This is a genomic window from Pseudomonas taiwanensis, from assembly GCF_013393345.1.
GTDB lineage: Bacteria > Pseudomonadota > Gammaproteobacteria > Pseudomonadales > Pseudomonadaceae > Metapseudomonas > Metapseudomonas resinovorans_C.
On the sequence record NZ_QJRF01000031.1, the window covers coordinates 113,021 to 169,691 of the forward strand.

The 56,671-nt window shown below is 63.3% G+C and carries 52 protein-coding genes and 1 tRNA gene (2 of these 53 cut by a window edge); 24 read left to right on the plus strand and 29 right to left on the minus strand.

Going from position 1 to position 56,671, the window contains the following annotated elements:
• Positions 1-528 carry the end of a 5-methyltetrahydropteroyltriglutamate--homocysteine S-methyltransferase gene (metE, locus tag DM872_RS03230; protein WP_179058101.1) on the plus strand. 1,764 nt of this gene lie to the left of the window's left edge, so the window shows 528 of its 2,292 coding nt (coding positions 1,765-2,292); its start codon lies off the left edge, out of view; it ends in the stop codon at positions 526-528.
• A 97-nt stretch (positions 529-625) separates the two neighbouring features.
• Here metE and DM872_RS03235 read toward each other — a convergent pair.
• The 5 genes from DM872_RS03235 to rpsU form a co-directional block, all read right to left on the minus strand.
• Positions 626-702 (minus strand) — tRNA-Ile (locus DM872_RS03235).
• A 15-nt stretch (positions 703-717) separates the two neighbouring features.
• Positions 718-4,455, minus strand: a complete 3,738-nt coding sequence (locus DM872_RS03240) for a bifunctional diguanylate cyclase/phosphodiesterase (RefSeq protein WP_179058102.1) — start codon at positions 4,453-4,455, stop codon at positions 718-720.
• Positions 4,456-4,592: 137 nt separating this feature from the next.
• Positions 4,593-6,443, minus strand: a complete 1,851-nt coding sequence (rpoD, locus tag DM872_RS03245) for an RNA polymerase sigma factor RpoD (protein ID WP_179058103.1) — start codon at positions 6,441-6,443, stop codon at positions 4,593-4,595.
• 67 nt (positions 6,444-6,510) lie between these two features.
• Positions 6,511-8,502, minus strand: a complete 1,992-nt coding sequence (gene dnaG, locus DM872_RS03250; protein ID WP_179058104.1) for a DNA primase — start codon at positions 8,500-8,502, stop codon at positions 6,511-6,513.
• A gap of 189 nt (positions 8,503-8,691) precedes the next feature.
• Entirely contained in the window at positions 8,692-8,907 is a 216-nt protein-coding gene (gene rpsU, locus DM872_RS03255; protein WP_003085057.1) for a 30S ribosomal protein S21, read from the minus strand.
• Positions 8,908-9,113: 206 nt separating this feature from the next.
• On the opposite strand from rpsU, the gene tsaD reads away from it, so the two are divergent.
• Positions 9,114-10,139 (plus strand): tRNA (adenosine(37)-N6)-threonylcarbamoyltransferase complex transferase subunit TsaD, encoded by a 1,026-nt coding sequence (gene tsaD / locus DM872_RS03260; RefSeq protein WP_179058105.1) that lies wholly within the window; start codon positions 9,114-9,116, stop codon positions 10,137-10,139.
• Positions 10,140-10,170: 31 nt separating this feature from the next.
• Here the strand turns inward: tsaD and plsY are convergent, their stop codons facing one another.
• Positions 10,171-10,740: a glycerol-3-phosphate 1-O-acyltransferase PlsY gene (plsY, locus tag DM872_RS03265; RefSeq protein WP_179058106.1), complete on the minus strand. Its 570-nt coding sequence runs from the start codon at positions 10,738-10,740 to the stop codon at positions 10,171-10,173.
• 51 nt (positions 10,741-10,791) lie between these two features.
• Here plsY and folB point away from each other — a divergent pair, with 51 nt between their 5' ends.
• Positions 10,792-11,145 (plus strand): dihydroneopterin aldolase, encoded by a 354-nt coding sequence (gene folB / locus DM872_RS03270; RefSeq protein ID WP_077520807.1) that lies wholly within the window; start codon positions 10,792-10,794, stop codon positions 11,143-11,145.
• A complete protein-coding gene (gene folK / locus DM872_RS03275) occupies positions 11,136-11,678 on the plus strand; it encodes a 2-amino-4-hydroxy-6-hydroxymethyldihydropteridine diphosphokinase (RefSeq protein ID WP_179058107.1) in 543 nt (180 codons plus the stop codon). Before folB ends, folK begins: the two co-directional genes overlap by 10 nt.
• Here the strand turns inward: folK and DM872_RS03280 are convergent.
• The 12 genes from DM872_RS03280 to DM872_RS03335 all read right to left on the minus strand — a co-directional run bounded on the left by DM872_RS03280 (position 11,651) and on the right by DM872_RS03335 (position 26,278).
• The gene (locus DM872_RS03280) at positions 11,651-12,883 is read right to left on the minus strand and encodes a multifunctional CCA addition/repair protein (protein ID WP_179058108.1); all 1,233 of its coding nucleotides are present in this window, start codon (positions 12,881-12,883) and stop codon (positions 11,651-11,653) included. The genes folK and DM872_RS03280 overlap by 28 nt on opposite strands.
• Before the next feature lie 32 nt (positions 12,884-12,915).
• Positions 12,916-13,425 carry a DUF4136 domain-containing protein gene (locus DM872_RS03285; RefSeq protein ID WP_179058109.1) on the minus strand — a complete coding sequence of 170 codons (510 nt, stop codon included), beginning with the start codon at positions 13,423-13,425 and terminating at the stop codon, positions 12,916-12,918.
• A 64-nt stretch (positions 13,426-13,489) separates the two neighbouring features.
• Positions 13,490-15,055 (minus strand): SpoVR family protein, encoded by a 1,566-nt coding sequence (locus tag DM872_RS03290; protein WP_179058110.1) that lies wholly within the window; start codon positions 15,053-15,055, stop codon positions 13,490-13,492.
• A gap of 13 nt (positions 15,056-15,068) precedes the next feature.
• Positions 15,069-16,340 (minus strand): YeaH/YhbH family protein, encoded by a 1,272-nt coding sequence (locus DM872_RS03295; protein ID WP_179058111.1) that lies wholly within the window; start codon positions 16,338-16,340, stop codon positions 15,069-15,071.
• A gap of 98 nt (positions 16,341-16,438) precedes the next feature.
• Complete coding sequence (locus tag DM872_RS03300; protein ID WP_179058112.1) at positions 16,439-18,361, minus strand: PrkA family serine protein kinase; 1,923 nt, start codon at positions 18,359-18,361, stop codon at positions 16,439-16,441.
• 287 nt (positions 18,362-18,648) lie between these two features.
• Positions 18,649-18,978, minus strand: coding sequence for a thiosulfate sulfurtransferase GlpE (glpE, locus tag DM872_RS03305; RefSeq protein WP_179058113.1), 330 nt, complete (start codon positions 18,976-18,978; stop codon positions 18,649-18,651).
• Positions 18,971-19,798, minus strand: coding sequence for a symmetrical bis(5'-nucleosyl)-tetraphosphatase (locus DM872_RS03310; protein ID WP_179058114.1), 828 nt, complete (start codon positions 19,796-19,798; stop codon positions 18,971-18,973). Before DM872_RS03310 ends, glpE begins: the two co-directional genes overlap by 8 nt.
• Before the next feature lie 10 nt (positions 19,799-19,808).
• The gene (gene apaG, locus DM872_RS03315; protein WP_179058115.1) at positions 19,809-20,189 is read right to left on the minus strand and encodes a Co2+/Mg2+ efflux protein ApaG; all 381 of its coding nucleotides are present in this window, start codon (positions 20,187-20,189) and stop codon (positions 19,809-19,811) included.
• A gap of 31 nt (positions 20,190-20,220) precedes the next feature.
• Positions 20,221-21,027 carry a 16S rRNA (adenine(1518)-N(6)/adenine(1519)-N(6))-dimethyltransferase RsmA gene (gene rsmA / locus DM872_RS03320; protein WP_179058116.1) on the minus strand — a complete coding sequence of 269 codons (807 nt, stop codon included), beginning with the start codon at positions 21,025-21,027 and terminating at the stop codon, positions 20,221-20,223.
• A gap of 117 nt (positions 21,028-21,144) precedes the next feature.
• Positions 21,145-22,143, minus strand: a complete 999-nt coding sequence (gene pdxA / locus DM872_RS03325) for a 4-hydroxythreonine-4-phosphate dehydrogenase PdxA (RefSeq protein WP_179058117.1) — start codon at positions 22,141-22,143, stop codon at positions 21,145-21,147.
• Positions 22,144-22,218: 75 nt separating this feature from the next.
• Positions 22,219-23,511 (minus strand): peptidylprolyl isomerase, encoded by a 1,293-nt coding sequence (locus DM872_RS03330; RefSeq protein ID WP_179058118.1) that lies wholly within the window; start codon positions 23,509-23,511, stop codon positions 22,219-22,221.
• Complete coding sequence (locus DM872_RS03335) at positions 23,492-26,278, minus strand: LPS-assembly protein LptD (RefSeq protein ID WP_179058119.1); 2,787 nt, start codon at positions 26,276-26,278, stop codon at positions 23,492-23,494. The genes DM872_RS03330 and DM872_RS03335 overlap by 20 nt, the downstream gene beginning before the upstream one ends.
• Before the next feature lie 126 nt (positions 26,279-26,404).
• Between DM872_RS03335 and DM872_RS03340 the strand changes: the two genes are divergently transcribed.
• Genes DM872_RS03340 through DM872_RS03350 form a run of 3 tightly spaced genes read left to right on the plus strand, consistent with a single transcriptional unit; the run spans position 26,405 to position 28,867 of the window.
• On the plus strand, positions 26,405-27,430 hold the full coding sequence (locus DM872_RS03340; protein WP_179058152.1) for an aminoglycoside phosphotransferase family protein: 1,026 nt from the start codon (positions 26,405-26,407) through the stop codon (positions 27,428-27,430).
• Complete coding sequence (murU, locus tag DM872_RS03345; RefSeq protein WP_179058120.1) at positions 27,427-28,098, plus strand: N-acetylmuramate alpha-1-phosphate uridylyltransferase MurU; 672 nt, start codon at positions 27,427-27,429, stop codon at positions 28,096-28,098. The genes DM872_RS03340 and murU overlap by 4 nt, the downstream gene beginning before the upstream one ends.
• Position 28,099: 1 nt before the next feature.
• Positions 28,100-28,867 carry a TerB family tellurite resistance protein gene (locus DM872_RS03350; RefSeq protein ID WP_179058121.1) on the plus strand — a complete coding sequence of 256 codons (768 nt, stop codon included), beginning with the start codon at positions 28,100-28,102 and terminating at the stop codon, positions 28,865-28,867.
• Between the two features lie 4 nt (positions 28,868-28,871).
• Here the strand turns inward: DM872_RS03350 and DM872_RS03355 are convergent, their stop codons facing one another.
• Entirely contained in the window at positions 28,872-29,888 is a 1,017-nt protein-coding gene (locus DM872_RS03355; RefSeq protein ID WP_179058122.1) for an alpha/beta hydrolase family protein, read from the minus strand.
• 135 nt (positions 29,889-30,023) lie between these two features.
• On the opposite strand from DM872_RS03355, the gene DM872_RS03360 reads away from it, so the two are divergent.
• From DM872_RS03360 to trpC, 12 genes are all read left to right on the plus strand, one after another.
• Entirely contained in the window at positions 30,024-32,414 is a 2,391-nt protein-coding gene (locus tag DM872_RS03360; protein WP_179058123.1) for a PAS domain-containing sensor histidine kinase, read from the plus strand.
• The gene (locus DM872_RS03365; protein WP_179058124.1) at positions 32,411-33,040 is read left to right on the plus strand and encodes a response regulator; all 630 of its coding nucleotides are present in this window, start codon (positions 32,411-32,413) and stop codon (positions 33,038-33,040) included. The genes DM872_RS03360 and DM872_RS03365 overlap by 4 nt, the downstream gene beginning before the upstream one ends.
• Before the next feature lie 151 nt (positions 33,041-33,191).
• Entirely contained in the window at positions 33,192-34,301 is a 1,110-nt protein-coding gene (locus DM872_RS03370; protein WP_179058125.1) for an ABC transporter ATP-binding protein, read from the plus strand.
• A gap of 49 nt (positions 34,302-34,350) precedes the next feature.
• Positions 34,351-35,382 (plus strand): ABC transporter substrate-binding protein, encoded by a 1,032-nt coding sequence (locus DM872_RS03375; protein ID WP_077520866.1) that lies wholly within the window; start codon positions 34,351-34,353, stop codon positions 35,380-35,382.
• Positions 35,383-35,496: 114 nt separating this feature from the next.
• On the plus strand, positions 35,497-36,744 hold the full coding sequence (locus DM872_RS03380; protein WP_179058126.1) for an ABC transporter permease: 1,248 nt from the start codon (positions 35,497-35,499) through the stop codon (positions 36,742-36,744).
• A 13-nt stretch (positions 36,745-36,757) separates the two neighbouring features.
• Complete coding sequence (locus DM872_RS03385; protein WP_179058127.1) at positions 36,758-37,585, plus strand: ABC transporter permease; 828 nt, start codon at positions 36,758-36,760, stop codon at positions 37,583-37,585.
• Positions 37,586-37,721: 136 nt separating this feature from the next.
• Complete coding sequence (gene rpe / locus DM872_RS03390; protein ID WP_179058128.1) at positions 37,722-38,390, plus strand: ribulose-phosphate 3-epimerase; 669 nt, start codon at positions 37,722-37,724, stop codon at positions 38,388-38,390.
• A gap of 1 nt (position 38,391) precedes the next feature.
• Positions 38,392-39,231: a phosphoglycolate phosphatase gene (locus tag DM872_RS03395; RefSeq protein WP_179058129.1), complete on the plus strand. Its 840-nt coding sequence runs from the start codon at positions 38,392-38,394 to the stop codon at positions 39,229-39,231.
• A gap of 94 nt (positions 39,232-39,325) precedes the next feature.
• Positions 39,326-40,813 (plus strand): anthranilate synthase component I, encoded by a 1,488-nt coding sequence (trpE, locus tag DM872_RS03400; RefSeq protein ID WP_179058130.1) that lies wholly within the window; start codon positions 39,326-39,328, stop codon positions 40,811-40,813.
• Positions 40,814-40,823: 10 nt separating this feature from the next.
• Positions 40,824-41,417: an aminodeoxychorismate/anthranilate synthase component II gene (locus DM872_RS03405; protein ID WP_179058131.1), complete on the plus strand. Its 594-nt coding sequence runs from the start codon at positions 40,824-40,826 to the stop codon at positions 41,415-41,417.
• On the plus strand, positions 41,417-42,466 hold the full coding sequence (gene trpD / locus DM872_RS03410) for an anthranilate phosphoribosyltransferase (RefSeq protein WP_077522748.1): 1,050 nt from the start codon (positions 41,417-41,419) through the stop codon (positions 42,464-42,466). The genes DM872_RS03405 and trpD overlap by 1 nt, the downstream gene beginning before the upstream one ends.
• The gene (gene trpC / locus DM872_RS03415; RefSeq protein WP_179058132.1) at positions 42,463-43,299 is read left to right on the plus strand and encodes an indole-3-glycerol phosphate synthase TrpC; all 837 of its coding nucleotides are present in this window, start codon (positions 42,463-42,465) and stop codon (positions 43,297-43,299) included. The genes trpD and trpC overlap by 4 nt, the downstream gene beginning before the upstream one ends.
• A gap of 217 nt (positions 43,300-43,516) precedes the next feature.
• On the opposite strand, the gene crp is transcribed toward trpC, so the two are convergent.
• Positions 43,517-44,161, minus strand: a complete 645-nt coding sequence (crp, locus tag DM872_RS03420) for a cAMP-activated global transcriptional regulator CRP (protein WP_028631060.1) — start codon at positions 44,159-44,161, stop codon at positions 43,517-43,519.
• 226 nt (positions 44,162-44,387) lie between these two features.
• Between crp and DM872_RS03425 the strand changes: the two genes are divergently transcribed.
• Both DM872_RS03425 and speD read left to right on the plus strand, forming a co-directional pair.
• Positions 44,388-44,810, plus strand: coding sequence for an OsmC family protein (locus DM872_RS03425; RefSeq protein WP_179058133.1), 423 nt, complete (start codon positions 44,388-44,390; stop codon positions 44,808-44,810).
• 287 nt (positions 44,811-45,097) lie between these two features.
• Positions 45,098-45,892, plus strand: a complete 795-nt coding sequence (speD, locus tag DM872_RS03430; RefSeq protein ID WP_179058134.1) for an adenosylmethionine decarboxylase — start codon at positions 45,098-45,100, stop codon at positions 45,890-45,892.
• A 61-nt stretch (positions 45,893-45,953) separates the two neighbouring features.
• Here the strand turns inward: speD and coq7 are convergent, their stop codons facing one another.
• Positions 45,954-46,601 carry a 2-polyprenyl-3-methyl-6-methoxy-1,4-benzoquinone monooxygenase gene (coq7, locus tag DM872_RS03435; RefSeq protein WP_077522756.1) on the minus strand — a complete coding sequence of 216 codons (648 nt, stop codon included), beginning with the start codon at positions 46,599-46,601 and terminating at the stop codon, positions 45,954-45,956.
• An 85-nt stretch (positions 46,602-46,686) separates the two neighbouring features.
• Complete coding sequence (locus DM872_RS03440) at positions 46,687-47,025, minus strand: histidine triad nucleotide-binding protein (RefSeq protein WP_179058135.1); 339 nt, start codon at positions 47,023-47,025, stop codon at positions 46,687-46,689.
• A 90-nt stretch (positions 47,026-47,115) separates the two neighbouring features.
• On the opposite strand from DM872_RS03440, the gene DM872_RS03445 reads away from it, so the two are divergent.
• Positions 47,116-48,597 carry an AAA family ATPase gene (locus DM872_RS03445; RefSeq protein WP_179058136.1) on the plus strand — a complete coding sequence of 494 codons (1,482 nt, stop codon included), beginning with the start codon at positions 47,116-47,118 and terminating at the stop codon, positions 48,595-48,597.
• A 6-nt stretch (positions 48,598-48,603) separates the two neighbouring features.
• Here the strand turns inward: DM872_RS03445 and DM872_RS03450 are convergent, their stop codons facing one another.
• From DM872_RS03450 to hemJ, 5 genes are all read right to left on the minus strand, one after another.
• Positions 48,604-49,392 (minus strand): SDR family NAD(P)-dependent oxidoreductase, encoded by a 789-nt coding sequence (locus tag DM872_RS03450; protein ID WP_179058137.1) that lies wholly within the window; start codon positions 49,390-49,392, stop codon positions 48,604-48,606.
• A 54-nt stretch (positions 49,393-49,446) separates the two neighbouring features.
• Positions 49,447-50,490, minus strand: coding sequence for a DUF805 domain-containing protein (locus DM872_RS03455; protein WP_179058138.1), 1,044 nt, complete (start codon positions 50,488-50,490; stop codon positions 49,447-49,449).
• 93 nt (positions 50,491-50,583) lie between these two features.
• Positions 50,584-51,843, minus strand: coding sequence for an alanine racemase (locus DM872_RS03460; RefSeq protein ID WP_179058139.1), 1,260 nt, complete (start codon positions 51,841-51,843; stop codon positions 50,584-50,586).
• Positions 51,840-52,802, minus strand: a complete 963-nt coding sequence (locus tag DM872_RS03465) for an NAD(P)H-dependent flavin oxidoreductase (RefSeq protein ID WP_179058140.1) — start codon at positions 52,800-52,802, stop codon at positions 51,840-51,842. The genes DM872_RS03460 and DM872_RS03465 overlap by 4 nt, the downstream gene beginning before the upstream one ends.
• Positions 52,803-52,823: 21 nt before the next feature.
• Positions 52,824-53,249, minus strand: a complete 426-nt coding sequence (gene hemJ, locus DM872_RS03470; protein ID WP_179058141.1) for a protoporphyrinogen oxidase HemJ — start codon at positions 53,247-53,249, stop codon at positions 52,824-52,826.
• Between the two features lie 133 nt (positions 53,250-53,382).
• Here hemJ and argC point away from each other — a divergent pair, with 133 nt between their 5' ends.
• On the plus strand, positions 53,383-54,417 hold the full coding sequence (argC, locus tag DM872_RS03475) for an N-acetyl-gamma-glutamyl-phosphate reductase (protein WP_179058142.1): 1,035 nt from the start codon (positions 53,383-53,385) through the stop codon (positions 54,415-54,417).
• 151 nt (positions 54,418-54,568) lie between these two features.
• Positions 54,569-54,919 carry an iron-sulfur cluster insertion protein ErpA gene (gene erpA, locus DM872_RS03480; RefSeq protein ID WP_179058143.1) on the plus strand — a complete coding sequence of 117 codons (351 nt, stop codon included), beginning with the start codon at positions 54,569-54,571 and terminating at the stop codon, positions 54,917-54,919.
• 57 nt (positions 54,920-54,976) lie between these two features.
• Here erpA and DM872_RS03485 read toward each other — a convergent pair whose 3' ends face one another.
• Together DM872_RS03485 and DM872_RS03490 are read right to left on the minus strand one after the other, a co-directional pair.
• Positions 54,977-56,068, minus strand: a complete 1,092-nt coding sequence (locus DM872_RS03485) for an anhydro-N-acetylmuramic acid kinase (RefSeq protein ID WP_179058144.1) — start codon at positions 56,066-56,068, stop codon at positions 54,977-54,979.
• 4 nt (positions 56,069-56,072) lie between these two features.
• Positions 56,073-56,671: the 3' end of a peptidoglycan DD-metalloendopeptidase family protein gene (locus tag DM872_RS03490; protein WP_179058145.1), read on the minus strand. The gene runs 844 nt beyond the window's last position; the window shows 599 of its 1,443 coding nt (coding positions 845-1,443); the start codon falls outside the window, past its right edge — the gene reads right to left on this strand; its stop codon occupies positions 56,073-56,075.

The window sequence follows — 56,671 nt, forward strand, 5'->3', positions numbered from 1 at the left end:
ATTCGTGATGAAGTGCTGGATCTGGAAGCAGCCGGTATCCGTATCGTGCAGATCGACGAGGCGGCGTTCCGCGAAGGCCTGCCGCTGCGCAAGGCTGGCTGGCAGGCCTATCTGGACTGGGCCACCGAGGCCTTCCGCCTGACCGCGAGCGGCGTGAAGGACGAAACCCAGATCCATACCCACATGTGCTACAGCGAGTTCAACGACGTGATCGAGTCCATCGCCGCCATGGACGCCGACGTCATCACCATCGAGACCTCGCGCTCGGACATGGAACTGCTGGATGCCTTCGAGGCCTTCGCCTATCCGAACGAGATCGGCCCGGGCGTCTACGACATCCACTCGCCGCGCGTGCCCGGCAAGGACGAGATCATCAAGCTGCTGCGCAAGGCCGCCCAGCGGGTTCCCGCCGAGCGCCTCTGGGTCAACCCGGACTGCGGCCTGAAGACCCGCGCCTGGCCGGAAACCGAAGCGGCCCTGGTGAACATGGTGGCAGCGGCCAACGAACTGCGCGCTGAGTTCGTCTAGTAAGCCGGACAAGGATGTGTGTGAAAAACGGGACGCCTGACGTCCCGTTTTGTTTGCTGCAGACACGCAAAAGCCGCGCAATGCGCGGCTTTTGATTTGGTGGGCCCACACGGACTCGAACCGTGGACCAAAGGATTATGAGTCCTCTGCTCTAACCGACTGAGCTATAGGCCCCAGAAGGCCGGCGGATTATACAGGCGCCTTTTGCTGGGTGCCAATCGCAGGTAGAGGGCTTAGGAATTTGCGCGCGAAAGCCTCGGCGGGCAGGGCTGCGCTGACGATAAAGCCTTGAATCTGTTCGCATCCTTCTGCAGCGAGGAAATATTCCTGCGCCTTGGTTTCGACGCCTTCGGCGATGACGGTGAGTTGCATGCTGCGGCCGAGGGCGATGATGGCGCGGCTGATGGCGGCGTCGTTGGGATCGTCCGGCAGGCCGCGTACGAAGGACTTGTCGATCTTCAGCACATCCAGTGGCAGGCGTTTGAGGTAGCTGAGCGAGGAGTAGCCGGTGCCGAAGTCGTCGATGGCCAGTTGCACGCCGAGGGCCTTGAGGCTGTGCAGCACGCTGAGGGCTTCTTCGGCCTGGCTCATGATGAAGCTTTCGGTGATTTCCAGTTGCAGGCGCTGAGGTTCGAGGCCCAGTCCGTGAATGAGTTTTTGCAAACGCTCCATCAGGAGCGGCTGGCGCAGTTGGGCGCCAGCGAGGTTGACCGAGAGCGGACCAAACGGGGCGTGGTCTTCCTGCCATTGCTGCATCTGCCGGCAGGCATGGTCCAGCACCCAGTCGCCCAGGGGGAGGATCAGGCCGCATTCTTCCGCGAGGGGGATGAAGCGTTCGGGAGGGATTTCGCCGAGCTGCGGGTGATACCAGCGCACCAGGGCTTCGGCACCCACCAGCGTCTGGTGCTGGAGGCTGAACTTGGGTTGGTAGCTCAGGGACAGTTCGTTGCGTTCCAGTGCCCGGCGCAATTCGGTCTCGAGGGCCATCCGCTCGGTCGCCTGGCTGGTGAGGTCGCGGGTATAGAACTCGATGCGGTTGCGGCCACGGGCCTTGGCCCGGTACATGGCGGCGTCGGCATTCTTCACCACGGTCGCGACGTCCAGGCCGTGTTCGGGGAACAGGCTGATGCCGATGCTGGCGCTCATGAAGAACTCATGCTGGCCGGCGGGAATGGGCGCTTCGAAGCAGGCCAGCAGCTTGTTGGCCACGGTTTGTGCGTCGCTGGCGTTGTGCAGTCCGGGTAGGAGGATGATGAATTCATCGCCACCGAGGCGGGCCACGGTATCGATGTCGCGCAGTTGCTCGCGCAAGCGGGTGGCGATGCCCTTGAGCAACAGGTCGCCCACCGGGTGGCCGAGGCTGTCGTTGATGTGCTTGAAACGGTCCAGGTCTATGAACAGGACAGCGCCGTGATGGTGGTCGGTGGTGGCGTCGGCCAGCGCCAGTTGCAGGCGGCTTTCGAACAGCAGGCGATTGGGCAGGCCGGTGAGGGAGTCGTGGTGGGCCTGGAAGTCGAGTCGGGCCTGCGCATGCTTGAGGGGTGAGATGTCGGCGAACACGCCGACGTAATGCGTGACCTGCTGATGGCGGTCGCGCACGGCGCTGATGGTGAGCCATTCGGGGTAGGGCTCACCGTTCCGGCGGCGGTTCCAGATCTCGCCTTGCCAGTGCCCTTCGCGTTCGAGTTGATGCCACATGGCAGCGTAGAACGCGCTGTCGTGCTGGCCGGAGGCGAGCAAGCGGGGCGACTGGCCGAGGGCCTCGCTTTCGCTGTAGCCGGTGATCTCGCTGAAGGCGCGATTGACGGCCGTGATGCGTTGTTCGGTGTCGGTGATCATCACGCCTTCGGCCGTGCTTTCGAACACGGTGGCGGCCTGCTGCAACTTTTCCTGCATCTGCTGGCGCTCGGTGACGTCGCGGGCAATGGTCAGCATGCAGGGTTCGCCGCCGATGGGCATCGGTTGGGCGGAGAGTTCGCAGACGCGTATCTGGCCAGTCTTGGTACGCACGGCAGTGGTGTAGTGGTGCAGGCTGCCGTGTTCCTGGATGGCCTGGATCATGAGCGCGCGGTCGGCCGGGTTGGCCCACAAGCCGAGTTCGAGGGTGGAGCGGTCGGCGATCTCTCGCTGGCTGTAGCCGGTGATCCGGGTGAAGCCACCGTTGGCCTCAAGCAGGCGCCCGTCGCTCATGCGGGTGATGAGCAGGCCGTCTGGCGAGGCATGGAAGGCGCGGGCGAACTTCTCTTCGGAAACCTGCAGCAGCTGTTGGGTTTCCTTGAGTTGGGTGATGTCGCGGACGACCACGACCAGGGACGGGATGTTGTCCAGGTCGATGCTCTGCGCGGAAATCAGGCCGATGAAGGTTTCCCCATTGGCGCGGCGGAAGGGCATCTCCAGGTTGTGCAGCGGATTGCCTTGTTGCAGACGCTGGAGGAGTTTCGGGCCGATGCCGGGAATGCCCCAGATATCCAGCTCAGTGGCGGTACGGCCGAGGGCTTCACTGGCCTTGAGTCCGATCTGTTGCTCGAAGGTCTGGTTGATCGCCAGGAGATTGCCGTCGGTGCGGCGTGCGATGACGATGATGTCGGGGCAATTGTGGAAAACCGAGGCGAACTTCTGCTCGGAGAGTTGCAGCGCCTGCTCGGTCTGTTTGGCCTCGGTGATGTCGATCATCAAGCCACGCATCATCTGCGTCTCCCCGTGGGGGATGAGCGTGATGATGTCGCGCACCCATAGCACCCGGCCGTCGGCAGCGATCATGCGGTAGTCGAGGCTGTGGTCGCGGCCGGCAATGGTTTCGGCTTCGCAGAAAGCGTTGGCCCATCCTGCGTCGTCGGGGTGCAGGGTGCGCCGCCAGAAGCCGGGCTCCAACCAGTTGCTCAAGGGGTAGCCAAGCAGGCGTTCGGCGTGGGGCGAAACATAGGTGTAACAGTAATCTTCGACGCGCATCTCCCAGGCGATGGCGTTGAGGCTCTCCACCAGGCCGCGGTAATGCTGTTCGCTGCTGCGCAGCTCTTCCTGCAGGGCGGCGCGGCTGGTCATTTCATTGCTGAGGCGGCGATTGACGCGCATGACGAAGGCAAGCACGCCGGCCAGCAGCAGCACGGCCGGCAGTCCGTAGAGCAGGATGCGATGCCAGTCGATGTGCGGGTAGAGGGCATCGCCCACCCAGCGTTCCTGGATGGCCGCGGTTTCTTCCGGGGTGATCTCGGCGAATACCCTGTCGAGGATGCCGGCGAGTAGCGGATGGATTTTCGGCGTCGCCATGGCCAGTTGATAGCGATAAGGCGTCTCGCCGCTGATGCTGATGCCGTTCAGCTTGAGCTGGCGCAGGCTCCAGACACTGGAGGCAAGGTCACCGACGAAGGCGTCTACCTGACCGGTGGCCAGGGCCTGGAGCGCGGCGGCCACTGTGGGGTAGCCCTGCAGGCTGAGGTCGGGGTGCTGGTTGCGCAGTAGTTCATGGGGGGCATAGTCGGATACGACGCCAACACGCAGGCCGTAGAGGTCCTGGATGTTCGATGGCTGGGGGCCCCGTGTCTGGGAAAGGATGACGATGGGGAAGTCGAGATAGGGCCGCGTGAAGTTCAGGTACTGCTGGCGTTCCGGGGTGGACATGACGCCGGGGAGGATATCCAGTTCACCTTCGCGGGCTCGCTTGAGCACTTCGCCCCAATTGTCGGACTCGACCGGGGTGAGCTTGAGCTTCAGCTTGCGACGGATCAGCTCGACGTAGTCGGCAGCCAGGCCTTGGTGCCGGCCTTGGGAGTCCTGGAATTCGAAGGGGGGCCAGGAGGTGTCGATGCCGAGTTGCAGCTCGCCGTGAGTGTCGAGCCAGGCCTGTTCTTCCGGAGTGAGCGTCAGGGCGCCGGCCGGGAAGGTCCAGAGTGCCAGCCAAAGGATCAGTAGGGCCCGCGCTCGCGCCATTGGCGGCCTCATTCCTTGAAGGGATGTAGGACCGAAGTGTAGACGTGACCGCTTGTCGGCTGGAAGTGAAATGAACGCGCTGAGCAATGCGACACACAAAAGAAAACCCCCGGACTGGCCGGGGGTTCTCGTATCGCTTACTCGTCGAGGAAGGAGCGCAGGTGCTCGCTTCGCGACGGGTGACGCAGCTTGCGCAGCGCCTTGGCTTCGATCTGACGGATACGCTCACGGGTTACATCGAACTGTTTGCCGACTTCCTCAAGGGTATGGTCGGTATTCATGTCGATGCCGAAGCGCATGCGCAGGACCTTGGCTTCACGGGCGGTGAGGCCGGCCAGGACTTCGCGGGTCGCTTCCTTCAGGCTCTCCACAGTGGCTACATCGATCGGGGACTGCATGGTGCTGTCCTCGATGAAGTCGCCCAGGTGCGAGTCTTCGTCGTCGCCGATCGGGGTTTCCATGGAGATCGGCTCTTTGGCGATCTTCAATACCTTGCGGATCTTGTCCTCGGGCATCTCCATGCGCTCACCAAGCTCTTCCGGCGTGGGCTCGCGGCCCATTTCCTGCAGCATCTGACGGGAGATGCGGTTGAGCTTGTTGATGGTCTCGATCATGTGCACCGGAATACGGATGGTGCGTGCCTGGTCGGCGATCGAGCGAGTGATCGCCTGACGGATCCACCAGGTGGCGTAGGTCGAGAACTTGTAGCCGCGACGGTATTCGAACTTGTCCACCGCCTTCATCAGGCCGATGTTGCCTTCCTGGATCAGGTCGAGGAACTGCAGACCGCGGTTGGTGTACTTCTTGGCGATGGAGATCACGAGACGCAGGTTGGCCTCGACCATCTCTTTCTTCGCCCGGCGAGCCTTGGCTTCACCGATGGACATGCGGCGATTGACGTCCTTGATCTCGTTGACGGTCAGTTCGACCTCGTTCTGGAGATCCACCAGCTTCTGCTGGTTGCGCTTGATGTCGTCCACCAGCTTGCCGATGGCTTCGGCGTACTTGGCCTTGCCCTTGGCGAGGCTGTCGGCCCAGTCGAGGTCGACTTCGTTGCCCGGGAACAGGCGCAGGAAGTCGGCACGCGGCATGCGGGCATCACGCACGCACAGTTGCATGATGGCGCGTTCCTGGCCGCGGACACGGTCCAGGGCGCTGCGGACTTTTTCCACGAGGGCGTCGAACTGCTTCGGCACCAGCTTGATCGGCATGAAGAGCTCGGCCAGGGCCTGCAGCTCTTCAGTGGCCTGCTTGCTGTTGCGGCCGTGCTTCTTCAGGGCCTTCTTGGCCTTTTCGAGCTGATCGGAAACGGCAGTGAAGCGGCGCAGGGCTTCTTCCGGGTCCGGACCGCCATCGCCTTCTTCCTCTTCGTCGCTTTCGCTTTCTTCGTCCTCGTCTTCGTCCTTGTCCTTGGCCGAAGCTGAATCGTCCTTCAGTTCGACCGGCTCGACTTCCTCGGCCGGCACGGTGCCGTCATCCGGGTCGATGTAGCCGCTGAGAACGTCGGACAGGCGACCGCCTTCACTGGTGATGCGCTGGTAGTCGGCAAGAATGCCGTCGACAGCGCCAGGGAAGTGGGCGATCGCGCTCATGACTTCGCGGATGCCTTCCTCGATGCGTTTGGCGATTTCGATCTCGCCTTCGCGGGTCAGCAGTTCCACGGTGCCCATTTCACGCATATACATGCGCACGGGGTCGGTTGTGCGGCCGATGTCGGTTTCCACCGCAGCCAGGGCCGCGGCGGCCTCTTCGGCAGCGGCTTCATCTGTATCGGCTTCGGCCAGCAACAGGGCATCCGCATCCGGGGCACTCTCGAATACGTTGATCCCCATGTCGTTGATCATGCGGATGATGTCTTCCACCTGTTCCGGATCGGAAATATCCTCCGGCAGGTGGTCGTTGACCTCCGCGTAAGTCAGGTATCCCTGCTCACGGCCACGGGCGATCAATTCTTTGAGGCGAGACTGCTGTTGCGCTTTTCCGGACATAGCACCCTATCCATTTAAGGTCTTGGCGGGCTGAAAACAAGCCGAGGATTATACCTGATCCGGGGCCTTACGCGCCAGTTGGGGTCGGAGTCAGGGGAGAAGTGTTGCGGCTGAGGAGGTCGCGCAGCTGATCTTTTTCCTCTGCGCTGAGTTCGCTTTGCCGCGCTTTTCGCAGCAGCTTTTCCAGGCGGCGTTCCCGCTGGCGAGCCGACAACCTAGTTATAGTGTCGAAAAACTGTTGTTCAAGGTTGTCTTCGGAAATCAGCCATTCCTTTTCCGCCAGGGCCCGTAACAGACGGCCCTGATCGGTGCCGTGCCAGCGGGCGATCAGCTGCAGCGAACGAAGTTTCGGATTCTTCTGAACGGCTTCCACGAGTGCCACCATGAGCTGGGCATACGTGTCGTCTTCGGCGGCGAAGTGGCTGGCATCCTCGACTTTCTGCGCCAATGACGGGTGGTGCAGCAAAGTGCGCAGTGCCGTGAGAGTGGGCGATTCCACCTTCACTTCGGTGCGCGGTGGCTGCCTGAAATCATCACGGCCCTGCTTGCTCCATTTCTTGCCGTTTTTCTTCCAGTCGTCCTTTTTCCAGCCTTCCTTGCGCCGTTCGTCCTTCTGCCAGGTGCCCTGCTGGGCGGCTGGCTGCTCGAAGTAGTGCGAATGGTCCGGCTCGTGCTGCTGGTCGTCGTAGCCGGAGAACGATGCGTAGTAGGCGTCGTCCGGGTGGTCGTGGCTTTCGCTTCTCGCCGGTGTCGCGCTGCGGGCGAACTGGCCGAGTGCGTCGCCATTGAGACCGGTGATCTCGGCCAGGCGCTGACGCATCAGGACCTTGAGATTTGCGCCGGGAATTCGCTCGATCAGCGGCGCGGCCAGCGTAGCCAGGTGAGCCTTGCCTTCCAGTGAGCTGGGGTCGGCTTCCTGAGTCAGTTGCTGGAAGAAGTAGTCCGCGAGCGGTTGTGCATGCTGGGTGATCCGCGCGCGGAATGCGTCGGTGCCTTCCTTGCGGACCAGGCTGTCCGGGTCTTCGCCCTCGGGCAGGAAGAGGAAGCGCGCGCGGCGTCCGTCCTCAAGTCCGGATAGGGCAGCTTCCAGGGCGCGCCAGGCGGCTTTGCGTCCTGCCTGGTCGCCGTCGAAACAGAAGAGGATGTTCGGCACCAGGCGGAACAGGCGGCGGATGTGTTCTTCGCTGGTGGCGGTGCCCAGCGTGGCGACGGCATTGCGCAGGCCCTGTTGGGCGAGGGCGATGACGTCCATGTACCCCTCGACGACCATGATTTCGTCGAGGTTGCGATTGTGCTTGCGTGCTTCGAACAGCCCGTAGAGTTCCTGGCCCTTGTGGAAGACCGGGGTTTCCGGCGAGTTCAGGTACTTGGGCTTGTCGTCGCCAAGCACCCGGCCACCGAAGGCGATGATCCGTCCACGGTTGTCACGGATCGGGAACATCACCCGGTCGCGGAAGCGGTCGTAGCGCTTGCCGGTATCGGCGTTTTCGATCAGCAAGCCGGCGTCGATCATGTGCTTCTGCTGCAGGCTGTCCCCGCCCATGTGCTTGAGCAGGTTGTCCCAGCCGGGCGGGGCGAAGCCGAGGCCGAAGTCGCGGGCGATTTCGCCGGTCAGGCCGCGTCCTTTCAGGTATTCGACGGCGGCCTTGCGGGTCGGGTGTTGCTTCAACGCATGGCGATAGAAGTCCGATGCAGCGGTAAGCAGGGCGTAGAGCGGCGAATCGCTCGGCTGACGCGGCCCGCTGCTGCGGCCGCCTTCTTCTCTGGGGACTTCCAGGCCTGCGCGCTTGGCCAGTTCCTCGACCGCCTGGGGGAAGTCCAGGTGATCGTGATCCATGACGAAGCCGAGGGCATTGCCGCCGGCGCCGCAGCCGAAGCAGTAATAGAACTGCTTGTCCGGGCTGACGCTGAAGGAGGGCGTCTTTTCGTTATGGAAGGGGCAGCGAGCGGTGTAGTTCTTGCCGGCCTTTTTCAGCTGCACGCGGGCGCCGACCACTTCGACTATGTCGGTGCGGTTCAGCAGATCGTCGATGAAGCCTTGGGGAATCAGGCCGGCCATAGGGTGCTCGGGGCGCAGGAAGGTTCAAAGCATACCCGCGCCTGGCCAGTGAAGTCAGGCGGGAGTCTTGAGCTGGAAAGCAAAAAACTCCGCCATTCGCAAAAGCGAAGCGGAGTTTCTTGTGTGCCCAGCATGCACTCGCCCGGCCGGAGCCGGGCGATGCGTGAGCGTGCGGCGTAGCCTGCTAACTCAGTACAGGCGCTCGCGGCGACGCTGCTCGCGCTGCACTTTCTTGGCGTGACGCTTGACCGCGGCGGCGGCTTTGCGCTTGCGCTCTGCAGTGGGCTTCTCGTAGAACTCACGGCTGCGAACTTCGGCCAGTACGCCGGCTTTCTCGCAGGAGCGCTTGAAACGACGCAGAGCTACGTCGAAGGGTTCGTTCTCTTTAACTTTGACGGCTGGCATCCAGGTCGTACCTTCATCAATTACCGAATGGTCGACGCATTCCGGCAAAAGCTGGCTCGGTGGCGCGTCGGATTTCAAGGGCTGCGGATATTAACGCCTCAGGGCACGGAATGCAAAGCCTTCAGTCGAAAACCGCTGGTCGGCGCAGGGGGCGGCGATTATGATTCGCGCCTTCTTCTTTTGCCAGGCCAGAAAGGCGCGTACCCATGCTAGTGCTGGGGTTGGAAACCTCCTGCGACGAAACCGGCGTCGCCCTTTATGACAGTGAACGCGGCCTCCTGGCCGATGCGCTGTTCAGTCAGATCGACCTGCATCGGGTCTACGGCGGCGTCGTGCCCGAGCTGGCGTCCCGTGACCATGTGAAGCGTCTGCTACCGCTGCTGCGCGAAGTCCTGGAAGAGGCTGATCGCAAGCCCGAGGATATCGACGGCATCGCCTACACCGCGGGTCCCGGCCTGGTGGGCGCGTTGCTGGTGGGGGCGTCCTGCGCCCAGGCCCTGGCATTCGCCTGGGGCGTACCGGCGCTTGGTGTCCACCATATGGAAGGCCACTTGCTGGCGCCCATGCTGGAAGAAACGCCTCCGGAGTTCCCGTTCATCGCCTTGCTGGTTTCGGGTGGTCACACCCAGCTGGTGCGGGTGGATGGCATTGGCTGCTACCAGTTGCTCGGCGAATCGGTGGACGACGCCGCGGGCGAAGCCTTCGACAAGACCGCCAAGCTGATTGGGCTCGGTTATCCGGGCGGTCCGGAAATCGCGCGGCTGGCCCAGAGCGGCACCCCCGGCCGCTTCGTATTCCCACGGCCGATGACCGATCGTCCCGGCCTGGACTTCTCCTTCAGCGGCCTCAAGACCTTCGCCCTCAATACCTGGCAGCGCTGCCGCGATGCTGGAGACGACGGCGAGCAAACCCGTTGCGACATCGCTCTGGCCTTCGAACAGGCGGTGGTGGAGACTCTCACCATCAAGTGCCGTCGCGCGCTCAAGCAGACCGGTCTCAAGCGCCTGGTGATCGCCGGCGGTGTCAGCGCCAACCAGTCGTTGCGACAGGCGTTGGCCAAGATGCTCGGTGAGCTGAAGGGTGATGTGTTCTATGCACGGCCGCGTTTCTGCACCGACAACGGCGCGATGATCGCTTACGCCGGCTGCCAGCGTTTGCTGGCGGGCCAGCAGGATGGGCCGGCGATTGGTGTCCAGGCGCGTTGGCCGATGGAGCAGCTGCCCCCCGTCTGATCCACTGGGTGAGCCGATTTCACGCCGACAGTCAGAAATGCCGTTCGCGTCCTGCGAAAAGGTCGCGTAGATTGCCGCGATGGCGCCAGACGATAAGTCCGGTCAGCACTGTCATCGGTAGCAGCGCGCCGGGTTGTTGCCAGGCCAGCAGCGGCAATGTGAGCGGCGTGGCGATCAAGGCCGCCAGCGAACTGGTGCGAGTCAGGTAGAAGGTCAGCGCCCAGGCGCAAATGGCCAGCAGTGCTGCCGGTGGATACAGGCCGAGCAGCATGCCGGCAGCGGTGGCGACACCCTTGCCGCCGCGAAATCGGAAGTAAATGGGATAAAGGTGCCCGAGCACCGCTGCGAGGCCGACCCAGGCCTGCTGCTGGATGTCGAAGCCACAGAGATAGGCGACCAGGACCGGCAACAAGCCTTTGAGCAGGTCGCCAAGCAGGGTCAGGACCGCAAGTTTCTTTCCCGCCACCCGTAACATATTGGTGGCGCCAGGGTTGCCGGAACCCTGGGCACGTGGGTCGCCCGTGCCGAAGAGTCGGCTGAGCAGAATGGCGAAGGACAACGATCCGAGCAGGTAGGCGAGAGTCGCCAGCAGCCAAAACATGGTATCCATTCCGGGGCGAGGAAGTCCCGATTCTAGCGGGGCAGCACTGACGTGGACACGGTTTTCATCGAGGGTCTGGAAGTGGACACCGTAATCGGTGCCTATGACTGGGAGCGCAGTATCCGCCAGTGCCTGCGGCTGGACCTGCAGCTGGCCTGGGACAACCGACCGGCCGCCGCTGGCGACGATCTCGAGAAAGCACTCGATTATGCCGCTGTTTCCCAGCGCATCCAGGCGTTCGCCGCCGAGGCGCAGTTCCTCCTGGTGGAAACCTTCGCTGAGCGTCTGGTGGCCGTGCTGATGGCCGAGTTCAATATTCCCTGGGTCCGCCTGAAACTGCACAAACCCGGTGCCGTACCGGCAGCCAGCAGCGTTGGCGTGGAGATCGAGCGCGGATGCCGCTGACTCCTATCTACCTTGGCCTCGGCAGCAATATCGAGCGTGAGCGGAATCTGACCGCCGGGCTCGAGGCGCTGGACGGATTCCTCCAGGACATTCGCTGCTCTCCGGTGTTCGAAAGCTTTCCCGTGGGTATCAAGAGCGGGAATTTCTTCAATTTCGTGGTGGCCGCCCTTACCGACCTGTCTTTGCACGAACTGGATCGCCGCTTGAAGGAGATCGAGGCTGACAATGGTCGCTATGCGCCGGGCCGCAAGGGCCTGCCGCTGGACATCGACGTGCTGCTGTATGGCGATCGCGTGGGGAACTTCGACGGCCTCATCCTGCCGCGCCCGGAAGTGCTGAAGAATGCTTTCGTGCTCTGGCCCCTGTCGCTGCTGGCGCCTGACCTTCAGCACCCCGGCGAACATCGAGGCTTCGCCGAGCTTTGGGAGCGTGCCGCTATCGAGCAGGCACTGTGGCCGGCATCCTTCTCCTGGCGCGGCGTCGAGCTGACGCCGCCCGGACTGATTCAGGCCTTCCCGCCACCTTCCTTGTAAGCCTTGAGTGCCTTGAGGCGCTCGGCCTTGAGCGCTTCGCCCAATTCCGCCCCCTTCAATCCCTTTTCCAGCAGCGGTTGCACGGCGACTTTGCGGGCAGCCTGGGCTGCCCCCAGCAGATAGGCGGCTTGCGGATAGTCGCGGTGTTCCAGGCCGGTGCGGCCGCGCGCGTCCATCTCGCTGGCGGCGACGAACTCCTCGAAGCGCTGCGGCCGGCGGTAGACGTCGAAGCATTGCAGGAGCTCCAGCAGGGTGGAGGCGCGCAGTTCCAGGGCGCGATGGGCGTGGGTGTGATACTCGCCGACCAACAGTGCCAGTTCCTGGCAGTCGCGGGGCGCCTTGCAGCGCTCATTAATGGCCTTGATCAGTTTCAGGCCGCGCTTTTCGTGGGCGATGTGCCGTGGCCATTCTTCTTCTGGGGTCAGGCCCTTGCCCAGGTCGTGCAGCAGGCTGGCCCAGCGTACGGTCAGCGGCTGGTCGTGCTCGGCGCACTGGCGCAGGACGGCCAGCACGTGGACGCCGGTGTCGACTTCCGGGTGATGCTTCGCCGGCTGCGGCACGCCGAACAAACCGTCCACTTCAGGCAACCAGGCTGCCAGGGCGCCGCATTCGTGCAGCACCTGGATGAACACGTCCGGGCGTGGCTCCATCAGGGCGCGAGAGATTTCTTTCCAGCTGCGCTCCGGTGTCAGGGCATCCAGTTCGCCTGATTCGGCGATCTGCCGCATCAGCTCCAGGGTTTCCTGCGCGACGGTGAAGCCCAGGGGCGCATAGCGTGCGGCGAATCGCGCGACGCGTAGCACTCGCAGCGGGTCTTCGGCGAAAGCGGGGGAGACGTGGCGCAGTACGCGGGATTCGAGGTCTTTCTGGCCCTCATAGGGGTCGATGAGATTGCCGTGGTTATCCTCGGCCATGGCGTTGACCGTGAGGTCTCGGCGGATCAGATCCTGTTCCAGGGTCACATCCGGGCTGGCGTAGAAGGTGAAGCCGCCATAACCGCGTCCACTCTTGCGCTCGGTGCGCGCCAGGGCATATTCCTCGCCGGTTTGCGGATGCAGGAACACCGGGAAGTCCGCACCCACTGGGCAGTAACCCTTTTCCAGCATTTCTTCGGCGGTGGCGCCGACCACGACCCAATCGATCTCGGTGATGGCGCGATTCAACAGGCGGTCGCGTACCGCGCCACCGACTTTGTATATCTGCATGTGTTGCCTCCGTGGCTGCGGAGGATAGCAGTCTAGTGGGCTACAGGAATCTGCCCGACCAGCGCCCTTACTGTGTTTTCGAGCAGTTCGGCACTGTCCCAGGAAGGGCTGAGACCGGTGCTGGCCAGACCTTCCCAAAGTACCTTGCCGGTGGAGTCGGTCAGGCGCAGGCGTAAGGTTCCTGTCTCGTCACGCAGTCGGTGGATGGCCTGGTAGGGGCCAAGGGGGCTGGGGGGCGCCTGATCGACCTTGAATTCGAGCGGCTGATCGTTCACGGCCAGCCAGTAGTACACCTGCAGCTGTGCATTGCCTTCGGCGCGATAGCCGCGGGCTTCCAGCTCCTGCCGGATCAGCGGGGCGAGCTGGGCGTAGCGCTCCCGATACGGCAGCTCACCGTTCACCGCCTGCTCCGGAGGTACCAGCGTAAAGCTGCTGCGCCCGGCCAGTTCGGCACTGGCCGGTTGCAGGATGCGGATTTGCGGGATGGACGTGGAGCAGGTGGCCAGGGCCAGACACAGCAGCAGGACGAGGAACAGGCGCATCTGAGGGCGGCTCCCATAGGGGTGAACCGCATGCTCGGCGTGGGCCGGGCACGCGGTCAACCGATCAAATGGGTGGAATGATCAGGTCCAGGCGCGGGTATTCCCCGTCCTCAGTGCGTTCCCCCTTTGGGGGGACGTGGTGACTCCCTGTGATCTGTTCGCCGTAACGGGTTTCCAGGTGGATATCGAAGCCCCAAAGTCGGTGCAGGTGCTTGAGGACCTCCTCGGTGGACTCGCCCAGGGGTTTTCGGTCGTGCTGCTGGTGGCGCAGGGTGAGCGAGCGATCGCCACGACGATCCACACTCCAGATCTGCACGTTGGGTTCGCGGTTGCCGAGGTTGTACTGGGCGGCCAGGGTTTCGCGGATCAGCCGGTAGCCCTGCTCGTCATGGATGGCCGGAACGTATAGCTCATCCTTCTGGTCATCGTCGAGGATGCTGAACAGCTTGAAGTCGCGGATCACCTTGGGTGACAGGAACTGCAGGATGAAGCTTTCATCCTTGAAGCTGTTCATGGCGAACTTGAGCGTCGACAGCCAGTCACTGCCGGCGATGTCCGGGAACCAGTGGCGGTCTTCCTCCGTGGGTTCCTCGCAGATGCGGCGGATGTCGCGGTACATCGCGAAGCCCAGGGCGTAGGGGTTGATGCCGCTGTAGTAGGGACTGTCGAAGGGCGGCTGGTAGACCACGCTGGTGTGCGATTGCAGGAACTCCATCATGAAGCCTTCGGTGACGAGCCCTTCGTCGTACAGGTCGTTGAGGAGCGTGTAGTGCCAGAAGGTGGCCCAGCCTTCGTTCATCACCTGAGTCTGGCGTTGTGGGTAGAAGTACTGGGCGACCTTGCGCACGATGCGCACCACTTCCCGCTGCCAGGGCTCCAGTAGCGGGGCGTGCTTTTCGATGAAATAGAGGATGTTTTCCTGCGGTTCGGCGGGGAAGCGCTGGTTGTCCTTCTCGCCGCCCTTGCCGGCGCCCTTGGGAATGGTGCGCCAGAGATCGTTGATCTGCTTCTGCAGGTGTTCTTCGCGTTCTTTCTGCCGACGCCGTTCTTCCTCGGCGGAAATGGGGTAGGGGCGTTTGTAGCGGTCCACACCGTAGTTCATCAGGGCGTGGCAGGAGTCGAGCAGGTCTTCCACCGCATCGATACCGTGGCGCTCTTCGCACAGATTGATGTACTGCTTGGCGAACACCAGGTAGTCGATGATCGAGCTGGCGTCGGTCCAGGTGCGGAACAGGTAGTTGCCCTTGAAGAAGCTGTTGTGGCCGTAGCAGGCATGGGCGATGACCAGGGCCTGCATGGTGATGGTGTTTTCCTCCATCAGATAGGCGATGCAGGGGTCGGAGTTGATCACGATCTCGTAGGCCAGGCCCATCTGGCCCCGTGAGTAACCCTTCTCGGTGGCGAGGAAGTGCTTGCCGTAGGACCAGTGGTGATAGCCGATGGGCATGCCGACTGACGCATAGGCGTCCATCATCTGCTCGGCGCTGATCACTTCGATCTGGTTAGGGTAGGTGTCCAGCGCATAGCGCTCGGCGATCCTGCTGATCTCGCGGTCGTAGGTGCGGATCAGGTCGAAGGTCCATTCCGACCCCGTGGAAATGGGCTTGCGTTCCTTCTTGCTGGCAGTCATTTCACGCCTCCCCTCAGGTCACGAGCCTGCGATGGAACAGCTCGCGGAACACCGGGTAGATATCCGCCGCCGAGACGATCTGTTGCTGGGCGAAGGTATCGCCGAACGCTTCGCAGACCTGCTCGTACTCGTACCACAGCGCCTGATGCTCGCGCGGAGTGATCTCGACGTAGGTGTAGTACTGCACGAACGGCATGATCTGCTTGATCAGGATATCCCGGCAGATGGGTGAATCGTCGTTCCAGTTGTCGCCGTCCGAAGCCTGGGCGGCATAGATATTCCATTCATTGATGGGGTAGCGCTCGGCCATGATCTCCTGCATCAGCTTGAGCGCGCTGGAGACGATGGTGCCGCCGGTTTCCCGGGAGTAGAAGAACTCTTCCTCGTCCACCTCGCGGGCGCTGGTGTGGTGGCGGATGAACACGACCTCGATCTTGTCGTAGTTCCGCTTGAGGAAGAGATAAAGGAGGATGAAGAAGCGCTTGGCGATGTCCTTGGTGGCCTGGGTCATGGAGCCCGAGACGTCCATCAGGCAGAACATCACCGCCTTGGACGATGGGTTGGGCTGCTTGACCAGCAGGTTGTACTTGAGGTCGAAGGTGTCGAGGAAGGGGACTCGCTCGATCCTGGCGCGAAGCCTGGCGATTTCTGCCTCAAGTTCCTGGATATCGCCGAAGTTGTCCGGTTCCTCGCGTTTCAGGCGTTCCAGCTCCGCTCTCGCTACCTTCAGCTTGCCGCGACTGCTGCCGGAGAGCGCGATCCGGCGGGCGTGGGCCGAACGCAGGGTACGGACGATATTGATGCGCGACGGGTTGCCTTCGTTGCTGATGCCCGCTCGCACGGTCTTGAAGGTGTCGGACCCGGTGAGGTGGCGCTTTACCAGGTTGGGCAGCTCGAGGTCCTCGAACATGAAGTCGAGGAATTCCTCCTGGGTGATCTGGAAGACGAAGTCGTCCATTCCCTCGCCCTGATTGCTGGCCTTGCCGCCCCCGCGCCCACCGCCGCCGCCCTGGGGTCGGGGGATACGGTCACCGGTGGTGAATTCCTTGTTGCCGGGGTGGACGATGGTCTGGCGACCACCACGACCGTGGTGCAAAACGGGCTCGTCGATGTCACGACCGGGAATGCTGATCTGTTCGCCATGCTCCATGTCGGTGATGGAACGGCGGCTGACGGCCTCCTCCACGGCCTTCTTGATGTGCTCGCGGTAGCGCCGCAGGAACCGTTGCCGGTTCACGGTGCTCTTGTTCTTGCCGTTCAATCGCCTGTCGATGACGTAGCTCATAGACCCCTCCGGGGAGCTTCAGGCTGCAAAGCGCGGAGGACGCCGTACGATACGGCGCCTCCGGCTGGCGTGTTCCTGACTTGCAGCTTGAGACTGTTTTACTGCGACTTGCGTACCCGCAGGTACCATTCGGACAGCAGGCGTACCTGTTTCTCCGTATAGCCGCGCTCGACCATGCGTTTGACGAAGTCGTTGTGCTTTTGCTGCTCCTCCTTGCTCCCCTTGGCATTGAAGCTGATGACCGGCAGGAGATCTTCGGTGTTGGAGAACATTTTCTTCTCGATGACCACGCGCAGCTTCTCGTAGCTGAGCCAGCTGGGGTTCTTGCCGTTGTTGTTGGCCCGGGCGCGCAGCACGAAGTTGACGATTTCGTTGCGGAAATCCTTCGGGTTGCTGATGCCGGCGGGCTTCTCGATTTTCTCCAGTTCCTCGTTCAGGGCGACGCGATTGAGGATTTCGCCGGTTTCCGGGTCGCGGTATTCCTGATCCTGGATCCAGAAATCCGCATACAGCACATAGCGGTCGAAGATGTTCTGGCCGTATTCACTGTAGGACTCCAGGTAGGCAGTCTGGATTTCCTTGCCGATGAACTCGATGTAGCGCGGCGCCAGGTACTCCTTGATGTAGCGCAAGTAGCGCTCGCGCATTTCGGCCGGGAACTGCTCCTGTTCGATCTGCTGTTCCAGCACATAAAGGAGGTGCACCGGGTTGGCTGCCACTTCGTGCGGGTCGAAGTTGAACACCTTGGAGAGGATCTTGAAGGCGAAGCGGGTCGACAGGCCGTTCATGCCTTCGTCCACGCCTGCCGTATCGCGATACTCCTGAATCGACTTCGCTTTCGGATCTGTGTCCTTGAGGTTCTCACCATCGTAGACACGCATCTTCGAATAGATGTTGGAGTTTTCCGGCTCCTTCAGGCGCGACAGCACGGAGAACTGCGCCAGCATGCGCAGGGTGTCCGGTGCGCAGTGGGCGTGGGCCAGGGAGCTGCCGATGAGCAGCTTGTCGTAGATCTTGATCTCGTCGGCGACCCGGAGGCAGTAGGGCACCTTGACGATGTAGATCCGGTCGATGAAGGCCTCGTTGTTCTTGTTGTTGCGGAAGCTGTGCCATTCCGATTCGTTTGAGTGGGCCAGGATGATGCCGCTGAACGGCAAACCGCCCAGCCCCTCGGTGCTGTTGTAGTTGCCTTCCTGGGTGGCGGTCAGCAACGGGTGCAGCACCTTGATCGGCGCCTTGAACATCTCGACGAATTCCATCAGGCCCTGGTTGGCCCGGCACAGCGCGCCCGAGAAGCTGTAGGCGTCGGCGTCGTTCTGCGGGAATTCCTCGAGCTTGCGGATATCCACCTTGCCCACCAGGGCGGAAATGTCCTGGTTGTTCTCGTCGCCGGGCTCGGTCTTGGCAATGGCGATCTGGTTGAGGATCGAGGGGTAGAGCTTGACCACGCGGAACTTGCTGATGTCGCCGCCGAACTCGTTCAGGCGCTTGGTCGCCCAGGGCGAGATTACCGAGCGCAGGTAACGCCGCGGGATGCCGTATTCCTCTTCGAGAATGGCGCCGTCTTCATCGGCATTGAACAGACCCAGGGGCGACTCGAAGACGGGCGATCCCTTGATGGCATAAAAAGGAACGCGCTCCATGAGCTGCTTCAGCTTCTCTGCCAGGGAGGACTTGCCGCCACCTACCGGGCCGAGGAGATAGAGGATCTGCTTCTTCTCTTCCAGGCCTTGGGCAGCATGGCGGAAGTAGGAAACGATCTGGTCGATGCACTCTTCCATGCCATGGAAGTCGGCAAAGGCCGGATAACGACGGATCACCTTGTTGGAGAAGATCCGTGACAGCCTCGGATCGAGCGAGGTGTCGAGCAGTTCCGGGTCACCGATTGCCATGAGCATACGTTCGGCGGCGGTGGCGTAGGCACTGCGGTCCTGTTTGCACAGGTCGAGGTATTCCTGAAGGGAATATTCCTCCTGGCGAGTCGCTTCGAAGCGTTGTTGGAAGTGGCTGAAAATGCTCATGACGTCACCTCGCTGGAATCAGGAAGCCGGCGCGGGGTCGGTTGTGCGGGTGCGGGCAGTCAGCCGAAGAAGGTCGGCCGATTGAATTCCCCCAGAACACCTGAATGGTCGCTGCCGATGGCCCGGAACCGGTGTACCGGCTCTCCCCTTTTTTGGATGGCCTGAGCTAAGAGTAGTTCGTTATCGGCAAGGTCAAGCATTACGGAACGATAACAGGGGATTACCGTCCGTCGGAGAAGTGACGCCAAGCCAGTGATGGCGCGGGGTTGCGCCTCACCGAAAATTTTTTATTCGAGGTTGCCCTGGGCGACTTCCCCGGGATAGACGCTCCGCCACAGTTCGAAGCCGCCATCGAGGCTGTAGACCTCGGAGAAACCCTGATGGGCGAGGTAGGCGGCCGCGCCCTGGCTGGAGTTGCCGTGATAGCAGGTGACGATCAGCGGCTTGTCGAAGTCGGCCTTGGCGATGAAGTCGGGCAGGGAGTAGTTGTCCAGGTGGTGCGAGCCGCTGATATGGCCCAGGGCGAAGCTCTGCGGATCGCGGATGTCCACCACTACGGCGCCGTGTTCGCGCAGGGTTTGCGCCTGTTCGGGCGGGATGCGTTGGAATTCACTCATGGCGGTTCTCCTCGCAGCTGCAGCTGATCTGCTCGCCACTGTCGATGTTCAAAAGAGTCAAGCTGCCGCCCCAGACGCAGCCAGTGTCGAGGGCGTACAGGCCGGGTTCGTTGCAATTGCCTTCCAGGGCCGCCCAGTGGCCGAAGATGATCTTCTGCCCACGGGTCTTGCGCTCGGGGAAGCTGAACCAGGGGGAGTATCCCGGAGGCGCAGTGTCCAGGCCTTCCTTCGACTTGAGGTCCAGGGTGCCGTCGGCACGGCAGAAGCGCATGCGCGTGAAGTAGTTGGTGATCACCCGCAGGCGCGTGACACCTTGCAGATCACCATCCCATCTGGCCGGTTCGTTGCCGTACATGCCGTCGAGGAACAGAGGTAGGCGTGCGTCGTCCCGCAAGGCCTCTTCCACCTCGGCAGCGCGTTTCAGCGCCTTCTTGAGCGACCACTGGGGCGGGATGCCGGCGTGAACGAGGGCGATATCCCGTTGCTCGTCGTAGTGCAGCAGCTTCTGCTGGCGCAGCCAGTCGAGCAGTTCGGCACGGTCCGGTGCGTCGAGGATCTCGCGCAAGGTATCGGCCTTGCGCAGTCGTTCGATGTTGTTGGCCACGGCCAGCAGGTGCAGGTCGTGGTTGCCAAGCACGCACACTACCGAATCGCGGATCGAATAGAGGAAGCGCAGGGTCTCCAGGGACTTCGGGCCCCGATTGACCAGATCACCCACCAGCCACAGCTCATCCTTTGCCGGATCGAATCGTACTTGCTCAAGCAGGCACTTCAGCTGATCCAGGCAACCCTGGAGATCGCCAACCGCATAGGTCGTCATGCCGGTGCTCTCAGTGCAGAGAGCCGGGGACGGCGAGGCTGAAGGGCGCGATGATGGCGTCAAAGCGTTTGCCGTCGTCGGCGACCATCTGATAGCTGCCCTGCATGCTGCCGACCCGCGTGGCCATGACGGTCCCGCTGGTATAGGTGTGGCTGGCGCCCGGGGCGATCAGGGGCTGCTGGCCAACTACGCCGGCACCACGGACTTCCTGTACGTGGCCGTCGCCGTCGGTGATCACCCAATGGCGGGTGAGCAGCTTGGCCGGCAGCTCGCCATTGTTGTGGATGGTCACGGTGTAGGCGAAGGCAAAGCGATTCTCGTCCGGCTGCGATTGTTCCGGGAGGAAGCGGGTGACGACGCTGACGTCGACCTTATATCGGGGATCGGACACGCGAAGGCTCTCGAGTAGCTGGATATGGAGTCTAGGGTTTGGGATCCGCCGCAGCCAGTTGATCAGCCAGGCGGACAAAGGCAGCGAGGTCCAGTTGCTCCGGACGCAGACCGCCGTCGACACCCGCTGCGTCGATAGCGGCAGCGTCAAGAAGGCCCTTGAGGGTATTGCGCAGAGTCTTGCGCCGCTGATTGAAGGCTTCGCGCACGACGCGCTCAAGCATGGCGACATCTTTGGCCGGATGCGGCAGGACTTCGTGCGGCACCAGTCTCACGATGGCCGAATCCACCTTGGGCGGCGGGTTGAATGCGCCCGGTCCGACATTGAACAGGTGCTCCACGCGACAGTGGTACTGGACCATGATCGAAAGCCGGCCCCAGTCGCCGCCACCCGGCTCGGCGGCCAGGCGCTCCACCACTTCCTTCTGCAGCATGAAGTGCATGTCGCGGATCAGGTCCGCGTGGGCAAGCAGGTGGAAGATCAACGGCGTGGAGATGTTGTACGGCAGGTTACCCACCACACGCAGGCTGTGCGGTGCGGCATCGAGCCGGCGGAAGTCGAACTTCAGCGCATCGCCCTGGTTGAGGCGGAAGTTGGGTAACTGACCGAACTTGTGCTGCAGGATGGGGATCAGGTCGAGGTCCAGCTCGATCACATCGAGCTGGGCACCGCTACTGAGCAAACCTTCGGTAAGGGCGCCCTGGCCCGGGCCGATTTCCAGCAGGCGCTCGCCTTCGCGGGCATGGATGCTGCGCAGGATGCGATAGATGACGCCAGCGTCATGCAGGAAGTTCTGGCCGAAACGCTTGCGCGCGCGGTGTTGGTAGTGTTCGGACATCGAAGGCTCCGGGCCTTGGGGCCAGGCCGGAGGGCCTGGCGTGGAAACTGAATCGCGCAGTTTATCAGGCGCGGGCCCGCGCCGCCTAAGGCTGGAGCATCAAAGCGGCGCGGGGGCTCAATGGCTGCGTTGCTGCGCGGCGGCCATCTGGTAGGCGGTCTCCAGCGCGACCTCGAGGCTGCCGCAGTCGATCCGGCCGGTGCCGGCCAGGTCAAGGGCAGTACCGTGGTCCACCGAGGTGCGAATGATCGGCAGGCCCAGGGTGACGTTCACCGCGGCGCCGAAGCCCTTGTACTTGAGCACTGGCAGGCCCTGGTCGTGGTACATGGCGAGCACGGCGTCGCAGTGTTCGAGGTGCTTCGGCGTGAACAGGGTGTCCGCCGGCAGCGGGCCGATCAGGTTCAAGCCTTCGGCGCGCAGGCCTTCCAGGGTTGGCTCGATGACCTCCAGCTCCTCCCGGCCGAGGTGGCCCCCTTCACCAGCGTGGGGATTCAGGCCGCAAACCAGGATGCGTGGCTGAGCGATGCCGAACTTGTTCACCAGGTCGGCATGCAGGATGCGGCTGACCCGTTGCAAGCGGTCCGGGGTAATGGCCGCTGCGACGTCCTTGAGTGGCAGGTGCGTGGTTACCAGCGCGACCCGCAGGCCACGAGTCGCCAGCATCATCACCACCTGGCGCGTCGCGGTGAGCTCCGCGAGGAACTCGGTATGTCCGGAGAAGGCGATGCCGGCCTCGTTGATCACGCCTTTGTGCACGGGAGCGGTGATCATCCCGGCGAAGAGGCCGTCGAGGCAGCCTTGGCCCGCACGGGTGAGGGTGTCCAGTACATAGTCGGCGTTTGCCGGTGCCAGTTGTCCCGGGTCGACTGCGGCTCGCAGGGGGGTGTCCCAGACGTAGAGGCTGCCGGCAGGCGCAGGTGCATCCGGAAGTTCAGCGGGATCGACCGCGATCAGCTGGATGGAGAGACCCAATTCGCCGGCGCGCTTCTCGAGTAAATCGCGGCTGGCGATGGCGATGAGTGCATGGGGTTGGGCGGAGCGGGAAAGCAGCAGGCAGAGGTCGGGGCCGATGCCGGCGGGTTCACCGGGAGTGAGGGCGAAACGAAGGGATGTCATGGCGAGTCCTGTGCAGGGGGCCGATACGCTGGCGGGGATTGTACCGCCAGCGCACGACTGAGACTCGCTCGGGATTTACAGCTTGGTTTCGACGTACGCTTCGTCGCGGATCTGACGCAGCCAGGCCTGCAGCTCTTCGTCGTACTTGCGATTGCGCAGGATGTTCATGGCCTGCTGTTCGCGGAACTTCTCGCTGCTGTCGGTGGCGCGGCGGCCCAGCACTTCCAGTACGTGCCAGCCATAGGCGCTCTTGAACGGCTTGGACAGCTCGCCGGCTGGCGTCTTGCCCATGACTTCGCGGAATTCCGGCACCAGGGCGTTGGGGTCGATCCAGTTCAGGTCGCCGCCGTTGAGGGCCGAACCCGGGTCTTCGGAGAAGCTTTTCGCCAGTTCAGCGAAGTCTTCGCCGGACTGGATGCGCTCGTAAAGACGCTCGGCAAGTCGCTTGGTGTCTGCTTCGCTGCGAATTTCGCTGGGCTTGAGCAGGATGTGGCGGACGTGTACTTCGTCGCGAACCAGGGTGTCGCCGCCGCGCTTGTCCAGCAGCTTCAGGATGATGAAGCCACCCGGGGTGCGAACCGGATCGGTCACCTGGCCGGGCTGCAGGGCGCTGATCATGGCGTCGAAGGGCGGGGGCAGTTGAGCAGCCTTGCGCCAGCCGATCTCGCCGCCCTCCAGGGCGGTTTCGCCGGCGGAGCGGGAGATGGCCAGCTGGGCGAAGTCGGCACCCTGTTGCAGCTGCTGGTGCAGCTCCTGGGCCTGGCGCTCGGCAGCCTGAATGGTGCTGGGCGAGGAGCCTTCCGGTACCGGGATCAGGATATTGGCCAGGCGGAACTCTTCGGACAGCTGGATCTTGCCCATGTCGGAGGCCAGGAAGTTCTGCACTTCCTGATCGGTGACCTGGATACGTTCGGCGACGCGACGCTGGCGTACACGGCTGATGACCATCTCGCGACGAACCTGGTCGCGCGCGTCGTCATAGGACAGGCCGTCGCGGGCGAGCGCACCGCGGAACTGGTCGACCGTCATGCCATTGCGCTGGGCGATGGCTTCGATGGCCTGGTTCAGTTCTTCGTCGGCGATACGGATGCCGGAGCGGTCGCCGATCTGCAGCTGGATGTTCTCGATGATCAGGCGTTCCAGCACCTGCTGGCTGAGCACATGCTCAGGCGGCAGCGAGGCGCCGCGCTTGGCAATGGTCTGCTGCACTTCACGCAGGCGCTGGTCGAGCTGGCTCTGCATGATCACATCGTTATCGACAATGGCGACCACGCGGTCGATGGAGCGAACATCGGCGTGCACGAGGCCGCCGAGTAGCATGGCGCCCAACAGCAGCGGGCGCAGACAATCAGAGAGCTTGGTCTTCACGTTCACGGTAACCTTGGATGCCTTTTTCCAGGAAGCTTTCGGTCTGGTTGCCCACGACGCCACCGAGACCCTTCAGGACGATTTGCAGGAAGATCCCGTGATCGCCACTTTCGTTGGTCGTATCCGGGGTCTGGTCGAATTCGTCGTAGTCGACCCAGTAGCGGTTGATCAGGCGCAGCTTCCAGCAGCAACTGTCGTACTCGAAGCCGCCAAAGGCTTCCAGGGTACGGTTCTGGCTGTAGTCATACTGCCAGCGAGCCAGAGCACTCCACTGCGGGACGATCGGCCAGATGACGGAGAAGTCGTGCTGGCTGATCTTGTAGTAGTCCTTGATGAAGTTGGGGTTGGGCTGGCCATTCGCCAACGTCGGATTGCCGTAGTCGGGGCTGAACGTCCATTGGCCAGTCGTCTGGTCGTACCGGATGGTGTCATTGCGGTAGCGATAGCCCGCGTTGATCACCTTGTTCGGATTGTCTTCAGGCTGGTAGTGGAACATCGCGCTGCCGGAGCGGGTGCGATGGGAATCCGGGTCCCAGTTGAAGTCCGAGGTAAGGCGCCAGTCGCGGTTGAAACGGTACAGGTATTCCAGCGCGTAAGGTGAAACCGAGGCCTGGGCGTCGGCACGGGTGTCGGCGTCGATACCCGGCAGTTGTACCTTCCGATCCTGGAAGTAGAACGCCTGGCCGATGCTGAAGCGCTGGCGCTCGAAGCCATTGGACTCGATCCAGCGGTTGGTCACGCCCAGAGAGACCTGGTTGGCGTCGCCGATGCGATCACGGCCGGAGAAGCGGTTGTCGCGGAACAGCGAGGCGTAGTTGAAGGTGTACTCGCCAGTATCGAAGACCGGAATATCGTCCTGGTCTTCTTCCGGCACGTAGAGGTAGAACAGGCGCGGTTCCAGGGTCTGCGTGTAGTTCTTGCCAAAGAACTGGGTCTTGCGGTCGAAATACAGGCCGCTATCGACACTGTAGATAGGCAGCTGGCGATCCGGATTGCTATCGAAGTCCTGGTTGACCAGTGCAAGATCGCTCTTGCCGGTGCTGTCGAGGCTCAGATCATATTGGGTATAGGCGTACTTGACCTGCGGCTTGAGGAAGCCCCAGGTCCAGTTCATTGGCAGGCTGACACTGGGTTCAAGGTGGGTACGGTCACCATTGGCGCGCGCCAGGCCGAAGGTGTTTTCGTCGAGCCATGGCGTTGGGTTGCCATCGATGTCGAAGAAATCGCCCTTACGCAAATCCCGGTCGAAACGTACAAACTCAGTGCTGTAGCCGAAGTTCAGCCCACCGGGCTGGAAGGGCAGCGCGCCGTCCAGGGTGACCTGCGGCAGGCGATCATACGGAGTGGCATCGGAAATCGTCGCCAGCTCGTAAGCGTGGGCATTCAGCCTCGCGGTGTAGGAATCACCACGATAGGTCAGGGTGCCGCGCTGGTTGACGAAAGTGGGGGTGTCCACACCCAGGTCGGTATCCAGGTCGTCGAAGTAGTACGGATCGCTGATGTCGGTGTAGTCGACCTCCGCCAGCAGCCGGGAGTCCAGCCCGCCGATGTGCTTCCAGTTGTACAGCCAGCGCTTCTCCTCGAACTCGGACATGAGCTCGCGCTCATCTTCCTTGTCATTGAGATACGCGGCGCCCAGCTGGCCTTCGCTGCTGTGGGTCAGGTAGCGGAACTCGCCTTCCATCAGCAGGCCGCGCTTGGACATGTAACGCGGATACAGGGTGGCGTCGTAGTTCGGCGCCAGGTTGAAGTAGTACGGCGTGACCAGCAGGAAGCCGGTGTCGGTGCTGCTGCCGATGGTCGGCGGCAGGAAGCCGGACTGGCGACGGTCGTCGATCGGGAAATAGATGTACGGGGTATAGAACACCGGAATGTCCTTGACCCGCAGCGTGACGTTGGTCGCGGTGCCGAAGCCGGTGGCCGGGTTCAGCTTGATGTTGTTGCCCTTCAGGTGCCACGCGTTATCGCCCGGTTCGCAACGGGTATAGGTACCGTCCTTCAGGCGGATGATGGCGTCTTCCTGGCGCTTGGCGTACAGCGCGCTGCCACGGGTGTGCGACTGGTGCAGGACGTATTCGGCGTTGTCGACCTTGGCCTCGCCGTTGTCCAGTTGCAGTTCGGCGCGATCGCCGACAACCAGGGCGCCCTTGTCGCGCAGCTTGACGTTACCGATCAGCTCGCCACGGTTTTCCGCCTGGTGCAGGTTGGCCTCGTTGGCTTCCACCTGCATGCTGCCTTGGCGCAGGACGACGTCCCCAGCGAGGGTGGCGATCTGTTTCTCCTGCTCGTAGCGCGAGGCCTTGGCGGAGATGTAGGTTGGCGCATCCTCCATCGGCGTGCTGTCATCCATGCCCGGACGCGGCGGCTCGATGTAGGCACCGGCGCAGTAAGGACCGGCTTCGGCCAGTTGCGCGGGCGTGAGTTTGTCGCGCGGCACCCAGTCGAGGTGACTGTAATCGGCGCTGCGGGATGCCAGGCCCTTGCCTTCGGCCTCGGTCACCAGCGTGGTATCGCTGCCTTCGGCTTCACCTTCCTGGGGAGCGGCGCCAATGGTCGAGCTCACGGCACTGCCGCTGTGCACGGGGCGCGGTGGCAGGCTCTCTGTGCTGGCTTTGGGCGCGCATGCCCACCCGCCAGTTGTGGAAGCCTGGCAGTCGAATTGTTCTGCGGCGACGACGTATGAGGTGGCTACTGGCTGCAGGGCCAGCAGGCTGCCGGTCACCAGCAGGGGGAACTTTCTACGAAACGCGGGGGATCTTACTGCCATCTTGTTAGTCCGGGCTTCCTGCGCGCCTTCGACCCGCTAGGGCCGCACGCCTCTCGATGGGCTGAAAAAGATGCTGGATAATAAAGCATGACCCGCACAACGGCTAGCGCCGCCGGAGACCACCCGATGCACCATGAAGACCTGCGACTTCAGCAGCTGAGCCAGTGGCTTGATCAGCAGTTGCCCACCCTGTTCGCTGCCGAAGGCTGGGGCCCCGTGCCGGCCGCCGAGCTGGTTCCAGCCAGCAGTGATGCCAGCTTCCGTCGTTATTTCCGCTGGCAGGCCGAAGGCCGCACCCTGATCCTGATGGATGCTCCGCCGCCCCGAGAGGATTGCCGTCCCTTCGTCAAAGTGGCCGGAATGCTCGCCGAGGCCGGCGTGCACGTGCCGCGCATTCTCGCCGCCGATGTGGAGCAAGGCTTCCTGATCCTCGACGACCTGGGGCGCCAGACCTACCTCGAAGTCATCGATGCGGAGAACGCCGACTCTTTGTTCGACGATGCCCTGAAAGCGCTGCTGACCTTCCAGAAGCGCAGCCTCGATGTGCCCATGCCCAGTTATGACGACGCGCTGCTGCGTCGCGAGCTGCAGCTTTTCCCCGAGTGGTACCTGCAACATCATCTGGGCATCGAACTGGAAGGTGAGCGCCTGGCTGCCTGGGAGCGTATTTCCGACTTGCTGATCGGCAGCGCCCTGGCGCAGCCGCAGGTGCTGGTGCACCGGGACTACATGCCGCGCAACCTGATGCTCAGCACTCCCAATCCCGGCGTGCTGGATTTCCAGGACGCTGTCTACGGTCCGGTGACCTACGACGTGACCTGCCTGTTCAAGGACGCCTTCCTCAGTTGGCCCGAAGAGCGTGTCGCCGGCTGGCTGGAGCGTTACTGGAAGCTGGCCCGCGAAGCCGGCATCCCGGTTCAGTCCGACTTCGCCGAGTTCCGCCGTGCCAGCGACCTGATGGGCGTGCAGCGCCACCTCAAGGTCATCGGCATTTTCGCGCGCATCTGCCATCGCGACGGCAAGCCCAAGTACCTGGGCGACGTGCCGCGCTTCTTTGCCTATATAAAGGAAGTGATCGAACGCCGTCCCGAACTGGCCGAGCTGGGTGAACTGTTGGCCAGCCTTCCGCGGGACGAGGCCGTCCAACCATGAAGGCGATGATCCTCGCGGCGGGCAAGGGTGAGCGCATGCGCCCCCTGACCCTGCACACCCCAAAGCCGCTGGTTCGTGCCGCCGGCACCCCGCTGATCGAGTTTCACCTCCAGGCTCTGGTGAAGGCCGGTTTCAACGAGCTGGTGATCAACCATGCCTGGCTCGGCCAGCAGATCGAAGATCACCTGGGCGATGGTGCGCGCTTCGGCTTGTCCATCCGTTATTCGGCAGAAGGCGAGCCGCTGGAAACCGGAGGCGGCATTTTTCAAGCCTTGCCGCTGTTGGGCGATGAGCCTTTTCTCATCGTGAATGGCGATGTCTGGACCGACTTCGAATTCAGTCACCTGCGCCGACCGCTGGACGGCCTCGCGCATCTGGTACTGGTAGACAACCCGACGCACCATCCCCACGGCGACTTTGTCCTGGAGAATGGCCGGGTGCGTGATGCAGTGGCAGGCGAACCGAGTCTCACCTACAGCGGTATCGCCGTGCTCCATCCGCGTCTGTTCGAAGGGTGTCAGGCAGGGGCCTTCAAGCTGGCGCCGTTGCTGCGTCAGGCGATGGCCGCGGGCCGGGTGACTGGCGAGCGATTCGCCGGGCGTTGGGTCGACGTGGGCACCCACGAACGCCTGGCGGAAGTCGAACGTCTGCTGATGACGGAGGCCTGAGTTGGTCTGGCCCGCTACCCTGATCGGCGCTGCCGCCGGATTCGCCCTGGCGAACATCCCGGGAGCCATGCTCGGCGGTTTGCTGGGGCATGTACTCGACCAGCGTCTGCACCTTGATTCCTGGGGGGCGTTGCGTGCGCGCTTGCGTGGCGATCCCGGCATCGATCAGCAGGACCTGTTGTTCATCCTGTTGGGTCGCCTGGCCAAGAGCGATGGTCGGGTGCAGGAGGCACACATCCAGCAGGCGCGATCGGAAATGAAGCGCATCGGGCTGGACGAAGCGGGCACCCGGCGGGCCATCGCCGCCTTCAACCGGGGCAAGTCGGGCGGCGACAACCTGCACCTTGCATTGCACAAGCTGAAGGACGAGCGGGTCACGGTGGAACGCCTGCTGCGCAGCTGCTGGCAGATGGCTGCGGCAGATGGACGGATCGGCAAGCGCGAGCGCGAACTCATCCTGCAATGGGGCGGCTGGTTGGGGCTTGCGATTTCCCGGGTCGAGGCGCTTGGCGCGGGCTATGACACCCCGCAGGGCCTGCCGGCCAAACGCTCAAACAGCTACAGGGACGCCCTGATCTTGCTGGGCGTGACGGCCGACTGCGAACCCGCGGTGATCAAGCGGGCCTACCGCCGCCTGCTCAGCCAGAACCACCCGGACAAGTTGGCCGGTTCAGGTGCCAGCCCTGCGGTGGTACGTGCCGCGACCGACCGCACCCGCGAATTGCAAAGCGCCTACAACCTGATCCGCGAGCGTCACGGATTCCGCTGAGCCTTCAGCCGTCCGTGGGCGCTTTGCCGGTACCTGCTTCCAGGTGCAGGCTCAGCCAGCCACGAATGCGCCGGATGAGCTGCTCCTGCTCGGTGGCGCGGTCGCCTGGAAGGCCCTTCATGGCGATCTGGATGTAGGCCGGGTGCTTCTGCCGCTTGCTCGCGTGACTGCGACGCAGGGCGGCGTCGCGGTCGGCCGGCTGGTCCTTGTAGTAGAAGTCGCCCGTGGCCAGTTTCAATTCGGGTAGTGAGTCCTCCAGGGCCGGTGCATAGCCAGCAGGCAACTCCGCCGCTACCAACAGAAGATTGCGTACGTCCTGCGGCTCATTGGCGGCAAGGAACTGTGCCGCCCAATAGGCACCAGTGCCATGGCCCAGCAGCACGATGGCCTTGGGCTTCTGCTGGCGCGCGAAGGCGAGTGCCGCTTCGATCCGGGCAAACACCCGTGCCGTCTGGGTCTTCTGGATGGCGTCGCGGGACAGCGGTGGCGGCGCCGGGTCGGTGTTGGGTTCGGCACTTCCGGCCTGCTCGGTGTTGGTCGGGCCTTCTTCCTGGGCTTTCTCGGGGCTCACCGCCGGTTCCGCCTGGGTCGGTACCTCGGTCTTCAGTGGGCGTGGTGGCAGCGGATCGTCGCTGGGGTCGGGCAGTGTCAGGGCGAGGGTGCTCCAGCCGGAATTCGGCAAGCCGCGACGCAAGGGGCCGATCGCCTCCGGCCAGTCGGCCGTTTCGCCGTCGCCGGGCAGCAGGATCACCAACCCCTCGGGAGCGCTGACATTGGCCGGCTGCCAGAGCGCGAGGAAAGTCTCTTCGCCAGCATTGAGCCGCTGTTGATCCCGGCTCGGGATCTGGCGCTCCAGGCTGGTGGAGTCCTCCTGGCTACGTTCCTCCAGCGGCGCGCGCTCCACTGCCGGTGCAGGTTCCTTGGGCGCTGTCGCGGAGTCCGCTTCCCCCAGCACGGCAGGTGAGGCAGGCAATAGCGCGAGGCAAAGGGCTGCAAGGGGCAGGCGAAGGGCGCGAGGCATCTGGACATTCCTGGTCGAGCTGGGAAACAGGAGCCTAATGGCTCGATGGGTTTTTGTCAGGCCGAGCCTTCGCATGGTTGACCGTGGCTGGAGTAAGGTATGTCGGCTGTTTCTCCTTGTTGCGGTTGGTCCTCGATGATCCGTGCGCTCCTTTCCTTCCTGTTCGCCTGCTGCCTGGCGATACCTGCCTTGGCTGCATCCACGGCGCTGCCGCTGGACGACGGCCAGCGGCAATGGCTCGAGAGCCATGGGCAACTCCGTGTGGGTGCCGTGCTGCAAGCCCCTTACGTCCAGTTGGATCGGCGCCTGCAACAACTCTCCGGAGCCAACGTCGAGTTGATGAACTGGCTGGCCAGGTCCATGGGTGTCGAGTTGGTCTGGCGCACCTACGACAGTCAGGGCGAACTGGAACAGGGACTGCGCTCCGGACAGATCGATCTTGCCCCCGGCCTCGGGCAGACGCCCGCCGGTTTGCGCCTGTGGCTGTTCTCCGATCCCTACATGCGCGTCTCGCAGTTGCTGGTGGGCGAGCGCGAGGGTAATGGCGCGGTGGACCTGGAGCAGCTCGACGCCACGTCGCCGGTTGCCCTGCGCCAGCCGAGTCCAGTGGCCGACTACTTGCGCGCGACTTACTCCAACCTCAACCTCAAGCCCATGGGCAGCGAGCGGCAGGCCCTGCAGGCGTTGCTGGCCGAGCAGGTCCGCTATGCCGTGCTCGACGAGGCCCAGCTCAGCCGGCTGTCTCGCGAACAGGAGTTCACCGGGCTCGCAGTAGTCGGCGACATCGGTTTCCCGCAGCTGCTTCGGGTCGCTTCGAGGCGGGACTGGCCGGAACTGGCTGCCATCGTCGACATCGCCTTGCGCAACCTGCCGCCGAAGGACCTCGACCAGTTGCATGAGCGCTGGCTGCAGCCCAAGTATCCTCGCCTCGGTGAATCCAGCGGCTTCTGGCAGAACCTCAGTCTGTTTCTCGGCGTGCTGTTGCTCACTGCGGCCCTCATCATCACCTGGCTGCGCCGACAGCAGCGTCGGCTGGAGCGGCAACTGCTGGATTCGCGCCATGCACTGCAGCTGCGCGAGGCTGCCGAAGAAGCGCTGCGCCTCACCCAGTTTTCCATCGACCACAGCACCCTGGGCATCCTTTGGGTGAACTGGGACAGCCACGTGCGCTACGCCAACCGAGCGGCAGAACAGATGCTGGGTTATCGGCCGGGCAGTCTTGCAGATCGCCCCCTGGCGGATTTCCAGCCCGAGCTGAACATGGATCGCTGGCTCAATCTCTGGCGCCGCGCACGCAACAGTGACGAAGGCCCGCTGAGCTTCGAGACCCGTTGCTTGCGTCCCGACGGCGCCTGGCTTCCGGCAGATGTGTCGCTGAGCTTCCTGCGCTTCGGCTCTTCCGAATACCTGGTGGTGTTCCTCTCCGATGCCACCGAGCGCCGTCGAGCCCGCGAGGCCCTGGAAGAAAGTGAAGCGCGCCTCAAGGGCATCGCTTCCAACGTGCCCGGTCTGGTATTCCGCCTGGAGCGGCCAAAAGCGGATGCGCCTGCCGATTTCGCCTTCATCGGCGAAGGCAGCGAAGGCCTGGTGGGCTACAGCGCCAGTGAGTTGCTGGATACGGGACGTGGTATTCGCGGCCTGGTTCATCCGGACGACCGCGACGGCTACTGGCAGAGCCAGCTTCAGGCACTGGACGCCGATCGCGATTGGCACTGGCAGGGCCGCATCCTCACCCGCGACGGCGCGCTGCGCTGGGCCGACATCAAGGCCGGTGCGCGGATCTTCGACGACGGCCGTGCGGTCTGGGACGGTGTGGTCTGGGATATCACCGAGAACAAGCAGATCGAACTGGAGCTGGCAGCTTCTCGCGCGCAGCTCCGGGATTTGTCGGCGCACCTGGAAAGCGTGCGCGAAGAAGAGAAGGCACGCATTGCCCGTGAGGTGCATGACGAACTGGGCCAGGTGCTCACCGTCCTGAAGCTGGAAACTTCCATGTGCGAGCTGGCCTACGCCGGGCTCGACGCCGGGCTCAAGGAGCGCCTGGACAGCATGAAGCGTCTGATCGCTCAGCTCTTCCAACTGGTGCGCGACGTGGCGACGGCGCTGCGCCCGCCGATTCTCGATGCCGGCATCGCTTCTGCCATCGAGTGGCAGGCCAGGCGATTCGAGGCGCGCACGCAGATTCCCTGCCTGGTGGAAGTGCCCGAGCAATTGCCGCAGCTGTCCGACGCCAAGGCAGTAGGCCTGTTCCGAGTGCTGCAGGAGGCGCTGACCAACGTCATGCGCCACGCCGAGGCGCATACTGTCGCGGTTCGCCTGAGTGAAGAGGGCGGCACGCTCTGCCTGCGTATCAGTGATGATGGCCGGGGGTTCGATCCCGGCACCAGAAGTGGCAGTTCGTTCGGCCTGGTGGGCATGCGCGAGCGCGTGCTGATGCTGGGCGGCAGCCTGCAGATCGAGAGCCAGCCGGGCGAGGGCACGACCCTTTGCGTGCGCGTGGCGTTGGATAAGGAGAAAGTGGCGTGATCCGAGTATTGGTGGCAGAAGACCACACCATCGTCCGCGAGGGCATCAAGCAGCTCATCGGCCTGGCCAAGGATCTCTGCGTGGCGGGGGAGGCCGGCAATGGCGAGCAACTGATGGAAGCCTTGCGCCAGACACCCTGCGAAGTGGTGCTGCTGGACATCTCCATGCCCGGCGTCAACGGCCTGGAGGCCATTCCGCGCATCCGCGCCCTCGGCAATCCGCCGGCGGTGCTGGTGCTGTCCATGCACGACGAAGCGCAGATGGCCGCACGGGCCCTGAAGATCGGCGCTGCCGGCTATGCCACCAAGGACAGTGATCCGGCCCTGTTGCTCACTGCGATCCGCAAGGTGGCCGCGGGAGGCCGCTACATCGACCCCGACCTCGCCGACCGCATGGTCTTCGAGGTGGGCCTGACCGACGCCCGCCCGGCCCATACGCTGCTTTCAGAGCGCGAGTTCTCGGTGTTCGAGCGGCTGGTGCGTGGCGAAGGAGTGAATGAAATCGCCCAGCAACTGGCGGTCAGCAGCAAGACGGTGAGCACCCACAAGGCCCGCCTGATGCAGAAGCTGGGATTGCACTCGGTCGCGGACCTGGTGAAGTACGCGGTCGAGCACAAGCTGCTGTGAATGTCCGACAATCGCGCTGTGATTTGTAGGGCGATCCCTACAAGGAATCCTCTCCAAGCCTTATAGCAATCTCTCATACCGCCCGATTTGCGTGGTTTGCCGCGTTCTCTACGCTTTCCTCTACGGCAGACACAAAAACAAAGGTGCGGTTATGGCCGAGACACAAGGCAACGACATCCTGGTCAGCTTTCGCGGCGTGCAGAAGAGCTACGACGGCGAGACCCTGATCGTCAAAGACCTCAACCTGGATATTCGCAAAGGCGAATTCCTCACCCTGCTCGGGCCGTCCGGCTCCGGCAAGACCACCAGCCTGATGATGCTCGCCGGGTTCGAAACCCCCACCAGCGGCGAGATTCTGCTGGCCGGTCGCTCCATCAACAACGTACCCCCGCACAAGCGCGACATTGGCATGGTGTTCCAGAACTATGCGTTGTTCCCGCACATGACGGTGGCCGAGAACCTGGCCTTCCCGCTCTCGGTGCGCGGCATGAGCAAGACCGACGCCAGCGAGCGGGTCAAGCGTGCGCTCTCCATGGTGCAGCTGGATACCTTCCGCAACCGCTACCCCGGCCAGCTTTCCGGTGGCCAGCAGCAGCGTGTCGCCCTGGCCCGCGCCCTGGTGTTCGAGCCCCAGCTGGTCCTGATGGACGAGCCCCTCGGTGCACTGGACAAGCAGCTGCGCGAACACATGCAGATGGAGATCAAACACATCCATCAACGCCTGGGCGTCACCGTGGTCTACGTGACCCACGACCAGGGCGAAGCGCTGACCATGTCCGACCGCGTCGCGGTGTTCCACCAGGGCGAGATCCAGCAGATCGCTCCGCCGCGCGAGCTTTACGAACTGCCGAAGAACACCTTCGTGGCCAACTTCATCGGTGAGAACAATCGCCTGAACGGCCAGCTGGAAAGCCGCGATGGCGAGCGCTGCGTCGTGCGTCTGGGCCGTGGTGAGAAGGTCGAGGCCCTGGCGATCAACGTCGGCCAGCCGGGCGAGCCGGTGACCCTGTCGATCCGCCCCGAGCGCGTACGCATCAACGGTCACAGCGAGAGCTGCGTGAACCGTTTCTCCGGGCGCGTCGCCGAGTTCATCTACCTGGGCGACCACGTGCGTATCCGCATGGAGGTCTGTGGCAAGCCCGATTTCTTCGTCAAGCAACCTATTGCTGAGCTCGACCCCGCACTGGCGGTAGGCGATGTGGTGCCGCTCGGCTGGCAAGTGGAGCACGTCCGCGCACTGGACCCGCTTCTGGCGGAATGACGCGGCGGCACCAAGGCATTAGCAACCCTGCACTGTGGAGAAAATAACAATGTCGAAATCCCTGAAACTCACCGCCATCGCCCTCGGGTTGGCCTGCGCCACCCAGGCAATGGCTGCCGACCTGACCGTGGTGTCCTTCGGTGGCGCCAACAAGAATGCGCAGGTCAAGGCGTTCTACGAGCCCTACCAGCAGAGCACCGGCAACAAGATCATCGCAGGCGAATACAACGGTGAAATGGCCAAGGTGAAGGCCATGGTCGACACCAACAGCGTCTCCTGGAACCTGGTGGAAGTGGAGTCGCCCGAGCTGTCCCGCGGCTGTGACGAAGGTCTGTTCGAAGAGCTGGACGCTGCCCAGTTCGGCAAGGCTGAAGACTTCGTACCCGGCGCCGTCCAGCCTTGCGGCGTCGGCTTCTTCGTGTGGTCCACCGTGCTGGCCTACAACGCCGACAAGCTGAAGTCCGCCCCCACCAGCTGGGCCGATTTCTGGGACGTGAACAAATTCCCCGGCAAGCGCGGCCTGCGCAAGGGCGCCAAGTACACCCTGGAATTCGCCCTGATGGCCGATGGCGTTGCGCCCAAGGACGTCTACACCGTGCTGGCCACCAAGGAAGGCCAGGATCGCGCCTTCAAGAAGCTCGACGAGATCAAGCCGAGCATCCAGTGGTGGGAAGCCGGCGCCCAGCCGCCGCAGTTCCTCGCCTCGGGTGACGTGGTCATGAGCTCTGCCTACAACGGCCGCATCGCTGCGGTGCAGAAGGAAAGCAACCTGAAAGTCGTGTGGACCGGCGGTATCTACGACTTCGACTCCTGGGCCATCCCGAAGGGCGCCAAGGATGCCGACAAGGCCAAGGAGTTCATCGCCTTCTCGGTCAAGCCCGAGCAGCAGAAGATCTACTCCGAGAACATCGCCTACGGTCCGGCCAACACCCAGGCGGTGCCGCTGCTGGACAAGGGCCTGCTGAAGGACATGCCGACCACTCCGGAAAACATCAAGGACCAGGTCGCCATGGACGTCACCTTCTGGGCTGACTACGGCGAGCAACTGGAGCAACGCTTCAACTCCTGGGCGGCCAAGTAAGTCCGCCTGTGTACCCCCCCTCTCCCTGTGGGAGAGGGGCTGGGGGTGAGGGGGATTCTTCCTCACCCTGGCCTTAGGGCCTGAACGTTCAACCCTGTTTCAACGGAGTTCGCCATGGCCACTGCAGTGCCCCTGAACGAGGTCGCCGGCCCCAGCCTCAAGCAGCGCCTCGCCCGAGCCGAGCGGATGAACCGCCTGAAGTCCCAGGCGCTGATCCTGCCGCTGCTGATTTTCCTCCTGCTGACCTTCCTGGTGCCCATTGGCGCGCTGCTCTACAAGAGCGTGAACAACCCGGAAGTGGTCGGCTCCATGCCGCGTACGGTCGAGGCCATTTCCAGCTGGGACGGCAAGGCGCTGCCCGCCGAGCCGGTGTACAAGGCCCTGGCCGAAGACCTCGCTGCGGCGCGCAAGAACCAGACTATCGGCGACCTTTCCAAACGCCTGAACATGGAACTGGCCGGCTACCGCAGCCTGATGGCCAAGACTGCCCGCGCCCTGCCGTTCAAGACCGAACCGGCCTCCTACAAGGACGCGCTGGAAACCCTGGACGAGCGCTGGGGCGACCCCGCGTACTGGCAGGCGATTCGCCGTAACGCCAGCCACCTGACCCCCTATTACTTGCTGGCCGCCCTCGACCATCGCATCGACGACCTGGGCGAAGTGGCCCTGGCCACCCCGGACCAGGCCATCTACCTGGATATCTTCGCCCGTACCTTCTGGATGGGCGCGGTGATCACTGTGATCTGCCTGTTGCTCGCCTATCCGCTGGCATACCTGCTGGCCAACCTGCCGACGCGCAAGAGCAACCTGCTGATGATCCTGGTGCTGCTGCCGTTCTGGACCTCCATCCTGGTGCGTGTGGCAGCGTGGATCGTGCTGTTGCAGTCCGGTGGCCTGATCAACGGCGCGCTGCTCAAGCTCGGCCTGATCGACCAGCCGTTGCAGCTGGTGTTCAATCGCACCGGCGTCTACATCGCCATGGTGCACATCATGCTGCCGTTCATGATCCTGCCGATCTACAGCGTGATGAAGGGCATTTCCCCCAGCTACATGCGTGCGGCGATCTCCCTCGGCTGCCACCCCTTCGCCAGCTTCTGGAAGGTGTACTTCCCGCAGACCGTGGCGGGCGTAGGTGCCGGGTGCCTGCTGGTGTTCATCCTGTCCATCGGCTACTACATCACGCCGGCACTGCTGGGCAGCCCGAACGACCAGATGGTCAGCTATTTCGTCGCCTTCTTCACCAACACCACCATCAACTGGGGCATGGCCACGGCCCTGGGCGGCATGCTGCTGTTCGCCACCCTGATCCTCTACGTGGTCTACAGCTGGCTGGTGGGCGCTGGCCGCCTGCGTCTCGGTTGAGGAGAACAAGAAAATGCTGAGTCCCTACATGTCCCCGATCGAGCGCCTGTGGTTCTACACGCTGCGCGGCCTCTGCGGCCTGGTGCTGCTGTTCCTGATCCTGCCGGTGCTGGTGATCATTCCGCTGTCGTTCAACTCCGGCACCTTCCTGGTCTACCCGCTGCAGGGCTTCTCCCTACGCTGGTACGCCGACTTCTTCAACTCGGCGGAGTGGATGCGCTCGCTGACCAACAGCATGATCGTCGCCCCGGCGGCGACCGTGCTGGCGATGGTCTTCGGCACCCTGGCATCCATCGGCCTGACCCGAGGCGAGTTCCGCGGCAAGGCTCTGGTCATGAGCCTGCTGATTTCGCCGATGGTGGTTCCGGTGGTGATCATCGGTGTGGCCAGCTACCTGTTCTTCGCCCCGTTGGGCCTGGGTAACAGCTACCTGTCGCTGATCTTGGTGCATGCGGTGCTGGGCGTGCCGTTCGTGATCATCACGGTGTCGGCGACCCTGCAGGGCTTCAACTACAACCTGGTGCGTGCTGCCGCCAGCCTCGGCGCGCCGCCGCTGACCGCGTTCTTCAAGGTGACCCTGCCGCTGATTGCACCGGGGGTGATCTCGGGGGCGCTGTTCGCCTTCGCCACCTCCTTCGACGAAGTGGTGGTGACCCTGTTCCTCGCCGGACCCGAGCAGGCCACCCTGCCACGCCAGATGTTCAGCGGTATCCGCGAGAACCTCAGCCCCACCATCGCCGCCGCCGCGACCCTGCTGATCGGTTTCTCCATCGCGCTGCTGCTGGTGCTGGAGTGGCTGCGCGGCCGCAGCGAGCGCATGCGCACCTCCGTGCCGGAGTAAAAAGTCTCCAACCTTCCCGGCCCGCGAGCTTTCGCGGGCTTTTTTTTGCGTGCCGCCTCAGTCATCGGTCGAATCCCCGCGCGCCATTCATCCCGGCTACAATTCGCGCCACCGTGATTCTGCCCCGAGGTCAGCCATGCAGCCCTTCGCCATCGCACCGTCGATCCTTTCCGCCGATTTCGCCCGCCTGGGTGAGGAAGTGGAGAACGTTCTCGCCGCCGGCGCCGACATCGTTCACTTCGACGTGATGGACAACCACTACGTACCCAACCTGACCATCGGCCCGATGGTCTGCTCGGCGCTGCGCAAGTACGGGATCACCGCGCCCATCGACGCGCACCTGATGGTTTCGCCCGTGGACCGCATCATCGGCGACTTCATCGAAGCCGGTGCCACTTACGTCACCTTCCACCCGGAAGCCACTCTGCACGTCGATCGTTCCCTGCAACTGATCCGTGACGGCGGTGCCAAGGCCGGCCTGGTGTTCAATCCGGCCACTCCTCTGGACGTGCTGAAGTACGTGATGGACAAGGTCGACATGATCCTGCTGATGAGCGTCAACCCCGGCTTCGGCGGGCAGAAGTTCATTCCCGGTACCCTCGACAAACTGCGCGAGGCCCGCGCCCTGATCGATGCCTCCGGTCGTGACATCCGCCTGGAGATCGACGGTGGCGTCAACGTGAAGAACATCCGCGAGATCGCCGCCGCAGGCGCCGACACCTTCGTCGCCGGCTCGGCCATCTTCAATACGCCGGACTACGCCGAGGTCATTGCTGCCATGCGCGCCGAGCTGGCCCGGGTCTGATATGGGAACGTTGCACCGGCTGTTCGATGGGCGCCTGCCACGCCTGGTGATGTTCGATCTGGACGGGACCCTGGTGGATTCCGTGCCGGACCTCGCCGCCGCCGTCGACCGCATGCTGGTCGCCCTGGGGCGCCCGGTGGCGGGCATCGAACAGGTCCGCGAGTGGGTCGGCAACGGCGCCCGGGTGCTGGTGCGCCGCGCGCTGGCCGGCGGCCTCGATCATTCCACCGTGCATGACAGCGACGCCGAGCGCGGCCTGGAGCTGTTCATGGAGGCCTACGCCGACAGCCATGCGCTGACCACCGTTTACCCCGGTGTGGCGGAAACCCTGAAGTGGCTGAAGAAGACAGGCGTGGAACTGGCGCTGATCACCAACAAGCCCGAGCGCTTCGTCGCTCCCTTGCTGGACGAGATGAAGCTGGGCCGCTATTTCCCACTGATCATCGCCGGCGACACGCTGCCGCAGCAGAAACCCGATCCGGCTGCATTGCTCCATGTGATGCACATGACCGGGGTCAGCCGCAGCGAGGCATTGTTCGTCGGCGATTCGCGCAATGACGTGCTCGCCGCCAAGGCGGCCGGGGTGAAATGCGTGGCGCTGAGCTACGGCTATAACCACGGCCGGCCCATCGCCGAAGAGGAGCCGGCGCTGGTCGTGGATGACCTGCGAGAGCTGCTACCCGGCGGTTGCGCCGCCCACGGCGCTGCGCTAATGTCGCCCAACTCCTCCGACAATTCGCCTCAACGAGACAGAAACGTGGTGGTTCCCTGTAAGCATTGGCTCGAACGAGCCGGAATGAAGATCATCAAGGCCGTCGCCCGTTGGCGCTGGCGCGCCTAATTCATTCTGGCCGGATACTCCGGCGCGCTTTCACACCGACGTCTTTATCTCCCGGAACCCCTCAAAAGGGGTTCCCCGCCCCATGAGGCTGATCATGACCCGCGAAGATTTCCTGCGTTTGGCCGCCGAAGGCTTTAACCGCATTCCACTTGCGTTCGAAACACTGGCGGATTTCGACACCCCCCTGTCCCTTTACCTGAAGCTCGCTGATACCCCGTACTCCTACCTGCTGGAGTCCGTGCAGGGCGGCGAGAAATGGGGGCGCTACTCCATCATCGGCCTGCAGAGCCGCACCGTGCTGCGTGCCCACGGCCTGAAGGTCAGCGTCAGCGTCGATGACGTCGAAGTGGAGTCCCACGACTGCGAAGATCCGCTGGCATTCGTCGAGGACTTCAAGGAACGCTATCAGGTAGCGCCCATCGCCGGCCTGCCGCGTTTCAACGGCGGCCTGGTGGGTTACTTCGGCTATGACTGTGTGCGCTACGTCGAGAAGCGCCTGGCGAACTGCCCGAACCCCGACCCGCTGGGTACTCCGGACATCCTGCTGATGGTCTCGGACGCGGTGATCGTCTTCGACAACCTGGCGGGCAAGCTGCACGCCATCGTCCTGGTCGACCCGAGTCAGCCCGACGCCTATGAACAGGGCCAGGCACGCCTGCTGGAAATCCGCCAGAAGCTGCGCCAGCCGGTGGTACCGCGCCTGGGCGTGGACCCGAGCATGCCGGTCGGCGGCGAGCCGGACTTCCGCTCCAGCTTCAGCCGTGAGGATTACGAGCAATCGGTGCGCGAGATCAAGGAATACATCCTGGCTGGTGATTGCATGCAGGTGGTGATTTCCCAGCGCATGTCGATTCCCTTCCAGGCTGCGCCCATCGACCTGTACCGCGCCCTGCGCTGCTTCAACCCCACGCCTTATATGTACTTCTTCAACTTCGGTGACTTCCACGTGGTGGGCAGCTCGCCGGAGGTGCTGGTGCGCGTAGAGGATGGCCTGGTCACTGTGCGCCCGATCGCCGGCACCCGCCCGCGTGGTGCGACAGAGGAAGCCGACCGCGCCCTGGAAGAAGACCTGCTCTCCGATGCCAAGGAGCTCGCCGAGCACCTGATGCTGATCGACCTTGGCCGCAACGACGTCGGTCGTGTCGCCGACACGGGCAGCGTCAAGGTCACCGAGAAGATGGTGATCGAGCGTTACTCCAACGTGATGCACATCGTTTCCAACGTCACCGGCCAGCTCAAGGAAGGCATCTCCGCAATGGAAGCGCTGCGCGCCATCCTGCCGGCCGGCACCCTCTCCGGCGCACCGAAGATCCGCGCCATGGAGATCATCGACGACCTCGAACCGGTCAAACGCGGCGTCTACGGCGGCGCCGTGGGCTACCTGGCCTGGAACGGCAACATGGACACTGCCATCGCGATCCGCACGGCGGTCATCAAGGACGGCGAACTGCACGTACAGGCCGGCGCCGGCATCGTCGCCGACTCGGTCCCGGCTCTGGAATGGGAAGAGACGCTGAACAAGCGCCGCGCCATGTTCCGTGCCGTGGCTCTCGCCGAACAGACCGCCAAGATCGACGCCTGAGGATTGCACCATGCTGCTGATGATCGACAACTACGATTCCTTTACCTACAACGTGGTGCAGTACCTCGGTGAGCTGGGCGCGGACGTGCATGTGATCCGCAACGACGAGCTCTCCATCGCCGAGATCGAGGCGCTGAACCCGGAACGCATTGTGGTCTCCCCCGGACCCTGCACGCCCAACGAAGCGGGCGTGTCGCTGGAGGTGATCCGCCACTTCGCCGGCAAGCTGCCGATCCTCGGCGTCTGCCTGGGTCACCAGAGCATCGGCCAGGCTTTCGGTGGCGACGTGGTGCGCGCGCGCCAGGCCATGCATGGCAAGACCAGCCCGGTGTTCCACAAGGACCAGGGCGTCTTCGAGGGCCTGAACCACCCGCTGACGGTCACCCGCTACCACTCGCTGGTGGTGAAGCTGGAAACCCTGCCCGACGAGCTGGAAGTGACCGCCTGGACCCAACATGCCGACGGCAGCGTCGACGAGATCATGGGGCTGCGTCACAAAACGCTGAATATCGAGGGTGTGCAGTTCCATCCGGAGTCCATCCTTACCGAACAGGGCCACGAACTTTTGGCCAACTTCCTCAAGCAGACCGGCGGAGTGCGCTGATGGACATCAAGGAAGCCCTGAACCGGGTGGTCAACCAGCTGGACCTGACCACCGAAGAAATGCAGGACGTGATGCGCCTGATCATGACCGGCCAGTGCACTGATGCGCAGATCGGCGCGTTCCTCATGGGCATGCGCATGAAGAGCGAGACCATCGAGGAGATTGTCGGTGCCGTTTCGGTGATGCGCGAGCTGGCGGTCCGCGTCGAGCTGTCCACCCTCAAGCACGTGGTGGATGTGGTCGGTACCGGTGGCGATGGCGCCAACATCTTCAACGTGTCCTCCGCCGCCACCTTCGTTGTCGCGGCGGCGGGCGGCAAGGTCGCCAAGCACGGCAACCGCGCGGTTTCCGGCAAGACCGGCAGCGCCGACGTACTGGAAGCCGCCGGCATCTACCTTGACCTCAAGCCCGAGCAGGTCGCCCGTTGCATCGAGAGCATCGGCGTCGGCTTCATGTTCGCCCAGGTCCATCACAAGGCCATGAAGTATGCCGCCGGTCCGCGTCGTGAGCTGGGTCTGCGCACCCTGTTCAACATGCTAGGCCCGCTTACGAATCCGGCCGGTGTGAAGCACCAGGTGGTGGGCGTGTTCAGCCAGGCGCTGTGCCGTCCGCTGGCCGAGGTGCTCAAGCGCCTGGGCAGCGATCACATTCTGGTCGTCCATTCGCGCGATGGTCTGGACGAGGTGAGCCTCGCTGCGCCGACCCATGTCGCGGAACTGAAGAACGGCGAAGTGACCGAGTACCAGATCCAGCCAGAGGACTTCGGCATCAAGAGCCAGAGCCTGATCGGCCTGACCGTCGGCAGCCCCCAGGAATCCCTGGAGCTGATCCGTGATGCCCTGGGCAGGCGCAAGACCGAAAACGGCCAGAAGGCCGCCGACATGATCGTGCTGAATGCCGGCGCTGCGCTCTATGCCGCCGACCTGGCCTCCAGCCTGAAAGAAGGTGTGCGTCTGGCACAGGACGCTCTGCACACAGGCCTCGCCCGCGAGAAGCTGGACGAACTGGCCTCCTTTACCGCGGTGTTCCGAGTGGAGAATGAAGCGTGAGCATCCCAACCGTTCTTGAGAAGATCCTGGCACGCAAGGCCGAGGAAGTGGCCGAGCGTCGTGCCCGCGTTTCGCTGGCCGAGGTCGAGGCGCTGGCGCGCTCCGCCGACGCTCCCCGTGGTTTCGCCCGCGCGCTGCTGGAACGTGCCGAGCGCCACGAGCCGGCGGTGATCGCCGAAGTGAAGAAAGCCTCGCCGAGCAAAGGCGTACTGCGCGAGAACTTCAATCCTGCGCTGATCGCCAGGAGTTACGAAGCGGGCGGTGCCGCCTGCCTGTCGGTGCTCACCGACGTCGACTTCTTCCAGGGCGCCGATGCCTACCTGCAGGAGGCGCGTGCCGCCTGCTCCCTGCCGGTGATCCGCAAGGACTTCATGATCGACCCCTACCAGGTGGTCGAAGCCCGTGCCATTGGCGCCGACTGCATCCTGCTGATCGTGTCTGCGCTGGACGACGTACGCATGAAGGAGCTGGCAGCCACCGCCAAGGACGTCGGCCTCGACGTGCTGGTGGAAGTGCATGACGGTGACGAATTGGATCGCGCGTTGAACTGCCTGGACACCCCGCTGGTGGGCATCAACAATCGCAACCTGCACACCTTCGAGGTCAGTCTGGAAAACACCCTCGACCTGTTGCCGCGCATTCCGCGCGATCGCCTGGTCATCACCGAGAGCGGCATCCTCAACCGCGCCGACGTGGAGCTGATGGAAGTCAGCGGTGTTTACGCATTCCTGGTGGGCGAGGCGTTCATGCGCGCTGAAGAGCCGGGTGTCGAGCTGGGCCGACTGTTCTTCCCCGACCGTAACCGCGTGGTGGCGGGCATCGATCCGGATTGATCCGGTTCGCTCCTCCAGACATGAAAAAGCCGGCTTGCGCCGGCTTTTTCTTTGGCTATGTCTGCGTTAGCTGTTGCCAGCATTCAACAGTCGGTCCAGGCGCCTTGTAGGAGCTAGCTTGCTAGCGATAAGGAGGCATTCGCTGGCAAGCCAGCTCCTACGGGCAATGCAGCTACTTGCAACACTTACTGCAGACACAGCCTTTTCTTTCGGGTTCTCAGCGGGTGCCGAAGACCACCATGGTCTTACCCTTTACGTGCACCAGACCTTGTTCTTCCAGGCTCTTGAGCACGCGGCCGACCATCTCGCGGGAGCAGCCGACGATCCGGCCAATTTCCTGACGCGTGATCTTGATCTGCATGCCGTCCGGATGGGTCATGGCATCGGGCTGCTTGCACAGGTCGAGCAAGGTGCGCGCAACGCGGCCGGTGACATCGAGGAAGGCCAGGTCACCCACCTTGCGCGTGGTGTTGCGCAGGCGGTCAGCCATCTGGCTGCCCAGTGCATAGAGGATTTCCGGGTCTTGCTGGGTGAGTTCGCGGAACTTGGCGTAGCTCAGTTCAGCCACTTCGCATTCTGTCTTGGCGCGGACCCAGGCGCTGCGCTCCTTCTCCGCCCCTTCTTTTTCGAACAGGCCCATCTCGCCGAAGAAGTCTCCGGCATTGAGGTAGGCGATGATCATCTCGCGACCGTCGTCGTCCTCGATCAGGATGGTGACGGAGCCCTTGATGATGAAGAAGAGGGTTTCACAACGGTCACCGGCATAGATGATGGTGCTCTTGGCCGTATAACGGCGGCGGTGACAATGCGCGAGTATTTTGTCCAGGCTCTTTATTTTTGGTGTAAGGGTAATTGCGACCATGCCCGAGTCCCGAAAAAGAGAAGGTAAGCCTTTGTCAAACAGGCAATTTTCTAATAGTTGTCCGGCCAAGTGTGCCAGTAATCCGGCGCCAGCTTAACAGAGGTCCCTCATTCGACAATGTGATTTTGCGACGCACCTATCACCTGCTCGGGAACTATTTGAGGCCCGGCGTGGAAAAGGCGCTGTGATAAGCTACCGCACCTTTTTCCGAGCGGAGTTCCAGGCGATGAAAGCACGCATCCAATGGGCGGGCGAAGCCCTGTTCCTTGGCGAATCCGGCAGCGGCCATGTGGTGGTGATGGACGGTCCGCCCGAGTCCGGTGGTCGCAACCTGGGCGTGCGTCCCATGGAAATGCTGCTTCTCGGCCTGGGCGGCTGCACCAACTTCGACGTGGTGAGCATCCTGAAGAAATCCCGCCAGCCTGTGGAAAGCTGTGAGGCCTTCCTCGATGCCGAGCGCGCGAGCGAAGACCCCAAGGTCTTCACCAAGATTCACGTGCATTTCGTGGTGAAGGGCCGCGGCCTCAAAGAAGCCCAGGTCAAGCGCGCCGTGGAACTGTCCGCCGAGAAATACTGCTCGGCCTCGATCATGCTCGGCCGTGCCGGCGTCGAGATCACCCATGACTACGAGATCGTCGAGCTGGGCTGAGCACCAGTTCCAGCGCGCGCGATCGTGAAAACGCCCTGAACCTTGGGCCGATGGCCGGTTGTCCGAAGACATCCGGCCATCATATTTGCGCGGCAAACTCTGGCAGACGGCGCCCGTCGTCTGCATAATTCGCCCCCTTCCAATTTCCGGGGCATCGGGCTCCGAACCTACGACCACAATCGCCAACGCGAAGAGGTGTAAACCGTCCTACGCAGAAGTGTCGTGCGCTTCTGACGGGCATGCTCAACCACGCGGCAGAGCCGCATATGCACAGAGAGCTCTCAACGGTGAAAAGCAAACTCAAGCTCCACGGGTTCAACAACCTGACAAAGACCTTGAGCTTCAACATCTATGACATCTGCTACGCGGAAACCCCCGAGGACCAGCAGGCCTACGTCCAGTACATCGACGAAGAGTACGACGCCGAACGCCTGACCCAGATCCTCACCGACGTAGTCGATATCATCGGTGCGAACATCCTCAACATCGCCCGCCAGGATTACGATCCCCAGGGTGCGAGCGTGACCATCCTCATCTCCGAGCAGCCGGTGACCCCCACCGACAGCCAGATCGAGGAATCTCCGGGCCCGCTGCCGGAGACCATTCTGGCTCACCTCGACAAGAGCCACATCACCGTTCATACCTACCCGGAAATCCATCCGGTGTCGGGTATCGCCACCTTCCGGGTGGACATCGATGTCTCCACTTGCGGCGTGATCTCCCCGCTGAAGGCGCTCAACTACCTGATCCACCAGTTCGACTCGGACATCGTCACCGTGGACTACCGCGTGCGCGGCTTCACCCGTGACGTGGAAGGCAAGAAGCACTTCATCGACCACGAGATCAACTCGATCCAGAACTACCTCTCCGACGACACCCAGGACGCCTACCAGATGACGGACGTCAACGTGTACCAGGAGAACATGTTCCACACGAAGATGCTGCTCAAGGACTTCGAACTGGAGAACTACCTGTTCGGTGACGCCACCCGCAACCTGACGCCTGCCCAGCGCAAGGAAGTCGAAGAGCGAGTGCGCCACGAAATGCTGGAAATCTTCTACGCGCGGAACATGCCTCACTGAGGCAGTTTCGCGGTGGAAACGAAAAGGGCGCCCGAGGGCGCCCTTTTTTCATGTGCGGGATTCAGACCCGGTAGGTGCTCTTGGTCATGACCTTCGACAGCAACGTCATGCCGAACTTCACCGGCGCCGGGAAGCGCAGGCCACCCGCTTCCAGGGCGCTATTGGCATGCTGTTCCTCATCGGTACGCATCTGCTCGAGGATAGCTCGCGACTTGGCGTCTTCGGCCGGCAGCTGTTCCAGGTGCTCGTCGAGGTGCTTGCAAACCTGGTCTTCAGTGGCTGCGACGAAGCCGAGGCTGATCCGGTCGCTGATCAGGCCGGCTACTGCGCCGACACCAAAGGACAGGCCATAGAAAATCGGGTTGAGGACGCTGGGGCGGCTGCCGAGTTCGCGAATGCGTTGTTCGCACCAGGCCAGATGATCGACTTCTTCTTCGGCCGCGTGCTCCATGGCCTCGCGCACTTCCGGCAACTTGGCGGTCAGTGCCTGGCCCTGATAGAGCGCCTGGGCGCAGACCTCGCCGGTGTGGTTGATCCGCATCAGCCCGGCAATATGGCGAGCGTCCTCGGGTTTGAGTTCGGCGTCGGCCTGGCCTTCGGCAGGGGAGGGGCGGAAAGGCTGGCCGGTGAACGGCAGCAGCGTACGCAGCGCGGCATCGGCCTGTAGCAACAGGCGGTCGGCGGGGGAATAGGAACGTTCGCTGGCCATGCGGCACCTCCGTGGAATATCGGCGGGCATTCTAGCGCAAGGGGATGACCGAGGCTTGACCGGTATCAGGCCCCGGCCGATGGGGTCAGCCCGGCGGCCAGTGCATCTGGCGCTGGCCGAGCACATGCATGTGGATGTGAAAGACGGTCTGGCCACCCTGTTCGTTGCAGTTCATCACCAGACGGAAGCCGTCTTCGCAGCCTTGCTCCTTGGCCAGGCGCTGGGCGGTGTAGGCGATATGTCCGACCAGGGCCTTGTCGTCCTCGGTGAGGTCGGTGAGGGTGGGGATGTGCTTCTTCGGGATTACCAGGAAGTGCACGGGGGCCTGCGGCGCAACGTCGTGGAAGGCGACGACCTGGTCATCCTCGTAGAGTGTGCGAGCGGGAATTTGTCCGGCGGCGATTTTGCAGAACAGACAGTCCACGGGATTTCTCCGGCCTGATATAAGAAGTCCCGAGTTTAGCGGTGAGCGATTGCCCCGGCCAGCGCTGGCCGACGTCCACAAGGAGCCTGTGTGAAGAACGATATCCACGACCTCGGCCTGGTGCTGGATTCACGCGTGAAGCTGATCCTGATCGAGTCATGGGACGAACGGCGGGTGCTGGAAACGCTCACCAGCCTGGCGGTCAAGCGGGGGCTGGGGCTTTTCACCTGGGCCATCAGCGAAGGACTGCAGCGTCTGGGTTTCGGTGGCGAGAGCCTGGGTGAAGCGGACAGTCGCGAACCGGAAACGGCGCTCAAGCTGATCAAGGCTGATCCGCAGCCGAACCTCTATGTCATGTGCGACCTGCACCCGTTCCTTGGCGAGAATCCCAAGGTGGTGCGCCTGCTCAAGGAGGTGGCCATGGCGGAGGGCAATCACAAGCCGACGCTGGTGCTGGTGTCCCATGCGCTGAAGCTGCCGCCGGAAGTCCAGCGCTATGCCGCCCGCTTCGATCTGGCGCTGCCCAACGAAGACGAGCTGTTGAGCATCGTCCGGGAAGAGGCCTCACGCTGGAGCGAGCGCAATCGTGGCGCTCGGGTCCGAACCGACAACCGTACTCTGCAACAGGTGGTGAAGAACCTGCGCGGCATGAGCCATGGCGAGGCGCGCGCGCTGGCACGCAACGTGATTTGCGACGACGGTGCGATCACCCAGGAGGACCTGCCGGACCTGAACAAGGCCAAGTTTCAGTTGCTGGATCTTGAAGGCGTTCTCAGCTTCGAATACGAGACCGCCCGGTTCGCCGAAGTAGGCGGGTTGGCTAATCTCAAACGCTGGCTGGCTGAACGTCAGGCTGCGGTCGTGGACGAGAAGGCGGTTGATCGGCCGAAGGGAGTTCTACTGGTCGGCGTGCAAGGCGGTGGCAAGAGCCTGGCGGCCAAGGCCGTGGCCGGACTCTGGGGCTTGCCGCTGCTGCGCCTGGACTTCGCCTGCCTGTACAACAAGTTTTTCGGTGAGACCGAACGCAACCTGCGCGAGGCCCTGAAGCTTGCCGAGCAGATGGCGCCTTGTGTGTTGTGGATGGACGAGGTGGAGAAGGGGCTGGCCAGCGGCGACCACGATGGCGGTGTGAGCCAGCGCGTGCTGGGGACCCTGCTGACCTGGATGGCGGAGCGCAAGGCGCCGGTGTTCATGGTCGCAACCGCCAACGCGATCGATCGCCTACCGCCGGAGTTGCTGCGCAAGGGCCGTTTCGACGAGCTGTTCTTCGTCGATCTGCCGCAGCCCGAGGTTCGTGCCGAAATTTTCCGCATCCACCTCGTTCGCCGCGAACTGGACCCGGCGCAGTTCGACCTGCATCAGCTGGTAGCCGCCAGCGATGGTTTTTCGGGCGCCGAGATCGAGCAGGCCGTCGTGGGAATGCTCTATGCGTCACAAGCCCAGCAATGCCCGGCTGACCAAGCCCTGCTGCTACGCGAGCTCAAGGGAACGGCACCGCTTTCGGTGCTGATGGCCGAGCAGTTGGCGAACCTGCGTGCGTGGGCGGATGGGCGTTGCGTGAAGGCGGATTGAGGCGGGTCAGGGCTGGGCGAAGCGGCGATTGATCCGGCCCACCAGGCGACGCACCAGCCAGCGTGGTGCCAGTCGCGGCAACTGCGCGGCCAGCCGGTTGCGCCAGCCGGGGATGATGATCGCGCGGTTCTTTTCCAGCGCGCGCACGGTGATCAGCGCCACTTCTTCCGGGGTCATCATCAGTTTGCTGCCTTCGAGGCTCCCGACTTCCATCTGAGCGCCGCGGAAGAAGGCTGTGCGGGTCGGACCTGGGCATAGCACGGAGACTTTCACACCGCCGGGTCGCAACTCCTCGCGCAAGCCTTCGGAAAAGTTCAGGACGTAAGCCTTGCTTGCGTAGTAACTGCTCATCCAGGGGCCGGGCTGGAAGCCCGCAACCGAGGCGACATTGAGGATCTGCCCGCCGCCCTGTCGCGCCATCAGGCCGCCGACGCCGTGGCAGAGTCGCGCGAGGGCAAGGATGTTCAGTTCGATCAGTTCCTGTTCGCGTCCCCAGTCCTGGTCGACGAACGCACCGGAGGAGCCGATGCCGGCATTGTTCACCAGCAGGTCGATTTCCCACTCGCCTTGTTCCAGGTCCATCAGCAGGCCGGATACGTGAAGGGGTTCGGCGAGGTCGCAATAGCGGAACAGCACTTCCACGCCGAAACGCTGTGTCAGTTCACAGGCGATGCTTTCGAGCGCTTCCCGATTCCGCGCGACCAGTAACAGGTGCCGGCCTCGTCGCGCCAGTGCCTCGGCCAGAGCCAGGCCAATACCGCTGGAGGCGCCGGTGATCAAGGCATAACGAGGCATCTGGGGTTCTCCATAACAGGACCGGGTTGGACATCGCCGGCCCCGGGAGGTTGCTTACTCTGTGGACTCGCCTTCGAGCGCGGGCGCATCGGCTGGCTGCTCGAAGCTAGCGGCATCGCCCATCTGGGCGCGCATCAGATAGTCCTGGTAGGCCGGTAACGAAATGGCGGCGACTATACCGATAACCGGCACCAAAATGATCAGCCATGCCAGCACTTTTACCGCACGACTGTTGGGTGGCGGCGGCGGGCCGTAGCGGTTGGGGCCATCAGTGCCGGGCATGAAGAGCATCAGCAGGGCGAACACGCTGCCAACGATGGGGACGAAGTTCAGCAGCCAGAGCCAGCCGGACCAGCCGATATCGTGGATGCGCTGCACACCGATGCACACGCTGACCACTACCAGGGCAAGGCAGGCTACCAGGGTCAGCAGTCCCGCCAGGGCGTCGGAGAGTGCGAAGCTGCCGAGGATCACCCCGCCGATCGGCAGGAATGCCAGCATCAGCGCCATGCTCCAGCCGAGGTAGCGTACCCGGCCGATCCGGCCTTTGGTGCCGAGGACTTTCAGTTCCCCGAATTCCGGCAACTGCTCACCGACCTGTGCCCGAGGGGGCGCATAAGGAGAGGCCGCTTCGTTGCTGGGAGCAGACGTTTTCACCACCGCAGGTTCTTCCACCAATTGCGCCTGACGGGCCAGGTACTTGTCGATGATGATTCCGCAGGCCTGGCACTCTGCTGCCTTGGCCTGCTCGTGTCCGCATTTCGGGCAACTCATGCTGTCAGTGCCAGAGCTGGCTTCTGCGGCGGCGACAGTGGTGGCCGGGTCTGGGTGGTCTTCCGTGGCCACCAGGCTCAGGCCGGCTGCAACGTCCTGCTCCTTGCGCACCTTCGCGCCGGCGCGCTGCAGTGCGGCGAGATACTTGTCGGCCTCGGCCTCCACCAGATCGCGCTTCAGGGCGACGCTACGGCCACCGAACAGGCTGTCGATCTTGCTGGTGTCGCTCTTGAACAGGCGGGCGAGGTTTTCCTTGACGGTCTCCAGTGCCACGCCGGGCATGGGCTCTCCGTCGAAGACGATTTTGAAGCGGGCTTCGGTCATGCGGGCGTCCTTGTCAGCGACAGAAAGAATGATGGCACAGCGTAATGGCGCTCTGGCCCACGGCACAAGCGGCCTGGCGCACAAAAACAGGCCTCAGGCCAGGCTCAGCGGGGTCCAGCGTCCGACCAGATTGCCGCGGCGCAGCAGGCGCAGGTCGGCGAACTCACCCAGGGTGCCTTCGGATTGCTCGGGGCGTAGGAAGACCCAGTCGTCCACCGCGAGTCCCGTGGCGCCGGAGCCGATCAGGCGTTCCTGGTTGGCGCTGCGGCCATAGAGGCTGTCGTAGGCGAGCCCGGCGGGGGAGACAGGTTTCGCCTGCCAGTTGCCGCCGTAAAGATAGTGGGCGTGCTGGCGATTGGGGTTCCAGCCCCGCAGCAGGCCCTGGAGGTTATCCAGATAGGGCAGGGCGCCATCGAGCACCTTGAGCACAGGGCTGGCTATCCACAGGGCCGCGTGGTGTTCCCGGAGCAACTCACTGTCGAAAGCGGCAGGTTTGAGCAGGGCGGAACCCACCGCTACCTCGTTCAACGGGCTGTCGTCACTGGCATGCAGCGGGTAGGTCTGACTGCCGCCGCCATTCAGCAGGGAATCCCGTGGCCAGAGCGGGGATGTCCGTGCTGCCTGGATGAATGCCCAATAGCGCGCGTTGCTCTCACTCAGCGCCTTGTCCGTGCCGACCCAGAATGGCGCGTGGGCGACCTGGGCGTCGTATCCCATCAGCCCGCGCAGTTTCAACGGCGACGCGGACGCCTCCATCTGCGCAAGGGCGCTCGCCAGCTCCTGGGGTGTGGCGAATCCGCCGCGTGCGAGGCCGATGTCGATCTCCAGGGCAACCTGCAGAGGCTGGCCAAGCGCGCGGCTCAGCTCGGCGTACTCCTGCAGGCGCTGGGTGCTATCCACCAGCCAGGTCACCTGATGGCTCGGATCGAATCCGCGGTAATGGGGTAACTGCTGGTAGAAGGCCAAGGCTGCGGCGGCGGGCAGGGGTTTGCCGAGCAGCAGGTCGGCCGCAGGGAAGAGTCGAGCCAATTGGTTCAGCTGCGGTTGATGGAAAACCATGAAGCGCGTGCAGTTCAGGCGGCGCGACAGGTAATCGAGCAATCCGCCGGACGCCAGTGACTTGGCCACCAGCCGCAGCGGGCGTGGGCCCAGCCTGGCGGCAAGCACGTCGGCGTTGGCGTCCAGGCGGTCAAGGTCGAGGACCATTTGCGGGATGCCGCCGCCGTCTTCGCGCAGTAGCTGGTTCAGATGTGCGAAGTAGGTATCGTGGGGGCGGCCATGATCGGACGGGCGCGCCACCCAGATGCCCAGCGCGCCGAGTGCACCAATTCCGAGCAGGGTGCGTCGCCTCATCGTGCCCAGCGTTGGCCCAATTGCCCGGACTTGTCGCGAGCGGCGCGGTATTCCTGGTCGAGGCGGGCGATGAGTTCGTCCACGGTTGGCAGGTCGCGAATGTTGCCGACGCCTTGGCCGGCTGACCAGACGGTCTTCCAGGCCTTGGCTTCATCACTGACCGGTTTCAGTTTCTCGCCGTAGTCGATGCTGCCCTTGTCGGCGAGGCGCTTCATGTCATAGCCGGCCGCTTCCAGGCTTTGGCGCATGAAGCTGGCGGGAACGCCGGAGACGGCCGGCGTATGGATGATGTCGGCGGCTCGGGCGTCGAGGATCATCTGCTTGTAGCGGGTTTCGGCGTCGCTCTGTTGGGTGGCGATAAAGCGGGTGCCGAGGTAGGCCAGGTCTGCGCCGAGCATCTGTGCTGCGAAGATTTCGTGACCGTGGTTGAGGCAGCCGGCGAGCAGCAGCGTTTTGTCGAAGAACTGGCGAATCTCGGCGATCAGCGCGAACGGGCTCCAGGTGCCGGCATGGCCGCCGGCACCCGCAGCGACCGCGATCAGGCCATCCACACCGGCTTCAGCGGCCTTTTCCGCGTGGCGCCGGGTGGTCACGTCGTGGAATACCAAGCCGCCGTAGCTATGCACGGCATCGACCACTTCCTTCACGGCGCCCAGGCTGGTGATGACGATCGGGACGCGCTTCTCCACGCAGATGGCCAGGTCCGCCTGCACCCGTGGGTTGCTGTGGTGGACGATGAGGTTCACCGCATAGGGGGCTGCATCCGCTGCGAGCGAGGCTTCGATCTCGTCGAGCCAGGCGCGGAAACCGCTGCTCTCGCGCTGGTTGAGCGCAGGAAAGCTGCCGACGATGCCATTGTTGCAGCAGGCCAGGACCAGCTTGGGGTTGGACACCAGGAACATCGGCGCAGCTACGATCGGCAAGCGCAGGCGTTGTTCGAGCAGGGCGGGCAGGGACATCTGGCATTCCTCTTGTCAGGGTCAGAAGGGCTTGACCACCACCAGGATGACAATGGCGATCAGGAACAGCACCGGGACTTCGTTGAACCAGCGATAGAACACGTGCCCACGGCGATTCTCTCCGCGCGCGAAGCGCTTGAGCAGCGAACCGCAGGCGTGGTGATAGCCAATCAGAAGGACGACCAGGGTGAGCTTGGCGTGCAGCCAGCCCTGGCTGAGCCAGCCCGGGTTGAGATAGAGCATCCAGATACCGAACACCAGGGTGGCGATCATCGAGGGGCCCATGATGCCGCGGTACAACTTGCGCTCCATGATCTTGAAGCGTTCGCGGCTGGGTTCGTCCTCGGCCTGGGCGTGGTAGACGAAGAGACGGGGCAGGTAGAACAGGCCAGCGAACCAGCAGACGATGGCAATGATGTGCAGGGCCTTGAGCCACAGATAGAGCATGGGACGGTTTCCATCAGGCAGATTGCCCGGATAGTAGTGGCTGGAGCGGCCGCACGTCACCTCGGCGGTTGGCCCCTGGCCGATGCGGCCTTATCATCGGCAGCTTTCCAATCGGTTCTTTGAGGGGCAAGTGATGGTCAAGGTCGGAATCGTCGGCGGCACGGGCTACACCGGTGTCGAACTGCTGCGTCTGCTGGCTCAGCATCCGCACGCGGAGGTCGCAGTAATCACCTCGCGATCCGAGGCTGGGGTGAAGGTCGCCGATATGTATCCGAACCTGCGCGGCCATTACGACAACCTCGCGTTCAGCGTGCCTGATGTGGCTACGTTGGGCGGCTGCGACGTGGTCTTCTTCGCGACGCCGCACGGCGTTGCTCATGCCCTGGCGGGTGAACTGCTGGACGCCGGCACTCGCGTGATCGACCTTTCCGCCGACTTCCGCCTGCAGGACGCTGAAGAGTGGGCCAAATGGTACGGCCAGCCTCACGGCGCGCCCGCGCTGCTGTCGGAAGCCGTTTACGGCCTGCCGGAAGTGAATCGCGAAGCCATCAAGGGCGCGCGCCTGATCGCTGTCCCGGGTTGCTACCCGACTGCTACCCAGCTCGGGTTCATTCCACTGCTGGAGGCCGGTCTGGCCGACACCACGCAACTGATCGCTGACTGCAAATCCGGCGTCAGCGGCGCGGGTCGTGGCGCCAAGGTGGGCTCGCTGTTCTGCGAAGCCGGCGAGAGCATGATGGCGTACTCCGTGAAGGGACACCGTCATCTGCCGGAAATCAGCCAGGGCCTGCGTCGCGCTGCCGGTGGCGCGGTCGGCCTGACCTTCGTCCCGCACCTGACGCCGATGATCCGTGGCATTCACGCGACCCTCTACGCGAATGTCGCGGACAAGACCGTCGACCTGCAGGCCCTGTTCGAGAAGCGCTACGCCAACGAACCTTTCGTCGATGTGATGCCGGCAGGCAGCCACCCGGAAACCCGCAGCGTCCGTGGCGCCAACGTTTGCCGTATTGCGGTCCACCGTCCCCAGGGCGGCGACCTGGTGGTGGTGCTGTCGGTCATCGACAACCTCGTCAAGGGCGCGTCCGGCCAGGCTGTGCAGAACCTCAACATCATGTTCGGCCTCGAGGAGCGCCTGGGCCTGTCCCACGCCGCTCTGCTGCCCTGATGGCCTGCGGCGCCGGTAGCTGTATCACCGGCGCCGCACTCTGATCCCTATCGTGGGTCAAATCGCTTAATAGTTGACCAGTTTTCTAGGGTAAGCGGATAATGCCTCGCCTTAGCGCAGTATGGCGGCGTCAAGCCGGGAGAGTTGCAGCATGAGCGTCGAAACCTTCACCCCTTCAGCCCTGATGTTTACCGATAGCGCGGCCAGCAAGGTGAAGAACCTGGTCGATGAAGAGGGCAACCCGCGCCTGAAACTCCGTGTGTTCGTCACCGGTGGCGGCTGCTCGGGCTTCCAGTACGGTTTCACTTTCGATGAAGACGTGTCTGACGATGACACCATTGTCGAGCGCGACGGCGTGAGCCTCGTGGTGGACCCGATGAGCTTCCAGTATTTGGCGGGTGCCGAAGTGGATTACCAGGAAGGCCTCGAGGGTTCGCGCTTCGTGATCAAGAACCCAAATGCCACCACCACCTGCGGCTGCGGTTCGTCTTTCTCGATCTGAATCTCGCCCGAATTCAACAAACGCCGTGCCCTTGGGCACGGCGTTTTCGCTTGCGGGTCAGGCGGGGTAGATCGCGCCGAGGATACGCAGCCCCCTGGCGCCCGTGACGCTGGGGCGATTGGTGGGAATCCCTTCGAGGCAGCAGTGTGCGAGCCAGGCAAAGGCCATGGCTTCGACCCAGTCCGGGTCCACGCCGAAATCTGCGGTGCTTCGGACCTGGGTACCGGGTAGCAGGGCCGCGAGGCGCAGCATCAACTGGCCGTTGTGAGCCCCGCCCCCACAGACCAGGAGGTCGTCGGTCTTCGGCTGCGCAGCGCGGAGGGCATCGGTGATGCTCCGGGCGGTGAGCTCGAGCAGAGTGGCCTGCACATCCTCAGGTTTGAATTTCGGAAGGCGAGCCAGGTGGGACTGGAGCCAGCCGAGATTGAACAACTCGCGTCCGGTGCTCTTGGGGCCACGCGTGGTGAAGAAGGCATCACCCGAGAGGGTGTCCAGCAAGCGTTGTTGCAGGGTACCGCTTGCCGCCCAGTCGCCATTGCGGTCGTAGCTGTCGCCGCGCTGGAGGTGAATCCAGGCGTCCAGCAAGACGTTCCCCGGACCACAATCGAATCCATGAACCGGTTTGCCGGGCTCGATGAGGCTCAGGTTGCTGAAACCACCCACGTTGAGCACAGCACGCTGGCTGTTGGCGTCTCCGAAAAGCGATTCGTGGAATGCCGGCACAAGCGGCGCACCCTGGCCGCCAGCGGCGACATCGCGCCGGCGGAAGTCGCCGACCACGGTGATGCCGGTCAGCTCAGCGAGCAGGGCTGGATTACCGATCTGGATCGTGAAGCCGCGTGCGGGCTCGTGGCGCACTGTCTGGCCGTGGCTGCCAATGGCGCGAATGTCCTTGGCGCCAAGGTTGTTGCGAACCAGCAGGGCGTTGATGCCGGTAGCGGCCAATTCGACCCAGCCGTTTTCCGCCAGTGCAGCACGGGCCAGTTCGTCCGGGCCGGAGGCACAGAGTGCCAGCAGCTCGCTGCGTAGCGAGCTGGGCATGGGGATGTAATGGGTATCGAGGAGGGTGATGCGATCGGTCTGTTCGACCAGGGCGATGTCCAGGCCATCAAGGCTGGTCCCGGACATCACCCCCAGGTAGCGCGGCATCGGATCAGCGCTTGTTCAAGGCCAGCATGCTGGCCTTTTCCTGATCCATCCGCGCCATCAGCGGTTGGGTCATTTGCAGGAAGCGCTTCTTCTCGCTGGCCATCAGCGGATCGGCCATGGGCAGCTTCACGCCCAGCGGATCGACGTGCACGCCGTTCACCTGGAACTCGTAGTGCAGGTGCGGGCCGGTGGAGAGACCGGTAGTACCCACGTAGCCAATGATCTGGCCCTGCTTCACGCTGCCACCGGTACGAATACCCTTGGCAAAACCTTGCATGTGGCCGTACAGCGTCTTGTATTTGCTGCCGTGTTGGATAATTACGGCGTTGCCGTAGCCACCGCGTCGGCCTGCCAGGACGATTTTGCCGTCACCGGTGGCCTTGATCGGAGTGCCACGAGGTGCTGCGTAGTCCACGCCTTTGTGAGCGCGGATCTTGTTCAGGACCGGATGGCGGCGGCCATTGGAGAAGCGCGAGCTGATCCGTGCGAAGTCCACCGGGGTGCGGATGAAGGCCTTGCGCATGGCAGTGCCGTCACCGCGCAGATAGCTGGCGGTGCCTTGCTTGTCGACGTAGCGGACAGCGGAGAAGGTCTTGCCGCGGT

Bases quoted from the DNA above. Each gene is read 5' to 3' on its own strand.
- hemJ (WP_179058141.1), bottom strand. From the start codon at position 53,249: ATGCTCTATCTGTGGCTCAAGGCCCTGCACATCATTGCCATCGTCTGC.
- DM872_RS03395 (WP_179058129.1), top strand. From the start codon at position 38,392: ATGGGAACGTTGCACCGGCTGTTCGATGGGCGCCTGCCACGCCTGGTG.
- DM872_RS03465 (WP_179058140.1), bottom strand. From the start codon at position 52,802: ATGTCCCTGCCCGCCCTGCTCGAACAACGCCTGCGCTTGCCGATCGTA.
- DM872_RS03485 (WP_179058144.1), bottom strand. From the start codon at position 56,068: ATGCCGCGCTACCTGGGGGTGATGTCCGGGACCAGCCTTGATGGCCTG.
- DM872_RS03380 (WP_179058126.1), top strand. From the start codon at position 35,497: ATGGCCACTGCAGTGCCCCTGAACGAGGTCGCCGGCCCCAGCCTCAAG.
- glpE (WP_179058113.1), bottom strand. From the start codon at position 18,978: ATGAGTGAATTCCAACGCATCCCGCCCGAACAGGCGCAAACCCTGCGC.
- rpsU (WP_003085057.1), bottom strand. From the start codon at position 8,907: ATGCCAGCCGTCAAAGTTAAAGAGAACGAACCCTTCGACGTAGCTCTG.
- DM872_RS03295 (WP_179058111.1), bottom strand. From the start codon at position 16,340: ATGAGCTACGTCATCGACAGGCGATTGAACGGCAAGAACAAGAGCACC.
- rsmA (WP_179058116.1), bottom strand. From the start codon at position 21,027: ATGTCCGAACACTACCAACACCGCGCGCGCAAGCGTTTCGGCCAGAAC.
- DM872_RS03340 (WP_179058152.1), top strand. From the start codon at position 26,405: ATGCACCATGAAGACCTGCGACTTCAGCAGCTGAGCCAGTGGCTTGAT.
- dnaG (WP_179058104.1), bottom strand. From the start codon at position 8,502: ATGGCCGGCCTGATTCCCCAAGGCTTCATCGACGATCTGCTGAACCGC.
- DM872_RS03450 (WP_179058137.1), bottom strand. From the start codon at position 49,392: ATGCCTCGTTATGCCTTGATCACCGGCGCCTCCAGCGGTATTGGCCTG.
- DM872_RS03240 (WP_179058102.1), bottom strand. From the start codon at position 4,455: ATGGCGCGAGCGCGGGCCCTACTGATCCTTTGGCTGGCACTCTGGACC.
- rpoD (WP_179058103.1), bottom strand. From the start codon at position 6,443: ATGTCCGGAAAAGCGCAACAGCAGTCTCGCCTCAAAGAATTGATCGCC.
- DM872_RS03310 (WP_179058114.1), bottom strand. From the start codon at position 19,798: ATGACGACCTATGCGGTTGGCGATCTCCAGGGTTGCCTGGATCAGCTG.
- folK (WP_179058107.1), top strand. From the start codon at position 11,136: ATGCCGCTGACTCCTATCTACCTTGGCCTCGGCAGCAATATCGAGCGT.
- DM872_RS03370 (WP_179058125.1), top strand. From the start codon at position 33,192: ATGGCCGAGACACAAGGCAACGACATCCTGGTCAGCTTTCGCGGCGTG.
- argC (WP_179058142.1), top strand. From the start codon at position 53,383: ATGGTCAAGGTCGGAATCGTCGGCGGCACGGGCTACACCGGTGTCGAA.
- DM872_RS03425 (WP_179058133.1), top strand. From the start codon at position 44,388: ATGAAAGCACGCATCCAATGGGCGGGCGAAGCCCTGTTCCTTGGCGAA.
- plsY (WP_179058106.1), bottom strand. From the start codon at position 10,740: ATGTTTTGGCTGCTGGCGACTCTCGCCTACCTGCTCGGATCGTTGTCC.
- DM872_RS03335 (WP_179058119.1), bottom strand. From the start codon at position 26,278: ATGGCAGTAAGATCCCCCGCGTTTCGTAGAAAGTTCCCCCTGCTGGTG.
- rpe (WP_179058128.1), top strand. From the start codon at position 37,722: ATGCAGCCCTTCGCCATCGCACCGTCGATCCTTTCCGCCGATTTCGCC.
- DM872_RS03455 (WP_179058138.1), bottom strand. From the start codon at position 50,490: ATGACCGAAGCCCGCTTCAAAATCGTCTTCGACGGAGAGCCCATGCCC.
- coq7 (WP_077522756.1), bottom strand. From the start codon at position 46,601: ATGGCCAGCGAACGTTCCTATTCCCCCGCCGACCGCCTGTTGCTACAG.
- DM872_RS03405 (WP_179058131.1), top strand. From the start codon at position 40,824: ATGCTGCTGATGATCGACAACTACGATTCCTTTACCTACAACGTGGTG.
- trpD (WP_077522748.1), top strand. From the start codon at position 41,417: ATGGACATCAAGGAAGCCCTGAACCGGGTGGTCAACCAGCTGGACCTG.
- pdxA (WP_179058117.1), bottom strand. From the start codon at position 22,143: ATGACATCCCTTCGTTTCGCCCTCACTCCCGGTGAACCCGCCGGCATC.
- erpA (WP_179058143.1), top strand. From the start codon at position 54,569: ATGAGCGTCGAAACCTTCACCCCTTCAGCCCTGATGTTTACCGATAGC.
- trpE (WP_179058130.1), top strand. From the start codon at position 39,326: ATGACCCGCGAAGATTTCCTGCGTTTGGCCGCCGAAGGCTTTAACCGC.
- DM872_RS03460 (WP_179058139.1), bottom strand. From the start codon at position 51,843: ATGAGGCGACGCACCCTGCTCGGAATTGGTGCACTCGGCGCGCTGGGC.
- crp (WP_028631060.1), bottom strand. From the start codon at position 44,161: ATGGTCGCAATTACCCTTACACCAAAAATAAAGAGCCTGGACAAAATA.
- DM872_RS03300 (WP_179058112.1), bottom strand. From the start codon at position 18,361: ATGAGCATTTTCAGCCACTTCCAACAACGCTTCGAAGCGACTCGCCAG.
- DM872_RS03385 (WP_179058127.1), top strand. From the start codon at position 36,758: ATGCTGAGTCCCTACATGTCCCCGATCGAGCGCCTGTGGTTCTACACG.
- DM872_RS03360 (WP_179058123.1), top strand. From the start codon at position 30,024: ATGATCCGTGCGCTCCTTTCCTTCCTGTTCGCCTGCTGCCTGGCGATA.
- DM872_RS03375 (WP_077520866.1), top strand. From the start codon at position 34,351: ATGTCGAAATCCCTGAAACTCACCGCCATCGCCCTCGGGTTGGCCTGC.
- DM872_RS03285 (WP_179058109.1), bottom strand. From the start codon at position 13,425: ATGCGCCTGTTCCTCGTCCTGCTGCTGTGTCTGGCCCTGGCCACCTGC.
- murU (WP_179058120.1), top strand. From the start codon at position 27,427: ATGAAGGCGATGATCCTCGCGGCGGGCAAGGGTGAGCGCATGCGCCCC.
- DM872_RS03355 (WP_179058122.1), bottom strand. From the start codon at position 29,888: ATGCCTCGCGCCCTTCGCCTGCCCCTTGCAGCCCTTTGCCTCGCGCTA.
- DM872_RS03290 (WP_179058110.1), bottom strand. From the start codon at position 15,055: ATGACTGCCAGCAAGAAGGAACGCAAGCCCATTTCCACGGGGTCGGAA.
- tsaD (WP_179058105.1), top strand. From the start codon at position 9,114: ATGCTAGTGCTGGGGTTGGAAACCTCCTGCGACGAAACCGGCGTCGCC.
- DM872_RS03280 (WP_179058108.1), bottom strand. From the start codon at position 12,883: ATGCAGATATACAAAGTCGGTGGCGCGGTACGCGACCGCCTGTTGAAT.